Raw genomic sequence first — 57671 nt, 5'->3', positions numbered from 1 at the left:
CACGAGGAACAGCGAAATGCCACGGGTGCCCGCCGGTGCACCTTCGATGCGGGCCAGCACCATGTGCACGATGTTGTCGGTCAGCGAGTGGTCGCCGCCGGAGATGAACATCTTCTGGCCGTGGATACGGAAGGTGCCATCGTCGCTCGGACGAGCAGTGGTGCGCAGGTCGCCAAGGGCGGAACCCTGGCCTGGCTCGGTCAGGGCCATGGTGCCGCTGAAGCGGCCATCGAGCATGGGCGGCAGGAAGCGTTCGCGCAGCGCATCGGCGGTGAAGCTCTTGACCAGGTTGGCGGCGCCGATGGTCAGGAAGGAGTAAGCCACCGTGGCGATGTTGGCGGCGTTGAAGTAGGCCATGCTGGCCCGCAGGATGACCTCGGGCAGCTGCAGGCCACCGTCTTCGGCATCGTGGTGGGCGGCGAGGAAGCCGGCCTGGGCGAAGGCGTCCCAGGCGGCCTTGGTTTCCGGAACCAGGGTCACCCGTTCGCCGTCGAAAGTCGGCTCGTTGGCGTCGGCCTTCTGGTTGTGCGGGGCAAAGTATTCGGCGGCGACGCCGCGTGCGGTTTCCAGCGTGGCGTCGAATACGGCGCGATCGTGCTCGGCGTAGCGGGGACGCTGCAGCAAGGCCTCGGTATCGAGCAGCTCGTAGAGCTGGAAGCTCAGTTCGCGTTCGTTCAGGAGCGAATCGGTCATCTCGTTCTCTTGTACTGGTTGGCCGGCGGGCGGCCAGGGGAGTGGGCTTTGCCAGTAGAGCGAAATGCCGACGAGACCGCCCCCACCCTTATGGAGTGGGCGCGGACGCGGCCCCCGGATGCGCTGCCGATTCGCCTGCGCCTACCCGCTTCGAGGGGGCGGGGCGGGCGCAGGCCGACCTAATGTGGCGCGAAGGGCGTTCCGCCGATGGGCGCCCGCACAGTCAATCGCATCCAGGGGTATATCCATGATTCCGCGCACCCTCTTCGATCACGAGCATGAAGAGTTCCGCAGTACCGTCCGCCGTTTCCTGGCGGAGGCGTGCACGCCATTCCATGAGCAGTGGGAGGAAGATCACCGCGTCCCCCGCGACATCTGGAAGCGTGCAGGCGAGCTGGGCATGCTCAATGCCACCACGCCTGAGGCCTATGGCGGCCTGGGCCTGGATCGGCGCTTCTCGATGATCGCGGTGGAAGAGGTGGCCCGCGCCGGCCTGTCCGGGTTGAACGGCTTCAACGTGCACGATATCTGCGCCGGCTACCTGATCAACTTCGGCACCGAGGCCCAGAAACACGAGTGGCTGCCGAAAATGGCCAGTGGCGAAGCCATCGCCGCCGTCGCCATGACCGAGCCCGACACCGGCTCCGATCTGCAGGCGGTCAAGACCCGCGCCGTACTGGACGGTGACGAGTACGTCATCAACGGTGCCAAGACCTTCATTTCCAACGGCACCAACAGCGACATAATCGTGGTGGTCGCCAAGACAGGGAACAGCGGCAAGGGCTCGCGGGACATCTCGCTGATCCTGGTGGAAGCCGACCGCCCCGGCGTCAGCAAATCCAAACCGTTGCGCAAGGTCGGCCTGCACGCCCAGGACACCACCATGGTGTTCTTCGAGAACGTTCGCGTGCCCAAGGCCAACATCCTCGGTGGCGAGCCGGGCCAGGGCTTCTACCAACTGATGAAGGAGCTGGCCTGGGAACGCCTGAGCATCGGCATCCTGGCCATCGCGGCGAGCCAGGCGGTGCTGGAGCAGACCGTCGACTACACCCGCGAGCGCAAGGTGTTCGGCAAGCCGATCATCGACTTCCAGAATTCGCGCTTCAAACTGGCGGACCTCAAAACCGAAATCGTCCTGGGCCAGACCTATGTCGACCGCTGCATGGAGCTGTTGCTGGACCACGAACTGACCCCGGAGGCTGCTGCTGCGGCCAAGCTCTGGTGCACCGAGCTGTATTCGAAGGTCGTGGACCAGTGCGTGCAGCTGCACGGCGGCAACGGCTACATGCTGGAGTACCCGGTCGCCCGGCATTACCTGGACAGCCGCGTCAACCGCATCTACGGCGGCGCCAACGACATCATGCGCGAGCTGGTGGCGCGCACCCTCTGATCCACCCCCGGTGGTGTCGCCCTGGCACCGCCGTCCCACCCCCTCGGTTGGAGGGGGCGGCCCCCTCGCTTTCCCCGCCACCATCTGTTGCAGGAACGGTCGCCTAAATGCCCGGAAACAAGGCGGCTGCTGACCTGAGGCTAAGCTTCAGGTAAAAAACCGACTTACCGCCTGGCCGTATCCACCCTGATTCCACCCCGCGCATGCTTGTCCGCTGCGTTTTGGTAGGCCATTTGCGAATCGGAGACCCGGTCTGGACATGCACACAGACAAACTGCTCGTATCGACGAAGTTCGCGCCACCGCGCATTGGCACCCAGACCATCCTGCGCCAGCGGCTGCTGGAAGAACTGCAGCGCATGGCGCAAAGCCGCGTCGGCCTGGTGACGGGTAGCCCCGGCTTCGGCAAGACCACGCTGCTGGCCCAGTGGCGCCAGGAAATGATGCGTTCCGGGGCGGACGTGGCCTGGCTTTCCCTGAGCGCCGACGACAAGCACCTCGCGATCTTCTTCGCCTACCTGCGTGGCGCCCTGCAGCGTCTGGGGATTCCGCTGGACAGCGGCATTCCGCCGGAAGGCACGCGGCCGGAATTCATCGACGGCGTGGTGGCGGCCATAGTCGAAGGCGCGGCCAGCATCAACAAAGAGCTGTTCCTGGTGATCGACGACTATCAGCACGTGGTGGACCCGCGCTCCCACCAGCTCGTGCAGAAACTGCTGGACCACAGCCCCGACAACCTGCACTTCGTGATTTCCTCTCGCGTCGGGCCGCCGCTCAGTTTCAGCCGTCTGCGCCTCAGCGGGCAGTTGGTGGAGCTGGACTGCGCCGCGTTGCCGTTCGACCTGGCGGAAACCCGCGCCTTCCTCGAACAGAGTTTGTCGGCGCTGAAACTGAGCCCCGAGGAACTTCACCAGATCCACCAGCTCACCAGCGGCTGGCCGGCCACCCTGCAACTGGTGGTCATCCTGCTGCGCAGCGACCCCTCGACCCGCGACACCCTGCGCGAAATGGGCTGGCGCTCCGACGACCTGCAGAGCTACCTGGCCGAGAACGTCATGGCCCACCTGCCTCCGGAACTGGCGTCGTTCATGGAAGACGTCAGCATCCTGCGGCGCTTCAATGCCTCCCTGGCCGAAGCGGTGACCGGCAACACCTCGGCCCAGGCCATGCTCAAGCGACTGGATGAAGAGAACCTGCTGATCTTCCGTGTCGAAGCCGACGACCGCCAACCCTGGTATCGCTTCCACGCCCTGTTCGGCGACTTCCTCACTGCGCGGCTGCTGCGCCGTGATCGCGAGGCCCAGAACCAGCTGCACCGCCGCGCCGCGACCTGGTTCGCCGAGCGCAAGCTGCTGGCCGAAGCGGTGCGCCATGCGACCCAGGCCGGCGACCTGGGCTTCGCCGCGCAGCTGGTCGAAGGCGCCGCGCCGGCCACCTGGAGCCTCGACCAACTGAGCCCGTTGCTGCGCCTGCTGGACCAGTTGCCGCAAGACATCCTGTTCTCCCGGCCGCGCCTGTTCTTCCTCGGCTGCCTGGCCTACGCACTGACCGCCCGTCCCGCCAAGGCCGAAGCCTGGATGGACCAGTTCAAACGCAGCGGCGCCGCGCAACAGGCCGACAACGCCTACCGCCTGCCGCTGGTGCAGGCGGCCATCGAGGTCCAGCGCGACCGCAGCGAGCCGATCATCGGCCTGCTGGAAAGCTTCCAGGCGCTGCCGGACGACTACACCGTGACGCGTTATGGCGCCCCGGCGCTGCTGGCCATCGCCTACTCGGCGGCGGGACGGCACGAGGAAGCGCTGCGCTGCCTGGACGAGAACCCCATTCCCGAGGCCGAGCGGGATGCGGAAATGGCCCTGGTGGCCGAAGGGGCGCGAACCACCTGTTATCTGCAGGAGGGTCGAATTCTCGAGGCCGAGCGTGTCGGTTCGACGCAACTCGCCCGCTCCGTGGCCGTCCACGGACACAGGTCCGCCAGCGCCTACCTGGGCGCGGCGACCCTGGCCGAGGTCTATCGCGAACTGGATCGCACCGACGAGGCGCGGGAAATCCTCGCCAATCGCAGCGGCCTGCTGCAGTGGACCATGCCCGACACCATGCTGCATGCCACCCTCTGCCGTGCACGCCTGGACCTGCTACAGGATTCCGCCGCGGTGGCCATGGCCTTCCTCGAACGCCAGGAGCGTCACTTCCGCAGCATCGGTCAGGACCGCGCGCTGGCGCAGTGCCTCACCGAGCAATCGCGCATCGCCCTGCTGGAAAACGACCGTACCTACGCCGCCGAACGGGTCGCCAAATTGGAACCATTGGCGCTGCAATACCAGGATGCCCAGGGCTTTCAGGCGGAAGTCCCGGCACTGGCGGCGCTGGCGCGTGCGCGTCTGCTGCTGGCCACCAACTACCCGGACAAGGCGCTGGCAGACCTGGAAGTCCTGCACGCATACGCGACGAAATTCCGCCGTGGCCAATTGCTGGTCACCGGCCATTTGCTGAGGGCCATCGCCCACGCCGACCTGCTGCAGCCAGAGCGGTCCGAAGAACACCTGCTGGAAGCGCTGGCTCTGGGTAATCGACTGGGGCTGGTGCGCACGTTCCTGGATGAAGGGGAGGTGCTGCGCAAGTTGCTGGCGGCCCTGGCGAGCAAGTCGCTGCCCGAGGAAGAAGGTGCCTACCTGGCACAGCTGCTGGAACGCTTCGGCCCGGGGCGCGTGGGCCATGCCAGCGAGTCCGCCACCAGCAGCGCCCCGTCGATGCTGACCCCGCGCGAAGTGGCGATCCTGGAGTTGATCAGCCAGGCCATGTCGAACAAGCGCGTGGCATTAACCTTGAACATTTCGCTGGAAACGGTGAAGTGGAACCTGAAGAACATCTACGTGAAGCTGGGTGTTTCCAGCCGCTATGACGCGGTGTCCTGGGCTCGCAAGCACGGCGTGATCGAATAAGGGCGAAATCGCCAGCAGGGCGGAGGCGTGGGGCGTTGCGTGGACGCGCCGTGCGCTCCGCCCGCTGGCAATTCGCCGGCCGAGTCTATGCCCCGTACCCATTGCGCAAACCACCCCGTGCGAGGGGGCGCGGCGGCCGGGCGGCTCTCCCTGTGGGGGCGAATTCATTCGCCAAGGGCAACATCGTTGCCCCCGGAAAAACCATAAGGCGAACCTGCGGTCCGCTTGGCGATTGAAATCGCCCCCACAACGCCCCCAACAGGCCCCCGCATCCCCCCCTCCCTGAGGGGGCTGGCCCCGAAACCCTCCTCCTATGATCGATCCAGAGCCGCCCGAAGGGGTGGCGGACCGATTGAGCCGAGGAGAACCACCGATGATTCCGCGTACCCTGTTTGACCACGAGCACGAGGAGTTTCGCAGCACCGTGCGACGCTTCCTGGCGGAGGAGTGCGCTCCCCGGCTGGAGCAGTGGGAAGAGGATCATCGGGTTCCCCGCGAAATCTGGCAGCGCGCCGGCGAGCTGGGCATGCTCAATGCCACCACGCCGGAAGCCTATGGCGGCCTGGGGCTGGATCGCCGTTTCTCGATGGTCGCCACTGAAGAGATCTACCGCGCTGGCCTCGCCTCCGGCCTGATCGGCTTCGGCGTGCACGACATCGTCGCCGGCTACCTGGTGAACTTCGGCAACGAGGCGCAGAAACAAACCTGGCTGCCGAAAATGGCGGCCGGCGAGGCCATAGGCGCCGTGGCCATGACCGAACCGGACACCGGTTCCGACCTGCAGGCGGTGAAGACCCGTGCGGTGCTGGACGGTGACGAGTACGTCATCAACGGCGCCAAGACCTTCATCTCCAACGGCACCAACTGCGACATCGTCGTCGTCGTCGCCAAGACCGGCACCTCGGGCAAGGGCGCCCAGGACATCTCGCTGATCCTGGTGGAAGCCGACCGCGTGGGATTCAGCAAATCCAAGCCGCTGCGCAAGGTCGGCCTGCATGCCCAGGACACCACCATGCTGTTCTTCGAGGACGTCCGCGTGCCCCGCGAGAACCTGCTGGGCGGGGTGGAAGGGAAGGGCTTCATCCAGCTGATGAAGGAGCTGGCCTGGGAGCGCCTGTCCATCGCCATCAGCAGCGTGGCCGGCGCCCAGGCGGTGCTGGAAAGCACCCTGGAATACACCAGGGGCCGCACCGTGTTCGGCAAGCCGATCTTCGCCTTCCAGAACACCCGCTTCAAATTGGCCGACCTGAAAATGCAGCTGGCGGTATCGCAGAACTACGTCGACCGCTGCATGGAGCAGTGCCTGGCGCGGACCCTCAGCCCGGAAGCGGCGGCCGCCGCCAAGCTGTGGTGCTCCGACCTCTACACCAAGGTGGTGGACGAGTGCGTCCAGCTGCACGGCGGCAACGGCTACATGCTCGAGTACCCGGTTGCCCGCCACTACCTCGACCACCGCGTGCTGCGCATCGCCGGCGGCGCCAACGACATCATGAAGGATCTGGTCGGGCGCACGCTCTGATCCGGGTCGCAGAGGAATACGCAATGGAATATCTGATCCCCCGTACCCTGTTCAGCTCCGAGCACGATGAGTTCCGCCGCGCCTGCCGCCGCTTCGTGGAGGAGGAAGTCGCGCCTTTCCATGCCCAGTGGGAGAAGGACAAGTGCGTTCCCCGCGCGGTCTGGCGCAAGGCCGGTGAGCTGGGAATGCTGCTGCCTTCGATGCCCGAGGAGTACGGCGGCCCCGGCGCCGACCGGCTGTTCGATGTGGTGTTCTCCGAAGAGTTCATGCGCGTGGGCGCCACCGGCCTGATCGGCTTTGGGGTGCACGGCCTGGTGGCGTTCTACATCCTCAACTACGGCACCGAGGCGCAGAAGCAGGCCTGGCTACCGAGAATGATCACCGGCGAGGCGGTGGGCGCTATCGCCATGACCGAGCCCAACACCGGCTCCGACCTGCAGGCGGTCAAGACCCGCGCTGCGCGTGACGGCGGCGAGTACGTTCTCAGCGGTTCCAAGACCTTCATTTCCAACGGTGCTTCCTGCGACCTGGCGCTGGTGGTGTGCAAGACCGGCAACAGCGGCAGCGCCAAGGACATCTCCATCGTCATCGTCGAGAAGGAGCGCGCCGGCTTCAGCCGTTCGCAACCGCTGGAGAAGATCGGCCTGCACGCCCAGGACACCAGCATGCTGTTCTTCGACGACTGCCGCGTGCCGGTCGAGAACGTGCTCGGTGGGGAGGAGGGCAGGGGCTTCTACCAGCTCATGCACGACCTGGCCTGGGAACGCATCATCGGCGCGGTGGGCTTCCAGGCCCAGGCTGAAGCTGCCCTGGAGCAGACCATCGAGTACACCCGCACGCGCATGGTCTTCGGCCAGCCAGTGCTCGACTTCCAGAACTCGCGCTTCACTCTCGCGCAACTGAAGACCGAAGTGCAGATCGGCCGCTCCTGGATCGACAGCTGCCTGGAACTGCTGCTGCAGGGCGAGCTGACCTCCGAAACAGCCGCTGTGGCCAAGTACTGGACCGCCGAGCTGAGCAGCCGCGTGGTGGACGCCTGCCTGCAGCTGCATGGCGGCAACGGCTACATGACCGAATACCCCATCGCCCGTCTCTACCTGGATACGCGGGGCAACCGCATCTGGGGCGGCACCAACGAAATCATGAAGGAAATCATCGCCCGCACCCTGTGAGGCGAGCCTGAGCCAACCTGCGGCCGCAGTCCGCATCCGAGCCGGCTCGTCCAGTTGGACGGCCGGGGGCCGGTGCCCTGCGTCGCGATAACAACCATCTCTTCAGGAGAGGAGCGCAAACGTGTCTCAAGAAATTCGCTTCGACGGAAAAGTCGCCATCGTCACCGGCGCCGGGAACGGCCTCGGTCGTGCCCACGCCCTGCTGCTGGGTTCCCGTGGCGCCAAGGTCGTGGTCAATGACCTGGGCGTGACCACCGAAGGCCTGGGTAGTTCGTCCGCCGCGGCCGACGCCGTGGTCGCCGAGATCCGCGCCCTGGGCGGCGAGGCGGTGGCCGACTACAACTCGGTGACCGAGGGCGAGAAGATCGTCGCCACCGCCCTGGAGGCGTTCGGCACCGTCGACATCCTGATCAACAACGCCGGCGTTCTGCGCGACACCTCGTTCCACAAGATGACTGAAGAACAGTGGGACCTGATCCAGGACGTGCACGTGAAGGGCGCCTTCCGCCTGACCCACGCCGTCTGGCCGATCATGCGCGACAAGGGCTACGGCCGCATCGTGATGACCGCTTCCGGCGCCGGCATCTTCGGCAACTTTGGCCAGTGCAACTATGCCACTGCCAAGTCGGGCCTGATCGGCTTCACCAACGCGCTGGCCATCGAAGGCGCGAGCAAGAACATCCGCGTCAACACCATCGCCCCGATCGCGGCTTCGCGCATGGTGATCGCCAGCGGCATCTTCCCCGAAGAACTGCACGACAAGTTGAAGGTGGAAGACGTCGCCCCGCTGGTGGGCTGGCTGTGCAGCGAGGAATGCCAGGACACCGGCGGCCTGTTCGAGGTCGGTGGCGGCTTCCACGCCAAGTACCGTTGGGAGCGTTCCCAGGGCCGCGTGCTGCACACCGACACCCTGAGCCCGGAGCTGGTGCGTGACAACTGGGAGCGCATCACCCGCTTCGACGAGCACAGCGTCGCCCACCCCAATGGCGGCGAAGGCTTCAAGGAACTGTTCGCGCGCATGGACTCCCCGGCCAAGGGCGGCAACGCCTTCGTCGACATGGAAGTGGCGGGCAATGCCGTGTCCTACCTGGAGACCGAGTACGACCAGAACGACGCCGCGCTCTATGCGCTGGCCGTGGGCGCAGCCAAGGACCCGCTGGATCGCACCGAGCTGCTGTATGTGAACGAGTTCGTCGGTGAAGACTTCCGCGTGCTGCCGACCATGGCCGTGCTGCCGGCGACCGAGGTGTTCCTGCGCGCCGCCAAGTCCGGCGAGCCGCAGCTGGAAGGCCTGAACCTGCCGTTCGCCAAGGGCCTGCACGGCGAGCAGTACACCGTGATGTACCGCCCGCTGCCGCCGAAGGCGAAGCTCAAGCACACCATGCGCCTGAAGGCGGCCATCGACAAAGGCAAGAGCTCGGTCAGCGTGCTGGCCATCGAGACCACGGACGAGCAGGGCACGCCGCTGTTCTACAACGAGGTGACCGGCTTCTACCCGGGCGTTCCCGGTGCCGGCCTGCAGCGCGTGGCCAGTGAAGAGATCAACGTGCCGCCGGCACGCGAACCCGATGCCGTACTGGCGGACCAGACCGAGATCAACCAGGCGCTGCTGTACCGCCTGTGCGGTGACTGGAACCCCATGCACGTGGACCCGGACTACGCCGCCAAGGCCGGTTACGAGAAGCCGTTCCTGCACGGGCTGTGCACCTTCGGCTACCTCGGCCGCCACGTGATCAAGGCGTTCTGCGGCAACGACTCGCGCCTGTTCAAGAGCGTGCGGGCACGCTTCGCCTCCATCGTGATGCCGGGCGACACCCTGGAAACCCGCATGTGGCGTGAGTCGCCCACCCGCATCATCGTCGAGATGCGTGCGGTGGAGCGCGACGTCATCGTGCTGAAGAACGGTGCGGTCGAACTGTTCGAGCAAGTGCCGGCCTGACCCCTTGGCCACCTGCCGCTTCCGAGCCCCGGAAGCGGCAGCTTTCTATTTCAGGAGAGCACGATGCAACGTTGCGTCAATGTGATTGGCGTAGGCATGTCCCCCTTCAGCCCGGCCGCGCTCAGCGCTAACTCGACCGCCCTGGTCGGCGAGACGGCGCGGCAGGCGCTGGCGGACGCCGGATTGTCCGCGCGGGATGTGGGATGCGTTTTCGCCGCCTCGGGACTGATGGATGGCGGGACCCTGCAACGGGCTCTCGAACAGACGGGGCTGGGGCAGGTGCCGCTCCAGCCTTTGCCGAAAGGCGAGGACAGCGGCGGCGTCCTGTTGTACCAGGCCTGCCAGGCTATCGAGCTGGGACTCGCCGACTGCGTACTGGTGCTGGGTATGCAGGGCGCACCAGTGCCCTTGCCGAGCCTGGGCGCGGAACTGGAACGCCTGGGTGCGGCGGCGCGGCAGTACATGGCGCGCTATCAAACCCGCCGGGAAACCTTCGCCATGATTGCGGTCAAGGCGCGCCAGCATGCCGCGCTCAACCCCCTGGCCGTGTTCGTTGCCCCACTGACCCTGGACGAAGTGCTGGAGGCCAGTACCCTGGCCGAGCCGCTGACCCATCCGCAGTTCGCCTGGCCCACCTCGGGGGTGGCGGCGGTGCTGCTGTGCTCCGCCGGGTTCGCCAGGCGCCGTGGCAATCTCCCTGCGGTGCGGATCATCGCCCAGGCCTGCGTTTCGCCCGCGCAGGTGGCCGGCTTCGATCCGGCATCGGTCTTCCCTTGTGCGGGCTATGAGGTCCACGTCGTCGCCGCGCGGGAACTGTATGAGCAGGCGGGCAGGGGGCCGCAGGAAGTAGGGGTGTGCGAACTGCACGACAGCAGTACCCTCAGCGAACTGTCGCTCTACGAAGCGCTCGGCTTCTGCCCCGAGGGAAGTGCCGAGAAGCTGGTGGAGGACGGCGACAACACCTATGGTGGCAACCTGGTGGTCAACCCCTCCGGGGGGCTGCTCTCGCTGGGTCAGGCACCCGCAGTGAGCGGACTGGCGCAATGCATCGAGCTGGTGCATCACTTGCGCGGCAATGCCGGCCGGCGCCAGGTCGCCGATGTGCGCATCGCCCTGCAGCACCAGGTCGGGCCGGATGGCACCGTGGTGACCACCCTCTATCAACGCGAGTGAGCCGACGCGGCGCTGCTTTCGCCGCCGACAGAACAATTTCAATGGGTGGTACACCACCCTTCAGACGCTGGACATGCCATGAACAAGAACAATGAGCACCCTACGCTGTTGCACCGCTTCCTCCACTGGGAGAGCAGCACGCCTGACGCCATCTACCTGACCCAACCCCTGCCGGATGGCAGCGTGGTCGACTACAGCTGGCACGAAGTGGGCGACCAGGCCCGGCGCATGGCGGCCTACCTGGTTTCCCTTGATCTGCCGCCGCGATCCTCAATCGGTATTTTCGGCAAGAACACTGCCCACTGGATCATCGCCGACCTGGCGATCTGGATGGCCGGGCACATCAGCGTCCCGCTGTACTCGACCGCCAACGCCGATACCGTGCGCTACGTACTGGAGCATGCCGAGGTGCGCGTGCTGTTCGTTGGCCGCCTGGATGGCGATACGGCTGGCTGGAATGCGGTTCGTGCCGGGGTTCCAGCCGGCCTGCCGCTCATCGACCTGCCGATGTCAGCATGCGGCGAGGGCGAGCCCTGGGACGGCATCGTCGCCGCCTTCGCGCCGCAACAGCAGGTGGTCCTGCCGGAGCCGGGCGAGCTGGCCACCATCATCTACACCTCCGGCAGCACCGGAAATCCCAAGGGCGTCATGCACAGCTTCGGCAGCATGTTCGCCGCTCCGGCAGCGACTGGCTGCATGTACGACAAGGGCCGTGGGCCGCAATCGAGCGACCGCCTGCTGTCCTACCTGCCGCTGGCCCATACCGCCGAGCGCGCGGTGGTGGAAGCCGTGTCGCTGTTCAGCGGCTGCCGGGTGTTCTTCAACCTGGGTTTGGAAACCTTCAGCGAAGACCTGCGCCGAGCGAGACCGACCATTTTCCTGTCGATGCCGCGCTTGTGGGGCAAGTTCTACCAGGGCATCAACGAGCGGATTCCGGCCGCTGCCCAGGCTGCTGCCTTCGCCGATCCGGTTGAAGGTGAACTGATGAAGGCGCAGATTCTCTCCGCCCTGGGCCTGGACCAGGTGCATACGGGCTTGTCCGGTTCGGCGCCGCTGCCGGTCAAGGTGATGGAGTGGTACCGCCAGCTGGGCCTGGAGCTGCTGGAGGGCTACGGCATGTCGGAAAACTTCGGCACCTCGCATTTCAGCCTGCCGGGGCAGGTGCGCGTAGGCTATGTCGGCGCCGCGATCCCGGGCGTCGAGTGCCGCATCGACGACAACAGCGAAATCCTGGTGAAGAGCCCCGCGCAGATGCTGGGCTACTACAAGCAGGCCGAGCTGACCGCCGAGAGCTACACGGCCGACGGCCTGTTCCGCACCGGCGACCGTGGTGAGCTGGACGAGCAGGGGCGCCTGCGCATCACCGGGCGGGTCAAGGAGCTGTTCAAGACCGCCAAGGGCAAGTACGTCGCCCCCGTGCCCATCGAGGCCAAGCTCGGCAACCATTCGCGCGTGGAGGCATCCTGCGTCACCGGCGTCGGCCTGCCGCAGCCGCTGGCCCTGCTCAACGTCTCGCCGGATACCCGTGCTGCCCTGGCCAGCGCCGAGGGCCGCGATGCGGTGGCCACCGAGCTGGAGGTGTTCCTCGCGGAGGTGAATGCCCAGTTCGAGCCCCACGAGCAGCTGGCATTCCTGGTGGTGGTCCGCGAGCCCTGGAGCATCGCCAACGGCCTGCTCACGCCGACCCTGAAAATTCGCCGTAACCTGATCGAGGACCGCTATCAGGACAAGGTGGAGGTTTGGGGCGAGGGCGATTGCAAGGTGATCTTCGAATAACGCACGGGGCATGGACGCCAAAGGCCGATCCGGATTCCGGATCGGCCTTTTTTGTAGGTGCGGAAATTTAAGGAAAGGTAGCCCGGTGCACCGTTCCAATTCGTAGGATGTGGTTGAGCGGAGCGATACCCATCGGACATGGTTGATGGGTATCGCAGGCTCAACCCATCCTACGATTGCCGGGCAGCGCGCTTCTTCGCTACCGGCTTGTTGGCGGCTTGAGCCAGCCCTTGCATTTCCTCGTACGAGTCCTTCAGGCACTGCGCGAGGAAGTCCGGGTCGGGCACCACGTTGGGCGAACTGGTCAGCGAGACGAACATTTTTCCGCAGTAGCTGGTGGGGTTCCAGATCAGCGAGAGGCCGTCCACCAGCGGGCCGACGCCGCACCAGTAGACCAGCTTGGCGCCGAGCATATAGAGCGGCACGTTGGGGCCGGGCACGTTGGTCACCAGGCAGTTGTGCAGGATCACCGGGCCCTTGCCGCCGACGCCCATCATGGTGGCCAGGCGGCCGGCGAGGCCGAGGGTGGCGGGCGGCGCGAATTTCTGCAGGTTGGTCAGGTCCTCGGCGCCGATGCCGTTCTGGATGGCCTTTGACTCCGAGGTCGCCGCGAATATCGCTTCCAGCCGCTCGAGCGGGTTTTCGATATCGGTGCGCAGGGGGAAGGTGACCATGGAGATGGTATTGCCGCTGGCAGTGGCTTCCCCGCCCTGGCGGGTATTGACCGGTGCCAGGGTCACCAGGGACTTGTCCGGCAACTCGCCCTTCGCATCCAGGTAGCGGCGCATCGCTCCGCCGATGATGGCCAGCACGGCATCGTTGACCGTCGCCCCCGGGACCAGGGCCTTGATCTGCTTCACGGTGGCGAGGTCGAGGGTGACCGAGTTCCAGACGCGCGCGGCACTCACATTGGTGTTGAAGCGCGTGCGTGGCGCGCCACCGCCGGGCGTCAGCACCGAACGAGCCACCGAGCGCAGGCCGGCGACCGCCAGCTTGGGCAGCACCCGCGCCAGCGGCCGGGCCATACGCGCCGAGGCGGAGATGTTGTCGGTGAGCATGCGGCTGACGGTGTCCAGCGGGCCCCAGAGCGGCCGTCGCGGGCTTGCCGCCGGCTTGTCGGGCACCACCGCGACGGGCTTGCCCTGGGCGCCGGCGATGTCGTGCAGGGCCCAGGTCAGCTCCGCAGCGGCGGTGCCATCCATGGCGGCGTGGTGGGACTTGGTGAGGATGGCGAAGCTGCCCTTGGGAATGCCTTCGATGTTGTCCAGCCCTTCGATGACGTACATCTCCCAAGGCGCGCGGGCCAGGTCGACCGAGCGGGCGTGGATGCGCGACACGAGGATGCAGAACTGCCGCCAGTCGCCGGGCTTGGGCAGGGCGAAGTGGCGGACGTGGAAGTCGATGTCGAACAGGTCGTCTTCCACCCAGTACGGATAGCCCAGCCCGTAGGGGATCTGGACGATCTTGCGGCGGAATACCGGTGAAACGTCGAGGCGGTCGGATATGTGACGGACGATCTCGCGGAACCCGAGGCGCTGTCCTTCCACGGTGGACTGGTCGTAGATGTAGATCATGGTGCAGTGAGAGGCCGCATGGGGCCTGTCGACTTTCAGGAACAACGCGTCTTGCCCGCTGAGTTTGCTCATCGTTGGGGTACCCGCAAGGTGGTGGTGGAGGTTGGATCGATCGACCTGGCAAGCAAGGGCTTCACCGCGCTTCTTCCAGGTGGCCATGTTCCTCGTTCGCGGGTGCAACCCGTCCCCCTTCAATCGGGGGGAGGCCCGCGCCGGACGTGCCTTTAAGCTGTCGCCACCGAAGGACGCCCGGTGCCGGTCGGCGGGGCGATGGACTGGAATTTTCCGGGAGAATCCGCGTGTTGAACGAAGAGAGGTATGCAGGCGAGGGGGTGGCGGACCGTTCGCGCAGCCCCTGGTGGGAACGGCTGCCGGAGGATTTCTGGCTGCACGCGGACGGGACGGCACTGGATACGGTGCATCCACTGAAAGTCCATGGCACCGCGGCGGTCGAGCGCGTCATGCGCACGTCGCTGTCTGCCACGGTGGCCGCCGCCATGCTGGCATCGCTAAAAGGCAGCGGCCGCATGCAGGAAGAGTTCGACGCGCTGCGCTTCTACGAACCCCTGGCACGGGCGGGGGACGCCTCGCAGGTGTTCCTGGCGCCGCCCGCAGGTCTTGCCGTCGACGCGCAAGAACTGCAGGCCAACGACGGCATCCGGCGTTTCCAGCTGAGCTTCATCAGTCCCTTCCAGCCCTTGAATCCCTACGCGCGTCCGCGCTTTGCCGCCATGCAGCGCAATACCCGCGCCCATGCCCAGCACTGGTGCCATGGCGACCGGCCCAGGCCGACGTTGATCCTCATCCACGGCTTCGCGGCGGACCCGCATTGGCTGAATGCCCGTGCACTGTCCCTGGCCGATTTTTACCGGCGCGGTTATGACTTGCTGCTGTTCACCTACCCGCACCATGGCCGCCGCGCCGAGCGCGGTTCGTGGTTCAGCGGCCAGGGCCTGTTCGGCAATGGGCTGGTGTCCTTCAACGAGACGCCCTTGCACGCGATTCACGACCTGCGCGTGTTCATCGACTACCTGCAGGGACGCGGCGTCGAGCATATCGGTGCGGCGGGCATCTCCCTCGGTGGCTACACCGCAGCGCTGCTGGCGGCGGTTGAAGAGCGTCTGGCGTACTGCATTCCCATCGTGCCGGCGGTCAGCCCGATCGACGTGTTCCTCGAATGGCAACCCACCGGTCTCTTGCTGTCGCGGCTGATGCGCAGCCAGGGCGTTGGTGTGGCCGAGATGCGTGGCCTGCTGGCGGTGCACAATCCTCTGACCTACGCCTCGCCCCTGGATGGCCAGCGCGTGCTGATCATCGGCGGCGCCGGCGACCGGGTGACCATGCCGCGCCACCTGCGCCTGTTGCAGCGGCATTGGCCGGGCAGCGCGCTGCACTGGTTCCCCGGCAACCACATCCTGCACCTTGGCCGCCGGGAATACCTGGAGCGCATGGGTGAGCTGATGGATCGGTATTCCGGGGTTTAGTGCGGCGCGGGTGACGCAAGCCTCCTGTTCGTGAGGGTAGGGGGCTTTTTGCGTCCCGGGATTGGGGCTCTGGCGCGGGGACTGTTCGCGAGCAGAGCTCGCTCCTACATGGGGGACGGCGCGCGGGGTTCAGGATGGTTTGGGCCCCGCCGGCGCGAGTCACCCCTCGCCCTCTGGGAGAGGGGCCGGGGGAGAGGGTAGTTTCAGGTTGGCCCAGAAGCTGGGTTGTTCGCGAGCAGAGCTCGCTCCTACAGGTGCCGCGGGAAGCTCGGCGCAGAATGAACAACGCCCTGCAGGTGCGGGGCGTTGTTCTTGGTTCAACTCACGAAGTCAGCGAATACCCGCATTGCGCAGGGCGGCGGGGGTGAACTCGGACATCTTGGTGCGGCCACCATACTGCGGCGCGAGCTTCGATTCGTTGCTCAGGGCTGCGACCACGTAGCGACCGGCGATCAGGTCGTAGAAACCCTGGGCAGCGGGCGCATTGAGGCCTTTCTCATAATGGGTGTAGGTGTAGTTCTCGCCCACCCGCCAGAGCTGGCCACGGCCGTCGTAGTGGTCCACCTCGGCCATTACCCAGCTGTCCTCGTCGAAGTACATGTCGCGCTTGGCGTAGATATGCCGCTCACCCGGTTTCAAGGTGGCTTGCACGTGCCAGACACGGTGCAGCTCGTAGCGGGTCAGGTCCTGGTTGATATGGCCGGGCTTGACGATATCGGCGTACTTCAGGTCAGGCGACTGCAGCTTGTAGTTGTTATAGGGGATGTAGATCTCCTTCTTGCCGATCAGCTTCCAGTCATAGCGGTCCGGCGCGCCGTTCATCATGTCGGCGTTGTCGGAGGTGCGCATGCCGTCGGAGGCCAGGCCAGGGGCGTCGTAGGCGAGCTGCGGGGCGCGGCGCACGCGGCGCTGGCCGGCGTTGTAGGTCCAGGCCTTGCGCGGGTCCTTCACCTGGTCGATGGTCTCGTGGGCCATGGAGACGGTGCCGGCCAGGCGTGCCGGCGCGGTGACGGAGAAGATGTAGTAGTAGAGAACGTTCTTCGCCGCCTCGGCGTCCACGCCGTCCATGTACTGCGGGAAGCTGTTCTGGTCATTGGTCTCGACGATGGTGTAGGCGCCATCGACCTGGGGTGCTGCCTGCACGGCCCAGCGCTGGATGTTTTCGCCGCGATAGCGGGTCACGTGGTTCCAGTAGACCTCGACGCCATTCTTCGGAATCGGGAAGGCGTAATAGCGCGAGTCGGAGAAGTTGCCCAGGCCGTTGCCGTCGCTGACCAGTTGCACGCCGGTGGCACTCTTCTTCGCCGCGTCATAGATGTTCGACGGTGCCCAGGTGGTGCGGTGGGTCGGGTACACCGGAATCTTGTAGGTGGCGGCGTAGCGCTTGAACATCGCCAGCTGGCCGGGGGTCAGCTTGTCCTTGTATTGCTCGGCGTTGGCCGCGGTGATGACGAACAGCGGCTGCTCGTCCTTGAACGGATCGCCGAGGAAGCCCTTGGCGTCCACCGGGGCGGCGCCTGGCTTGAGGCCGCCGTCCCAGGCGGGGATGCTGCCGTCGGCGTTGCCTTCCTTCTGCGCACCCAGCGGAGTCAAGGTCGTGCCCAGCTGGGTCGCTTCCTGCTCGGAAACAGCGGCCATGACGCTGGTAGCCAGCAGCGACAGCGCCAGGGCGCCGGTTTTGATGATCATGCTTGCTTTCATGGAATTACCCTCTGCCGGTTTCGGCTCAGAAGTTCACGCCGAAGCTGAGCGAGACGAAGTCGCGGTCAGTGCTGGTGTTGAAGTTGCCACCGAAGAAGTCGGTGTAACTGAGGCTGGCGGTGTAGGTGTTCAGGTAGTCGGCATCCAGCCCGACGCTGACGGCCTTGGCGCCTTCCTCGAAGTTCGGTCCCCAGCCGTCGACGTCATGGGACCAGGCCAGGTTGGGGGAGAGGTTGATGCCGGCGATCACGTTCTGGTAATCGAGCTTGGCGCGAACGCGGTAGCCCCAGGAGTCCGTGGTGTAGAAGCCGTGGCTGTTGCATTCCTTCTGCGGGTTGGTAGCGGTGGCGCAGACGGTGGTGTTCTGTTTGCCGGGGAACTGGCCCGCGCCGTAGACCGGGCTGCGGCCAAAGCGGATATCGGTGCCGTCGGCGTCGCCCAGGCCGTTGATGCGGTTGTAGCCCACCTCGCCAACCAGGGTCAGGCGACTCGCCCCCATGACCTGGTCGAAGAACTGGGTAGCCGTTACCTGGGCCTGCATGACTGGCATGCGCTTGTAGCCGGGCAGGTCACCGCCGAGGGCCTGGGCCGTCTCGCCGCTGGTGAAGACCGGTGAGGTCTGGGTGCGGAAGTCGGTGTCCGTGGACTGGATCGCGGCCAGGTTGAGGTCGGCGGTATTGATCTGCAGGGGCATGTTCGGCCGGTAGCTGAGCTCGCCACCCACGGAGGTCGCGCCCAGGGTGGTCTGGAAGCTCACGCCATACAGGCGGATGTCCTCCGGATAATCCACGAAGTAGCGCGCGGCACGGACCCGGTCGAACTGGTTCTGCACGGCGGCGACCTGGCGTGCGGCCGGCGGCAGGGCGCCGAGCTGTGCTGCGGTAATCGGCGCCACGGTGGTTTGCTTGAAGCTCAGGTAGGGGCTGCGGCTGTGGTAGTTCATGGCATAGAAGCCGAACTCGGTGTCGTTCAGCTCGGGCACGAACCAGCGCAGGGCCACGCCGTACTGGCCACTGTCGCGCGGGTCGTTGTCTTCCAGGCGCGGCATGTAGACGTCGTCCACCACGGCGTTGGTGAGGATCTGCCTGGCGGTCGCGGTGTTGTTGGCAACGCCGGGGGCGAGGTCCGGGCCGGCGAATACCAGGCGGTCGGTGCAGCCCTGGGGCAGCGGGTCGGAACCGAAGAAGGTGCCGCAGTTGTCGACCACCGAGTTGTCCCACTCCAGCTGGTAGAAGGCTTCGGCAGTGAGGTTCTCGGTCAGGCCCTGGGAGAGGTAGAACATATTCACCGGGATCAGGCCTTCCTTCACCTCGGCCCCCGGACGGCGCAGCGCGGCGACGTCGATGGGGTTGATCGAGTTGATGCTGTTGCCGATGAAGGTGCTTTCACCCCAGCTCACTACCTGCTTGCCCAGGCGCACGTTGCCGGCCAGGTCGCCCAGGTTGTAGTTGTGGTAGACGAAAGCATCGAGGAACTCGGCACCGGAGGCCTTGGCCAGGTCGTCGCGGCCACTGTCGTCGATGTCGTAGAACAGGCGGTGCTCGTCCTTCAGTTCGAAGTCGTACCAGTACTTGCCACGCACGAACACGCCGCTGTCGCCGTACTTCAGCTCCAGGTCATGCACGCCCTTGAAGATCTTCGAGAAGGTCTCGCCTTTCTTGAAGTTCTTGCGGTTGTCGTCGGCGGTGCGGGTGGCCGATTTACCGCGCAGCCCCTGGGTGTTGGCCGAGTTGATGAACATCGGGTCCGGTCCGCGCACCGCCCAACTGGCGCCGACGGAGATGGACGAGTCGAACTGGCCTTCGATCTCACCTAGCTGGAAGCTGACCGCACCGGCGTTGGCGCAGGTGCCGAGCGCTACCGCGACCGCCAGCAATCGGGGCGTGAAGGTCGCCTGGCCGCGGGTGGAACCACTGGCCGGCGACTGCTGATTCAATGAGGTTGTGTGTCTTGCCTGTGTCACGTGTTGGTTCCTCTATGGAGTCTTTCTTGTTGTTTTTCAGGACCGCAAGCACACGCTATCCCCGGCTTCCCCCACCCATCCCCCTCCAGTAGGGGGGGATTTTTCCCTCCCGTCGTACCCCTCGCCATCCCCCCTTGGCCAAGCAGGCCCGCGCCCCCTCCATGAGGGGGGGCGTGGCTGTTCTTCGCTGCGCAACCATCGATCCAAGGAGCGCTGCAATCGCCGTCGAAGACAGGCGCGCAGCCCGGACCTTGTCACCTGACCTTGGAGAAAGTGATGTCGCAGAAAGTCTATGTCGCCGGTGTCGGCATGATTCCGTTTGCCAAGCCTGGCCAGAGCGGTACCTATATCGAGATGGGCGCCCAGGCCATCCGCCTGGCGCTGCAGGATGCCGGCCTGGACTACGGCCTGGTCCAGCAGGCCTACGCCGGTTACGTCTATGGCGACTCCACCAGTGGCCAGTCCCCGCTGTACGAAGTCGGCATGACCGGCATCCCGGTGATCAACGTCAACAACAACTGCGGTAGCGGCTCGACCGCCCTGTACCTGGCTCGCCAGGCGGTGGAAAGCGGAGCGGTGGATTGCGCCCTGGCTTTCGGCTTCGAGCAGATGCAGCCGGGTGCCCTGAAGTCCCATTGGCTCGACCGCCCGATCACCTACGGCAAGGGCCATGAAGTGGCCGATGCGATCTTCCCCCAGGGCCGCGATATGCCCGACGCCCTCAAGTTCTTCGGCGGCGCCGGCCTTGAGCACATGCAGAAGTACGGCACCAAGATGGAGACCTTCGCGGCGATCCGCGCCAAGGCCAGCCGTCACGCCGTGAACAATCCGCTGTCGGTATTCAAGAAGGTGGTGACCACCGAAGAAGTGATGGCCGACCAGGTGATCTTCCCCGGTGTGATGACCCGCCTGATGGCGTGCCCGCCGACTTGCGGCGGCGCCGCAGCCATCGTGGTTTCCGAGCGCTTTGCGAAGAAACACGGCCTGCGTACCGACGTTTCCATCCTGGCCCAGTCCCTGGTGACCGATAAGCCGGAAGCCTTCGATCCGCCGTCGCTGATCAGCATCGTCGGCGTTGGCATGACCCGTCAGGCCTCCCAGGAGGTCTACGAAAAGGCCGGCGTTGGTCCGGAAGACATCCGCGTCTGCGAGTTGCACGACTGCTTCGCCCACAACGAACTGCTGACCTACGAAGGCCTGGGCTTCTGCCCGGAAGGTGGCGCCGAGAAGTTCGTGATGGATGGCGACAACACCTACGGCGGTCAGGTGGTAATCAACCCGTCCGGCGGTCTGCTCTCCAAGGGCCACCCGCTGGGCGCCACCGGCCTGGCTCAGTGCTATGAGCTGACCAACCAACTGCGCGGCACCGCTGGCGCCCGTCAGGTGGAGGGTCTGCAGCACGCCCTGCAGCACAACCTGGGTCTGGGCGGCGCCGGCATCGTGACCCTCTTCGGTCGCGGCTGAAGCCAGTGCGCGCCCCTGGGGGCGCGCGTTTCAACTCACTCGAGGACTCCATGACATGGCAGACAAGAGTCTGATCGGCCGTTCCCTGGGGGTGACCACCACCGAAGTCGAGAAGGGTCGCCTGCGCTTCTTCGCCAAGGCCATCGGCGAAACCGATCCGGTCTACACCGACGAAACCGCCGCCAGGTCCGCCGGGCACCGCTCATTGCCGGTGCCGCCGAGCTTCCTGATGTGCCTGGAAGCCGAGGGACGCGACACCGACCACATAGTCGAGGACATCTTCGGCTTCGACGTCGGGCGCATCCTGCATGCCGAACAGGGCTTCACCTATCACGCCATGGCCTATGCCGGCGATGTGCTGACCTTCGATACGCGGGTGGTGGACGTTTACGAGAAGAAGGGTGGGGCGCTGACCTTCGTGGTCCAGGAGACCCGGGTCACCAACCAGGACGGTCGGCACATCGCCGATATCCGTTCCTCCCTCGTGCAGCGCTGAGGATTGTGCAATGAACCTTCCCCGTTTCGACGAGCTGCAGGTCGGCTTTGAACTGCCGCCGCTGACGCTGCCCGCAGTCAATCGCACGACGCTAGCCCTGTACGCCGGTGCCTCCGGTGACCACAACCAGGTGCATATCGACCTCGACTTCGCCCGCAAGGCGCGCCAGCCCGACGTGTTCGCCCACGGCATGCTCTCGGTGGCCTACCTCGGCCGCCTGCTCACCGCCTGGGTGCCACAGAAGCAAATCCGCGGCCTGTCGGTGCGTTTCACCGGCATCACCCAGCTGGGCCACATCCCTACCTGCAGCGGCAGGGTCATCGAAAAATTCGAGGCCGATGGCGAAGCGCGGGTACGCCTGGCGATTTGCTGCGGCAACCAGTACGGCGAAGACAAACTGATCGGCGAAGCCGTCGTGGCGCTCGTCTGAATTCCCCAAGAACAAGGAACAACCCATGAAAAAGCTCGAAGGCAAAGTCGCCCTGGTCACCGGTTCCGGCCGTGGCATCGGCCGCAGCGTCGCCCTGAAACTGGCTGCTGACGGCGCCCGCGTGGTGGTCAATGACCTGGATGCCGGCCCGGCCGAAGAAGTGGTCGCGGAAATCCGCGCCGCCGGCGGCGAAGCCGTCGCCTGCGTTGGCAGCGTCACGGCCGTCGATTTCGCCGACCGCTTCGTGAAGACCGCGGTGGACAGCTACGGTGGCATCGACATCATCGTCAACAACGCCGGCTACACCTGGGACAACGTGATCCAGAAGATGAGCGACGAGCAGTGGTACGCCATCATCGACTGCCACATCACCGCGCCTTTCCGCATCCTGCGCGCCGCCCAACCGATCATCAGCGCCATGGCCAAGAAAGAGGCTGCCGAGGGCCGCGTGGTCAACCGCAAGGTGGTCAACATCGCCTCGACTTCGGCGGGCGGCAACCCGGGCCAGGTCAACTACTCCACCGCCAAGGCGGGCGTGCTGGGCATGACCAAGTGCCTGGCCAAGGAGTGGGGCCGCATGAAGGTCAACGTCAACGCTGTTGCCTTCGGCCACATCGAGACCCGCCAGACGCAGCCGGTGGAAGGCGACCCGAACTACATCAACATCGAAGGCCGCGAGATCAAGGTAGGCATCAGCCCGGCTATCGTTGAGCAGTCGAAGACCATGATCCCCCTGGGCCGTCCGGGCAACACCGAGGAGGCGGCGGGCGCGGTCTACCTGTTCTGCATCCCGGAATCCGACTACGTCTCCGGCCAGGTACTGGTCTGCGGTGGCGGCATCGGCAACGTCTGATGCAACTAACGGGGCGCATGAGCGCCCCTTCTTTTTTGAGGGCTGTTGCATGGAAGAGAACACTGTCGGCCGTCGCCTGCTGCACACTCGCCAGGTGACCTGCACGGGCTACGAACGTGACGACGGCCTGTTCGAGGTCGAGGGGCGGCTGCTGGATACCAAGGGGGTCGACACCGAGTTCCCCTATGGCGTCATTCCCGCCAACGGCGTGCTGCACCAGATGCGCATCCGCATGACCCTCGACCGCAAGCTGGTGATCCAGCGGATCGAAGCCGTTTCCGAACAGGCACCAACCCCCGTGTGCAGTCACATCAACCAGGCCTATGCCGCGTTGGTGGGAATCAGCATCGGCCCCGGCTTCAAGAAGCGCGTGGCCGAACGGGTTGGTGGCATGAAGGGTTGCACGCACCTCACCGAATTGCTCGGTCCCATGGCCACCACCGCCATCCAGACCCTGGCTCCGGTGGTGCAGAAGCGCCTGCGCGAGCGCGCCGCCCGCGACCCCGATTTCGAGATGCCCACCCATTGGGCTATCGGCACCTGTCATGCCTATCGCCCCGAAGGCGATGCCGCACTCCGCGTCCGTGAGTGGCGGCCTTCCGATAGCCGATCCAAGACCTGAAAGAGCAGGGCGCTTGCGCCTTGCCAATTCGCTACAAGGAGTTCTTCGTGAACAAGAACAATCTCAGGCAGACCCTCGTGGTCGCACTCCTTACGTTTCTCACCCGCGCCTCCGTATCCAGCGCAGGCACTCTCACGCCGGATGAGGCGCGCGCGATTGCCAAGGACGCCTACATCTACGGTTTCCCGCTGGTGGACAACTACCGCGTGCAGTACACCTACTTCCAGGACCGCCAGCATCCGGAGTTCAAGGCGCCCTGGAACACCCTGCACAACACCGCGCGCATCTATACCCCGGACGACAAGGCCTATCCCACGCCCAATGCCGACACGCCGTACTCCCAGCTCGGTGCGGACCTGCGCCGCGAACCGCTGGTATTGACCATGCCGGCAGTGGAGGAGGGCCGCTATTACTCGGCGCAGTTCGTCGACGCCTACACCCATAATTTCGGTTATGTCGGCAGCCGTACCACCGGCAATGGTGGCGGCACCTTCCTGCTCGCCGGGCCGGACTGGCAGGGCACTGTCCCGAAGGGCATCGACCGTGTGTTCCGCTCGGAAACCCAATTTGCCTTTGTGTTCTATCGGACTCAGCTGCAGGGCCCGGACGACCTGGAGAACGTGAAAAGGGTGCAGGCCGGCTACAAGGTGCAGCCGCTGTCCGCGTTCCTCGGCCAGCCGGCTCCAGCCGCAGTGCCCGACATGAACTTCCGCGTTCCGCTCAGCGCCGAAACGGAGCGCAGCAGCCTGGCGTTCTTCAGCCAGTTGAACTTCGTTCTGGGTTACTGCCCGATCCACCCCACCGAACGCGCCCTGATGGAGCGCTTCGCCAGGCTGGGAATCGGCCCGGGCCTGACCTTTGACGAGCAGGCATTGCCGGCGGAAATCCGCGTAGCCATTGCGGCCGGCATAGCCGACGCCTGGCGGGACTTCGAGGCTCTTGGCCAGAAGGTCGCGCGAGGTGAAATCTCCACGACGCGTTTCCTCGGCAGCCGCGAGTTCCTCAATAACAACTACCTCTACCGGATGCGCGCAACGGTCACCGGCCTCTATGGCAACGACAAGGAGGAAACCATTTATCCGCCGTTCTACCTCGACGCCGACGGACAGAAGCTGGACGCCTCGCGCCATCGTTACACCTTGCGCTTCGGCCCTGGGCAGTTGCCGCCGGTGAATGCCTTCTGGTCGCTGACTCTGTACGACGCCTCGCGCCTGATGGTGGCGAACCCGCTGCATCGTTATCTGATCAACTCGCCGATGCTGCCGCAGCTCAAGCGCGATGCCGATGGCGGCCTGACCCTGTACATCCAGCACCAGTCGCCGGGCAAGGCCCATGAAGCGAACTGGCTGCCCGCGCCGGACGGCCCGTTCTACATCGCCGGCCGCCTGTACTGGCCGAAGCCCGAAGCTCTCGACGGTCGTTGGCAGGCACCGAAACTCCAACGCATCGACTGAACTGCACGCTTCGCCTGAACAGGCTGCGCGCGGAAATCCACAAGGGTCGCAGGCCTCTCCCTGATGGGGAGAGGCCCGTTTTTTGTAGGTGCGACGGGTGGACCAGGCTTTTGTAGGAGCGAGCTTGCTCGCGAGGGATTGTGCTCGGAATGTGCGCGAGCAGAGCTCGATCCTACGGGGGCGGTGGGTGAACTGGGTGTGGGGGCTCAGATAAAAAAGGCCGTCACAAGGACGGCCAAAGCTCCGTTCCGGCGGTCGACACTCGCCGGCCCCTTGCAGCCGCCCGCCAGGGGAGGGCGGCTGAAACTCAGAACAACCTGTCATCCATTTCCAAAACCGCATCGCCACCCTGGATCACGATCCGCGACAACCCCTCGGCACGCGGCAACAGATGCTCGGCGTAGAAGCGTGCCGTCTGCAGCTTGCTGCGATAGAAGTCCTGCTCGACGGTTCCTGCCTTGAGCTGTTCATGGGCGACAAGCGCGGAGCGGGCCATCTGCCAGCCGCCGGCCACGGTGCCGAACAGTTCCAGGAACGGCACCGCGCCTGCCAGGACCCGGGGCGTCTGCCCGTTGAAGTTCTCCACGATGAACTCCACCGCCGCGTTCAGCGCGACCACGGCGGTAGCCAGAGCGCTGGCGATGTCCTGCAACTGCGGATCATCAGCCCAGACAAGGCGTTCCATGACGTAGCGCATGCGCTTGGTCACCAGGCCGATGGCCTTGCCGCCATCGCGGGCGATCTTGCGGCCGACGAGGTCGGACGCCTGGATGCCGGTGGTGCCTTCGTAGATGGTGGTGATGCGTGCGTCCCGCAGATGCTGGGCGGCGCCGGTCTCTTCGATGAAGCCCATGCCGCCATGGATCTGCACGCCGAGGGAGGCGATGTCCACCGCATTCTCGGTGCCGCAGCCCTTGACCACGGGGATCATCAGGTCGACGAAGGCTTGCCATTCCTCGCGGCGTGCGAGGTCGGGGTGGCGTTCGGCGCAATCCATTGCGGCGGCGACTTCGCAGGCGATGGCGCGCATCGCCTCGGTGCGGGCTTTCATCGACAGCAGCATGCGGCGCACGTCCGGATGGCGAATGATCGCTACTTTGTCGCGACTCTTCGCACCTGCCTCGGTGCCCTGAACCCGCTCACGGGCGTAGGTGAGCGCACGCTGGTAGGCGCGCTCGGACAAGCCGATCCCTTCGATGCCGACGGAGAAGCGCGCGGCGTTCATCATGATGAACATGTATTCCAGACCGCGATTCTCTTCGCCCACCAGCCAGCCCCGGGCGCCTTCGTTGTCCCCGAAGGCGAGGACAGCGGTGGGGCTGCCATGGATGCCCAGCTTGTGTTCGATGGAGGCGCAGCGCACGTCGTTGCGTGCACCCAGGCTACCATCGGGGTTCACCAGGAACTTCGGCACCACGAACAGCGAAATGCCTTTCACACCTTCCGGCGCCCCCGGAATGCGGGCCAGCACCAGGTGCACGATGTTGTCAGTCAGGTCGTGCTCGCCATAGGTGATGAAAATCTTCTGGCCGAACACGCGGTAGGTGCCGTCGCCCTGGGGTTCGGCACGGCTGCGCACGGCAGCAAGGTCCGAACCGGCCTGGGGCTCGGTCAGGTTCATGGTGCCTGTCCATTCGCCGCTGATCATCTTCGGCAGGTAGGTTTCCTTCAGGTAGGACGACCCGCAAAGCTCGATGGCCTCGATAGCGCCACGGGTGAGCATCGGGCACAGGCCGAAGGAAACGTTGGCGCCGTTCCACATCTCTTCCACCAGCGCAGAAATCAGTCGCGGCAAACCTTGGCCACCGAACTCCGGGTGGCAGGAGAGGGCGTTCCAGCCGCTTTCGACGAACTGCCCATAGGCCGCGCTCCAGCCTTTTGCGGTGGTCACTTCGCCTTCGTGCCAGCGCGCGCCCTCACGGTCACCAATGACGTTCAGGGGCGAGAGCACGCCCTGGGCGAATTTACCGGCTTCACCCAGGATGGCGTCGACGAGATCGGCACCCAGGTCTTCGCAGCCGGGCAATTCACTCACTTGTTCCAGGTATCCCAGTTCGTTCAGGACGAACTGCATATCGCGCAGGGGCGCGCTGTATTCACTCATGGCTGAGACCTCGTGGTGCAATTCAGTAGCTGTGGAAACCGCGGCCGCTCTTGCGACCGAGGTGGCCGGCGGCAACCAGATCCTTGAGCAGGCGGGCAGGGCGGTACTTTGGATCGCCGAAGCCTTCGTGCAGCACCTGCATGATGGCGAGCAGCGTGTCGAGGCCGATCATGTCGGCAAGGGCGAGCGGACCTATGGGGTGGTTGCACCCCAGTTGCATCCCGGTGTCGATGTCGCGGGCACTGGCCAGGCCTTCCTGGAGCACGAAGACGGCCTCGTTGATCATTGGAATCAGGATGCGGTTGACGACGAATCCGGGGGCGTTATCGACGTTGATGGGCGTCTTGCCGACCGTCTTCGCAAAGGCTTCGACTGCGGCGTGAGCCTGGCTGGAGGTCTGCAGGCCGCGAATCAGTTCCAGCAGCTGCATGGCCGGTACGGGGTTGAAGAAATGCACGCCGATGAAGCGCTCGGGACGCTGCAGCACGGCGGCCAATTGGGTGATGGAAATGGACGAGGTATTGGTGGCGATCACCGCATCGGCTGAAACCACGTCTTCGATCTGGCGGAGGATGCGCAGCTTGAGTTCGAGGTTTTCAGTGGCGGCTTCGATAACCAGGTCGGCATCGGCCAGGCTGCTGTAGTCAGTGGTTGCATGGATCCGGGCCAGCGACGCTTCGCGCTCGGTCTCGCAGATCCTTGCTTTGCGGACCTGGCGTTGCAGGCCTTCATCCACAGTCGCCAGGCCACGCGCCAGGGCTGACTCGGTGACATCGATCAATATGACGCGCAGGCCAGAGGCAGCGCAGACCTGGGCAATGCCGCTGCCCATGGTGCCGGCACCAATCACGCCGATTCTGTTGAGGCTCATGAAGAACTCCCGGGGGTTGCGAATTCAATCGCGCCGAGTTCAACAGAATGTGGAAGTGAATCGACCACCCCTGACGGGGGGAGGCAATCGAGAAACTATCGATTGACAGGCTTTGCATGGTGGAGGATGAAATGGCGGGATTAGCTGATATCGACGGGTAAAATCCGCAGCCCAGTCATTCCCGTGTGTGAATCCTTGAGTACGCATAATCTATATTATGTTAAATCCCATGGGGACATCTCGCTGGAGATAATCCGAGGCTAGCTCCTGGCGCGTGCCACCCTAGCCAAAAAATTAAGAACCTGGCTGGCAACTGCTGCTTTGCCGTTGCCCTTCTCAAAACAAAGCTCAAGCGCTCTGCCTTTGCCGTACCTAGCCTTCAAGAGTCGGCGCTGCACGCACCGGCGATGGCGAGCTGAAGTACCGCCATCGGCTGGCGGATACCCATCGATCCCTCGGTTACCTGCCTGATCACAACGATCACGGCCGATGCAACAAGGCATTTCAATTCGGCCTATACCTACAGCAGGGCCAAACCCGCCATCCCGTATCCAATGCTGATGAGCGCAAACATGACTTCGACCCTTGCGCATATGCCGTTGCACGTGGCGACCTGCCTCATCCTGGCCCTCAGCGCCTCCGCCCACGCTACCGAGAACGGCGTGGACAACATCGCGCCTGGAACCGATGGCTTCTTCACCCTGCCCCTGGACGTGAACAACCTGCCGGACCGTCTGTTCGCCTTCGTCGTCTACTACAACCATTACAAAGCCAGAAAGCTGAACATCAGCTCTCAAGGAGGTGAGGTGCCCGGCGCCGAGGTCACCTCGGATTCGATCACCGCGCGCCTGGACTACGTGAGCGCACTGCGGGTCTTCGGCGGGCGGCTGGGGGGTTACGTCGCCGTTCCCTACGTACGGCAGCGGGTTTCCGCCTTCGGCCTGAACGACGAGCGGAAAAGCATCGGTGACACTACCCTGGCCCCGATCATCCTCTGGGACATGGGCAAGAGCCTCACTCTGGGCGCCGCGCTGGAAATCACCATTCCCACTGGCAATTACGATGCTGATCGGCTGGCCAATACCAGCAACAACTTCTACACGTACAAGCCGCTGTTCTCCTTCACCTGGCTACCCACGGAACGTACCGAGCTGTCGCTGAAGGCTACCTACAGCTTCAACGAGGAAAACCACGACACCGACTATCGCTCCGGGCAGATCTTCCATTTCGACTACTCGGCCAGCTATGGGGTGACCGACAACCTGCGCCTGGGCCTGAACGGCTACTACCTGAAGCAGACCACTGACGACAAACAGCATGGTAGGACCGTGCAGTTCTTCGGCGAGGATGTGGACGACGGCGTGCGCGGCCAGGTCTTCGCCGTCGGCCCGGCACTGCACTACACCTTCCTCGAGTACTGCAGCGCCGAAATCCGCTGGGCCAAGGAGTTCGATGTGGAGAACCGCCCGGAGGGCGACATGCTGTGGGCCAAGCTCAGCATTCCATTCGAGCTTTGACCTTCCGGTCGGGGTCGGCAGCCCGGGCAAGGGAACGGGATGCCACAGCACGTAGCGAATCTCCCGCAACGCCCAGGTAAATACCGGCCAGTGTTTTGCTTATGGCGCATCGCCCGCTCAAGCGGTAGACGGGCTTCCTTCAACTACCGCTCCGTCTTGCCCTGCCCTGGAAACAACGACTCGAATCGCGGCGTCGCCCGGGCAACGAAACCCACTCCCTTGCGCATGATGAAATAGGCAGCAACGTCATGCTGCTCGGCGAAGGCATAACCCTCATCTGGACCTAGCACCATCAACACCGTAGACAAGCCATCGGCATGCAGCCCCAACGGATCGACCACCGTCACTGCTGCCAGCGCGTGCTTCACTGGCCTGCCGACACGTGGATCGAAGGTGTGCGAATAGCGCTGGCCACCTTCCTCGAAATAATTGCGGTAATCGCCGGAGGTGGAAACGCTGTAGCCGTCCAGTGCAATGGCGCGCTCCACTTGCTGCTCTTGCCCGCCGTTCGGCACCTCCAGGGCTATGCCCCAGGGCGAGCCATCCGGTTTGCGGCCGACCCCCTTGAGTTCGCCGGTGATCTCGACCAGATAGGACTGGATACCCAGGGCCGAAAGCTTTTCGCTGACCCGATCCACCGCATAGCCGGCGACCATGCTGTCGAAATCCAGTTGCGCCGCCACATCCTTGCAAAGGTTCTCGCCATCCACGCGTAAGTGCTGGTGCCCTACCCTCGCCTGCTCCCGTGCCAGCGTGCTCGCGTCCGGCACCTTATCCCCCCGTGACTGCGGACCGAAGCCCCAGAGGTTCATCAATGGCAACACCGTCAGGTCGAAGGCCCCGTCACTCTCGCGGGACAGAAACTCACCGTATTCCAGCAAGCGACGCATATCTTCCGGCACCGCCTGACAAGCGCCGGCTGGCAGATCGTTGAAGCGGGAAACCGCGGAGTCGGCGCGCCAGTTGGAGAACTGCTGGTCGAGCGCTCCGAGTATCGTCTCGACTTCGGCCTGTACTCGCTGCGGGTCGGGTGACTGCGCGGTGGGGACGTACTGGATCGAATACGTGCTCCCCATGGTCGGGCCGGAAAAGCGCTCGATCCGCTCGCCGCAGCCGTACAGCGCCGTCAACAGCACCACCAGCAGGATTGCGCGCATCGTCTGAGACCTCGCTGATCCCGGCCGCCCTTGGCGGCGCTCGGTATCTACCCCAACTGCAGGCACCAACTCGTTAATAGAGAGTAGAGCCGCATCCCCGAATTTGGCGCCCAGCTCGCCCACAAATGAGCGCAGCCCGCACCAATCAAGGCCTGGGATCGTTCCGGCGCCCAGGCTGGGCTGGCACTTGGCCTACCGTTCATCAGCAAACATGGTCAAAAACTGAACAAAACCAATATCAGGGGCTCTTAGTCCCGTTAGTTATCGGGTCTCGCCCTCGCTACTCGCTCAATTTCCCGGAAGCAAAAAACCATCACGTGCATCAGCGCGCAGGAGAGTTTTTTGCCCAAAGAAAAGTTGGAGGACAGAACATGTCTAGCCATTCGTTGCAGAACAACGAGCGCACGCAGAACCTCGTCCGCGCCCGCCGAAAGCCGCAACAGAAGCCCCTTTGGCAGCAAATGCTGGCCTTCGCCTCCTCCCCACAGCGCAACTGGCAAGGAGGGCTCGAACTCAGGGGCTTCAAGGAGTTGTCCAATTCCACGCCCGTTGCCCTGGTCGACGTCGGAACCATGCAGCTGGCAATCCCGCTCGAACGTGGTCGCCGCTCTGTCCAGCCGTGCGTGCAGCCGGGACAGCATGTGCGCAAAGGCGAAGTGATCGGTATCGGCGACGACAACACCCCCTGGGTGCATGCCAGCACCTCCGGCATCGTGGAGCGGATCGATCACGTGTTCGTGGCCGACTCGGCCGAGCCGGTCATGGCCGTCATTCTGAACGCAGATGGCCTGGATGAATGGATCGAACGCCCGGTGCTCCAACTGCCGCAAACCCCCGAGGAGCTGGTTGAACGCGCGCTGCAGATGGGCATCGTCGGCCTTGGTGGGGCGGGTTTCCCGACAGCCCTCAAGCTGGCCGGCGCCCAGCAACCCGATCTGCTGCTGATCAACGGTGCCGAGTGCGAACCCTTCCTTACCTGCGATGACCGTCTCATGCGCGAACGCGCCGACGCGCTGATCGAGGTCGCCGATTATCTCGCCGATCTGATGGGTATCACGCTGACCCGCTTCGGTATCGAAACCAACAAACCTGAAGCGATGGCCGCATTGCGTGCCGCTTCTCGCGAGGCGCGCACCCCGGTCGAGATATGTCCGCTGCCGGCGCGCTACCCGGCCGGCGGGCAGCCGTTGATGATCAAGAGCCTGAGTGGCCGCAACCTGGCGCCGGGAACCTTGCCCGCCGATATCGGCGTCCTGGCCCTGAATGTCGCGACACTCTACGCACTGGGCCGGGCTGTCTTCCATGGCGAACCACTGGTACGACGCGTGCTGACGCTGACTGGGGACTGCGAACGTCCCGGGAATGTCCTGGTGCCGGTGGGTTACCCGGTCAGCGCATTGCGCGAGATAGCTGGCGCGACCCCGGAAGGCGAGTTGACCCAGGTCGGTGGTCCGATGATGGGACAGCCGCTCCCGGACCCGACTGCCGTTATCAGCAAGACCAGCAGTTGCCTGATTTTCGGCGCTGAGCGCTTCCTGCCGGCACCCCAGCCTGCCGGCAGTTGCATTCGCTGTACGAGCTGCGTGGATGTCTGCCCGATGTCGCTCAGACCCCTGGACCTCTACGCTGCCGCCGAACGCCAGGACAAGGCGAGCCTGCAGGAACTGCGACTGGATGCCTGTATCGAATGCGGCAGCTGCAGCAGCACCTGCCCGAGCAACCTGCCGCTGCGCGAAACCTTCCGCCAGAGCAAGACGGAGCTGCGCGCATGAGCCTGCTTCTTCGCCCCACCGCACACCGACCGCTCCGCACGGTGATGCTGCTGGTCAGTCTGTGCCTCATGCCAGGCACCGCCCTGTACGCCTGGCAATTCGGCGTCGTGGTCTGGTTGCAGAGTTTCTGGTGCGTGCTGCTCGCCCTGTGCTTCGAAGCCGGCCTGCTGCGCCTGCGCGGACATAATGTCCGCGAGGGCTTGAGCGACCTGAGCTGGCTGGTGCTAGGCCTGATACTGGCTCGCGCGTTACCCCTGATGGTGCCGCTGTGGATGATGGCCGTGGCCAGTTTTGCCGCTTTGGCGCTGTGTAAACACGGCAGTGGCGGACTGGGTCGCAACCGTCTCAATCCCGCCATGGTCGGCCTGGGAATCATCGCCATCTGCTTCTACCAGCAGTTGTACCCCGCGCCATCGAACTATGCCCCCTGGACCCTCACCCTGGATGCCAAGGCGGTTCTTCTGCAGCAGCTGCAGCTGGCGCCACGCCTTGATCTGGATGCGTTCGCCGGCGCCACTCAGCTGGCCAAGAACCAGTTCACCCTGATCACCCCCAATCTGTCCGGGTACGGCTATATCGCCGGCGGTCTGATATTGGCTGTGCTGCGGGTGATCCGCATCGAGATTCCGCTGGCGATGCTCGCGAGCACGGTATTGCTGTGCATGGCAGCCGGCCATACCCCGCTGGAAAGCCTGTACAGCCTCAGTCTCGGCGGCTATCTCTTCACGGCCTTTTTCATCGCCACCGATCCGGTCACCAGTCCCGATACACGCGCCGGTCGCATCCTCTTCGGCGTGGCCATTGGAGCGCTGACTGAGTTGATTCGCGAATTCGGGCTCTATGCCGACGGTCTCTGCTTCGCCGTGCTGGCTGCCAACCTGCTGGTGCCGCAGATCGACCGGTTGGCACTGCGCCTGCAGCGCCCCTGGTACACGGCGCACACCTGATACGGAGAGCGTGCGCGGCGCCTTAGACAGGCGCCCGCCCTCTCCTCCTGTGAGGGAGACTGCGCACTGATTCCGGGATCGGCTTCGGCACCCCGTCAAACCGTCGGTGTGCGCGGCGCACCCTACCGGATCGGCTTCATCACTCCGGTAATCCGGCCAGCCGCAGACCATCCGCCAGCAGGGCAAGATCCTCCGCCCGTTGAATCGGCAACCAATCCCTTAGCCTGGATATACGCAAAGAGGGATCCAGCTCCTGGAGCCGCTGCATCGCCAGCTTCGCTTTCTCCATTCTCCCGAGATGCGCATAACTGGCCGCCAACAGCGCAGCCGCAGCCAGCAGGCTGGGCAGGTTCCCCAAGGCCTTCTCCGCCCAGTCCGTAGCGGCATCAAAGCGCCCGGCGAAGAAGTGCACGAGGGCCATCCCCACCTGCATCCTGAACATCTCCGGGTCCAGCGGACTCAAGCGCGTGGCATGGGTCAGGTTGTCGATCGCGGAGTCTCTTTCCCCGCGAAGTGCCCGAAGAATTCCGCCCAGGAACCAGGCCGGAGCGAGGTTGGGATTGAGCAACCGTGCCCTGTCTATGAGCGCGATTCCGCCATCGAGATCGCCAGTAAGATGAGCCAGTGCGTGTCCGCCGCGGGTCAGCGCCACTGCATCGTCGCGGCCAAGCTCCACCGCCAATCGCGCCAGCCGGGCACCTTCGGCAATCTCCCGCGCTCGGTCGATCATCCAGCCATTCAACTTGCGCCAGAAGTGGCACCAGGCGGCCATGCCATAGGCCGAGGCGAACTCCGGATCGAGCTCGATGGCCTTGTAGAACAACAGTAGCGCCTCTTCGATGGCCTCCCGGGTTCCGTTGTGCAGCTTCGCCATTCCGCGAAGGTAATAGTCGTAGGCGTCCAGGCTTTCCGTGGGTTTGCGCTTGGCGCGCTCGATTTCCGCCCGTTCGAGCTGCGGCGCGATGGCACCGACGACGCTTTCGGCGATCTGATCCTGCAGGTCGAAGAGGTTGTCGAGCGTTCCTTCGAATCGCTCCGCCCAGATGTGCATCCCGGTCGTCGCATCGATGAGCTGCCCGGTGATACGCACCTTGTTCCCGGACTTGCGCACGCTACCTTCCAGCACGTAGCGCACGCCGAGCTCCTGGCCGACATCCTTGATGTCCACCGCCCTCCCCTTGTAGGTGAAGCTCGAATTGCGCGCGATGACGAACAGCCAGCGGATACGCGACAGGGCGGCGATGATGTCCTCCACCACGCCGTCGGCGAAATAGTCCTGCTCAGGATCCCCGCCCAGGTTCTGGAACGGCAGGACGGTAATGGAAGGCTTGTCCGGCAGGACGAGCACGGATGGGGGCGTTTCCTTCGGTTCGGCGGGTACGGGATCGTCGATTTCTGGCCCTTCGGGCTGTCGGGTTTCCCCCGAATCACCGACCTTGATCTCGCCGACAAAGCGGTAACCCTTGCGGGCGACCGTGCGAACAAGGCGCTGTTCCTCACCTGTATCGCCGATCGCCTTGCGAACTCCGTTGATATGGCTGGTGATAGTCGATTCCGAGACGATCCGGCCGCTCCACACCGTCTGGAGCAGGTCGTCCTTGCTGACCACGCGATCGCGGTTCCTGACGAGATGCATTAGCAGATCGAAGACCTGTGGCCCGACGGCCACGACTTGCCCGCGCAAGGTCAACTCCCGGCGCCCCTGGTCGAGCACGTAGTCTCCAAACATGAATTGCAAAGTCAGGATCCCCTGGATGAGCGCCTTCGGTTCCGTGTCCGAGGCGGTTGGCGATTGGAAGCTGATATAGATAACACGGCAGCGGGTAACTGGCTGTACCGTCCACGACAAGGGCTTCCTTGGACGAAAAACCAAGCTTTCCCGAAGGACAATTCAAAGCCGCCACAAGGACTTCCCTGAAGCACGCGCGCACTCTCCCCCTACACAGACGGCAATGGTTGCCGTCGGTAGAAGCGGAGCGAAACCATGAAGATCGTCGTCATCGGAGGCACCGGCCTCATCGGCTCGAAACTTGTGAAGAATCTCCGCGAGCGCGGCCATGACGTGCTCGCGGCCTCCCCCAACACGGGTGTGAACAGCATCACCCGCGAGGGTCTGGCCCAGGCGATGGACGGCGCGCAGATCGTCGTCGACGTGGCCAATGCCCCGGTGTGGGAGGACCAGGCTGTTCTCGACTTCTTTGAAACCTCCACCCGCAACCTGCTGGCAGCCGAAGCTGCCGCTGGCGTCCGCCATCACATCGCACTTTCGATTGTCGGCAGCGAGCGCCTTCCCGACAGCGGCTACTTCCGGGCCAAGGTTGCGCAGGAAAACCTCATCAAGGCGTCCAGCATCCCTTACACCATCCTGCGTGCGACGCAATTCTTCGAATTCGTCAGCGGCATTGCCCAGTCCTTCGCCGTTGGCACGGAGCTGCATGTATCGCCGGCGCTGATCCAACCGATCGCGTCCGATGACGTAGCGGCGGCCCTCACCGACGTCACCCTCGAAGCGCCGGTCAATGGCACGCTCGAAGTCGCCGGCCCTGAGGCCATGCCCATCGATGAACTGGTCCGGCGTTTCCTGCGCGGAACCCAAGACACGCGCAAGGTCGTACCGGACGTGCATGCCCGCTATTTCGGCGCCCTGCTCGACGATCAATCGCTGACCCCGGGCATGAACCCGCGCCTCGGTGCGATCCATTTCGAGGACTGGCTCGCCAAGTCGGTGGCCTGACGCTCGCAAGGGCACATCAGGAAGGCGTAGACCCGTACAGGTCGCGCCTTCACGACAGATGCACGCGCAGGAGAATTGTCATGTTCACAAAAGCTTTCCTGGCCGCTGCCTTTGCAGCGCTCTCGATCACCTCAGCGTCTGCCGGTGACCGGCCCCCGGGCAAGGTGACAGTGGTCTTCGACCGCCCCATCCCGAACGTTCCCGGCAAGAGCATGAGGGGCGTGCTCGTGGAGTACGCGCCCGGCGCCGGGTCACCGTCCCACACCCATCCGAAGTCGGCCTTCATCTATGCAACGGTCCTGGAGGGCGCCATTCGCAGCAGCGTCAACGGTTCCCCGGAAAAGGTCTACAAGGCCGGGGAAAACTTTGTTGAAGAGCCTGGCTCCTTTCACGGTGTAAGTGCGAACGCCAGTGACACGGAACCGGCACGCCTGCTGGCGGTGTTCGTTCTCGACAGCAACGAGAAGGAGCTCGTCACACCGGCCAGGAAGTAACCGATCAACGCGCTGATCGATTCTCGGCAGCCCGCAGGTGTTTGCTCCTGGGGCTGCCGGGGTTCATCGGCATTCGACAGGTAATGAGAGATGAAAGCGCGTGAGGACAAGGTCGCCAGCACAACCGGCGAAAGCTCCGGGACCGGTGTCGCAGCGGCGCGGCCGAACAAGAAAAAGGTGGTTGGCTTGCTGCTGCTTGCGAGCGCCATCCTGGTCGTGGCCAGCGGATCGATCATGGCGCTTTACAGTGGGGCGAGGTCGACCGACAACGCCTACGTCCGTGGCGACGTCACCTCCCTCGCCGCCAAGGTCAGTGGCTATGTCACCGAGGTCGAAATCCGGGACAACCAGGCCGTCAAGGCAGGTGATGTCCTGTTCCGCATTGACGATCGGGACTACCGGGCACGGCTCGCGCAAGCGGTGGCCAACGTCAAGGCGGCCGAGGCGCGCCTGTCCAATGTCGATGCGGAGACCCAGCTTCAGCGTGCCCTGATTCGCCAAGCCGAAGCCCAGAAGCGCTCGGCCGTGGCCGAGATGAACCTGGCGATCAAGACCCACGACCGCAGCCACAAGCTCATCCGCAGCAACGCGGTCAGCCAGGCCCTGGTCGATGAGAGCGATTCGGCACGCTTCAGGTCAGAGGCGGCGGTATCGGCCGCGTCGGCGACGGTCGAAGCCCAGCATCAACGCATCGCTGTGCTGGTCGCGCAGCGAGAAGCCGCCGTGGCTGCGGTGGCGCAGGCAGAGGCAGCGCTCGAAGTCGCCCAGATCGATCTCGACAGCACCGTCGTGCGCGCGCCCGTCGATGGCGTCGTCGGCAACCGCCAGGTCCGCGTTGGACGCTTCGTCACGCCCGGCGTTTCCCTTCTCGATATCGTCCCGGTCGACGACGTGTGGGTGGTGGCGAACTTCAAGGAGACCCAGCTTGAACACATTCAGCCCGGCCAGAGCGTGCGCATCACCATCGACGGCTACCCGGATGGGACGATCGAAGGGGTAGTCGACAGCTTTGCCCCCGGCAGCGGCTCGGCATTCACCCTGCTCCCTACCGACAACGCCACCGGCAACTTCGTCCGCGTTGTGCAGCGCGTTCCGGTGAAGATCCGCTTCGTCAACAATCCGCTGCCGGGCCGTATCGTGCCGGGCCTGTCCGCGCGGGTCGAAATCGAACGGGGGGCAGGCTCATGACCATGGTCGCTACCCTTTCGAGCCGCGTAGAAGCCCGTACCAGCATTGTTCTGCTGCTAGGCGTAGTGCTTGCCACGCTGACGGAAGCCATTGCCAGCACCGTTCTCGCCCTGGGACGCAGCGACATCATCGGCGACACCTACGCAACGCCGGATGAGTTCGCCTGGCTGGATGTCGGATACACCGCGCTGAAGCTCCTGGGGTTCATGACCGCCCCCTGGCTGCTGAGCCGTTACCCGCCACGCCAGCTGATCATCGGCGCAACCCTGGTGATGGGACTGGCATGCGGATTGGCTGCCATTACCGCCCGGTTGGACCTGCTGATCGCGCTTCGCATCATTCAGGGCTTCGCCGGCGGCACCCTGTTGGTGGCAGGGCAGACGCTCATCTTCTTCGCCTATCCCCGGCACCAGCAGCCACTCCTGCAGGCCCTGTTCGCCATGGGCGCCGTCGTCGCGTCCGCCACCTTCGCGCCGGCCTTGCAGGGGTGGTTGATCGACAGCCAGTCCTGGACCTGGATCTTCCTCAGCGCCGTTCCGCTTGCCCTTGCATCCGTCGGGCTTCTGTTGATTGCAGACGCCCCAGAACCCGCCAAGGCGCGGCAGCGGCCCTTCGATTGGCTCGGCTCGGCGCTGATCGCCATCGTGATCCTCTGTTTCACCTACGTCCTGAGCCAGGGCAGCCGATGGGACTGGTTCGAAGAGCCTCGCGTCCTCTGGCTGACCTTGACCGGCGTGGCCGCCCTGCTCGCCTTCCTCGGCCAACAAGTGCTCGCCAATGGCCGAGGCCTGCTCGACTTCACCCTGTTCGAATCGGAAGACTTCACCTTCGCCTTCATCGTCAGTTTCGTAGCCGGTGCCGCACTGTTCGGCAGCGCGTTCCTGATTCCCGCGTTCGCCCTGTCCGTTCTCGCGTTCACCCCTACCGATGCTGGCGTGTTGCTGTTGCCCAGCGGCGCGCTCTTCATCGGCGCGCTCCTTTTTGCCGCCTTTCTCATGCAGGCCCGCCGCGTGCCTCCAGTCGCCACCGTGCCCTTTGGCATCCTGATGATCATGACGGCCATGTGGATGCTTTCCGGCTCCACCAACGAAAGCGACACGGCCGACATGATGTCGGCCATCCTGTTGCGCGGCCTGGGCCTCGGCTTCCTGTTCCTGTCGATCACGCTGATTGCATTCACCAGGCTCAACAGCCGAAACCTTGCCGCCGGCATCGGCCTGTTCAATACCGGCCGCCAGTTGGGCGGTCTGATGGGCGTTGCGGTACTCCAGACGCTGATCGAGCATCACATCGTCGCCAATGACGTGGTCCTCGGCGCTAACGTCACCGCCGGGGGAACGGCGGTTATCGAACGACTGAGCACCACCACAGCGATGCTCGCGGCGAAAGGGATGGATGCGCTGGCCGCTAGCCGTGCAGCCACCAGCCTACTGGGCCGGGTGGTGACAGGTCAGTCCACCGTGATTGCCTTCGACACCGCGTTCAACGCAGTCGCCCTGCTCTTCGTTTTCGCCGCGCCGGTGCTGGTCGGCATCAAGATCGGGCTCTCGAAACACGCGAAACGCCGGGCTGAGCGAGCGCTCGCCTGAGTCAGCATTAGGGGCATGCCTTTGTCGGCATACCCCTTCATCACGCTGGCGATCAACTCAAGCGATTCGCACGACCTTGAGGTCGGCCAGTATCTCCGTGGCGCAGCGCTGGCCGGTCTCGACTGCGCCGTTCAGGTAGCCCTGGGACTCGATCGAGGTGTGCTCGCCGCAGAAGTGGCAGTTGCCCTGCCGGGTGCCTTCATAGCCGACGAACGCCGTGTAGTTCCCCGGCGCGTAATAGCCGTATGCCCCCTTGGTCCAGCGGTAGCCTGGCCAGTAATTGAGAATGGCCCGGCCGTTCCACTCGTTGGTGATGCCTGGCAGCACCCGCTCCAGTTGGCCAAGGAATTGCCCCGCCTTGATGTCCAGCGAAGCGTTGTTCATCGCCACCGCAGTCGCGCCGCCGGTGAAGTTGTTCAGGATGCCTTCGCTGCCCGCCTGACCGCGAGTGACCTCCCAGGTGTCCTGATAGCCAGTGTCCGAATAGCTCGATCCATTGCTGTTCTGCTGACGCCAGATGCGTTGGCGGAACTGCAACTGGAACTTGCTGCTGTTGCCCATTGGCATGCTGCCAATCGCCAGACATTTGCGCGCATCGAAGCCGGCCGCGGAATAGTCGACACTGCTGCGCAGGATGCTGAATGGAATGGCCATTACCACCCGCTGGGCGATCACCTGGCGCGGGCCCTTGCTGGTGTTGAAATCCAGGCTGTAGCTGGTATCCGGATTGAGGCTGATGCGCGTCAGCTCGTGACCGAGATTGATCTGGCCTTCGCTGAGGCGACTGGCCATGCCACTGACCAGTTGGTCATTGCCGCCACGGATGTGATAGCGCTCGTCGGACTCGCCGAACATCTCCAGTTTCTGCTTGCTGGAGTAGCCGAGCAGATAGATCAGGTTGAGCGCACTTTGCTCGCTGCAGGCCGCGCCGTACTCGATTTCGTAGGCCACATCGAGCAGGCGGCCAAGGCGCGAAGCGTTGCCGCCGGGCACGTAGCGGTTGATCCACTCGGTGATGCTCATCTTGTCCAGCACCTGACCGCGCGCGGTATAGCTGTTCCACAAGGTCGGGAATGGTGCGGCCTTCACCTCGCTGGCGAGCTGTGCCTGGATCGTCTGGAAGTCGGCAAAGGCCTCCTCTACGCCGTAGCGCTGGCCCGCGAAGAAGTAGATATCCTCGCCGCCCTGGGCCTTGTCGTAGGCCAACAGGTCATCTACCTGCAGGCCCAGTTCCTTGGCCAGCCTGAGGGTTTCCACGTGGTAGCCGTCGATCAGCTCGCCGCCGTTCTCGGCAATCTGCCCAGGGAACGTGCTGCGGTTGCTGAAGCAACGCCCTCCCAATCGGGTGGAAGCCTCGAAGACGGTCGCGCTGACCCCACTTTTTTTCAACTCATAAGCGCAGCTCAAGCCGGCCAAACCTGCACCGATTACCGCCACGCCGATGCTGCCCGAGCCGCCACTCGGTGCCGCTTCGGCGAATTTTGGCAGGCCGCCGCCGGCGAGTACCACGCCGGCAATACCTGCGGCCTTGAGCACGTCGCGGCGCGAACGCTGCAAGGCCAATGCCTGGTGGAAGTCCGTGGTTTCCGGGGTGCTGCCGGCAAGGCGGCTCAGCGCCTGCAAGCGGCTGAGCAAAGGTGTACGAGCCATCTATGAATCTCCGTTGTTATTGGTATCGGACTGCATAGAACAACTACGTTTGGGAGCGACCGGCCTTGTCGCCGGGCCGACGTCAGCCCGGACACACCGGGCATCAGGCACTGCTGCGATAACGCCGACTCCCCCGTGCGATATCGCGCCACGTTCAGGCGCCAGAAGGCTAGATGCGCCTAAAAAGGCCGGCAAATTCTAAATAGAGAAGGCAGCGTTCGATTAAATAGATGGCCAGGCCCGAGGGTGGGTTGCGTCCGTCCTCCGCCTCCCCCGCTACTGCCACGCTGCACGCCTTTAGCCGCGAACCCTGGCCGTGATGAGGGCGGGTTCGGCACTGGAAGCGCGCTTGACCCACTCCGCGGGCGGGCAACCCACCACACTGGTGAACACCCGGGAGAACGACGCCTGGGAGCTGTAACCGACCGCAGAAACGATCATCTTGATCGGCACGCCGTCACGCAGCAGGTCCTGGGCGACCTTCATGCGCCACTGGGTGACGTAGCCCATCGGCGAGCTGCCCATGATTTCGCTGAAGTGCGCCGAGAACCTGGACCTGGACATATTCGCCAGGCGCGCCAACTCCTCGACGCACCAGGGGGCCTCAGGCTCTTCGTGGATTCGGCTGAGCACCGTTGCCAGGCGTCCGTCCTGCAGGGCGAACAGCAAACCGCTGGAAATCCGCCCCTCCTCCACCGCACGCCTGACCAGTAGCACGAACAGGTACTCGAACAGCAGGTTCAAGGCTTTCGAGCGGCCCGGAGCCCGCCCCTGGAATTCGGTTACCAGCGAGGCCATCACCGGCGCCAGGGGCTCCAGCGTATCGAGCGGAAACACCAGGGTTTCCTGTAGCCCGAGGTGGAACGGCCCCGGGGAGTTCCGTCCGAACTGGAAGGAGGCGCAAATGAGCTCCGCAGGCTGCTCGGAACTGGACCGCAACTGGTAACGGCAACTGCTGGGACAGAACAGCACCGCTGGCTCGCTGATCGAGATCTTCGGCACCCCGGGCTGGACCATATCGATGCCACCCCGCTGGACGACATGGATGAACGCCATGTCTTCCGGCTTGTCCAGCACCAGTGTCCCTTCCACCGGACCCGCGAAGAACAGCCGGCCCTGCAGGTTGGTGCGCTCGAAGAATTCGGAGAGAAGATCCATAAAAGGGACAACCCGCAAAAGATTTGGTACGTCCTGGCAAAAGCCCGATTCGACGCGGAATTAGGATTCAACCGTCGCCGATGGTAACCACGAGCCTTCCAGCCCGCCACGGCGAAAACGACTTGCCCTACCGCCGACCGGAGTCCCGTCATGAGCCGTGAGACCAGCCCCATCTACACCGACCCCACTGATCCTGCCTTGCCCGATCCGGGCATGCAGCTCGACCTTGCCAAGGCTGCGCTGGTGGTCATCGACCCGCAGATCGACTTTCTCAGCCCCGATGGCGTGAGCTGGGGTGTGTTCGGCAAGAGCATCACCGAACACGACACCGTCAAGCACATCGGCCAGCTCTTCGCCGCGGCGAAGGAAGCCGATATCACCGTTGCCGTTTCCCCGCATTACTACTATCCGTGCGACCACGAGTGGCAGTTTGGCGGTCCGCTGGAGAAGGTCATGCACAGCATCTGCATGTTCGACCGCAAGGGACCGCTGACCCTCGAAGGATTCGAGAACTCCGGGGCCGATTTCCTGCCCGAGTACAAGCCGTACATCCTCGACGGCAAGACCATCATTGCCTCCCCGCACAAGGTCTACGGCCCGGAGACCAACGATCTGGCGCTGCAGCTGCGCAAGCACGGTGTATCGCAGATCATCCTGGCCGGCATGGCGGCGAACCTGTGCGTGGAGTCGCATCTGCGGGAGCTGCTGGAGCAGGGTTTCGAAGTGGCCGTGGTGCGTGATGCGACTGCAGGACCCACGACGCCGGAAGGCGACGGTTACCTCGCCGCGCTGATCAATTACCGCTACATCGCCAATGCGCTGTGGAGCACGGCGGAAACCCTGGAACGCCTGAAAGGCAATTGAACGCCAGAGCAGCAGGACCGCGCCGGCCGCGGCGCGGTCCTTCACCGAGAGTCCGTTCACATGCGCAAGATTTCCCACCGTTATCGCCAACACGCCGCGGCCGTCATCCAATCAGCGATCACCTGCGCGGTGGCCGCAGCCATCGCCAGTCCGATGCACCTGCCCGCCGCCCCGCTGCTGTCGTACTGGATGAACAGCTGGCTGCTGTCCTGGCTCACGATGGTCCCCATCGTCCTTCTGGTCACGCCCTGGGTCAGGCGTCTGACAGGCGTTTTTGTCCAGGACGACCTGCCATGAAGCGGCGTGGGCACTCGCTACCCGACGGTACATCGTCAGCCGTCTACCGGCGCAAAGATCCACCCTTCCCTTACGGGTATTTCTGCTGTGGGTTGGACGAGCTTCTCGGGTTGGAAGTGAAACAGCCATGCGATCAGGGCGCAGGTCAGAGCATCGACCTGATCGGCGTGGTGGAAATGCGATGGATGCCCCGCGTCAGATGACTTCCCAATGCCGTATTGCACCTGCAAGTCCGCCATCGTGTTCGAGCGCTTGCAGGCACTGGGATAGGCCTCGATAGCCCGCAGCCGGTTCTGGTCCGTCCAGACCCCGCAGGACTCGATTGTTGGGGCGAAACGCGCCAGCACATGCATCCCCTTGGTGGCCTGGCTGCCAATCATGTCTTTCAGTGCAGATAGAGGGCTTAAACCGCGCTCAAACAGGAAACGCTCGGTGCGGCGGAACAGGTACGGGTTTTCCGATGACCCCTCGATTGCGTCGGCCGCCTGGCCATTCACCACCAGGTCGATGAAGCCCTGGGAAAAGCCCAGCGGCGTGTCGATGGCCAGGACAACGGGGGCCGATTCGAAGTGATTGGCGTCCAGCTCGCAAAGGCCCAGCAGCCGGGAGATGAAGGCGTCTGTATCCCCAGACTGATTGATGGGACGACGCAGATTGCCTCGCCAAGGGCGGCCCAGGAGGTTCCGTTGGCTATCGAGCACAACGAGGGCATCGCGACTGGCCGGGTTCTTATCGCAATTCCATCCGCCCACATCCCAGCCGATGAACACTGGGGCCGAAGTATCTGAAGTCATGCTTTCCCCTTTTCCTGCGCTTAGGCCCTGGACTTCCCGGCCATCCCGAAGCTCTTCGACAGGCTCGACAAGCCCTTGGGCGTCACGCTCAGAGCCCTGGAATCCAGATGGCGGGTCACCCAGCCGCGCTTGAGCATCAGCTCCAGCAAGGCGGCACCCAAGGCGCCGCCGATATGGGGCGTGCGTTCGCTCCAGTCCATGCAGGGATAGGCCAGGCGGCGACGCTGGCGGTTCACCGCATCGATGTCGATGCCCAGGCGTTCCAGGGCATCGCTACCGGTTTCGGTGACGCGGTAATCGCGACCTTTGGCCTCGATCCAGTTGGCGTGCAACAAGGCATCGTGCACCTGCACGGCGACTTCGCCGGCGCAGTGGTCGTAGCAGGTGCGCGCAAGACGCAGCACCGAAGGCGTCGAAGGCTGGAATGCCGCTGCGGGGACTCCGGCCAGTTGCAGCAGGCTTTCCAGCGCCTGGGCCACTTGCGGGTTGGCCAGGCGGTAGTAGCGGTGGCGGCCCTGCACGTGGAGTTCCACCAGTCCCTGTTCCAGCAGGCGGGTGAAATGGCCGCTGGCGGTGGACGCGCCGATGTCGGCAACGGCGGCCAGTTCCGTGGCGGTGCGCGCGTGGCCGTCGAGGAGGCTGCAGAGCATCCGTGAGCGTGCAGAGTCGGCAATGGCGCCGGCCAGCGCGGCGAGATGGTTGTCGGCGGTATCTGCATCCATGATTCGGCCCTCCCCGAAGTGTCGGTTGTCGGCGTCATCATAATCGGGCTCGAACCCCGTGGAGAGAGCCGGATATATCTTCAACCGTCTGAAGCCCGTCGCCGGCCGGTAGTACGGGCGGCTGGCTGCTACCCTTTCTGCCTAGTCGGGCAGACAGGAAGCTGCACCATGAGCACCATCGTCATCGCTGATCCACAGCCGTTCATTCGCGACGCGTTGCATCAGCGTCTGGCCGCCATCGGCCATGTGATAGTCGGCGAGTGCGGCGACGGACGGGATGCCCTTACCCGGGTCCAGCGCACCCACCCGGACCTGGTGATCCTGGAACTGGAGCTGCCTCGCCTGAGCGGGCTGGAACTGATCCGCAGGCTGCGCGCCGACGACCGCAAGCAGAAGCTGTTGGTCTTCACCAATCTGTCGGGGCCCTATTACCAGGGCCTCTGCTTGCAGGCGGGAGCCAGCGGTTTCGTGCATAAAGGCGCCACGCTGGAGGAACTGGACGAGGCGGTGCGGATGACCCTGGGCGGTCGTCTGGTTTTCCCGGCCGAGGTCCGGCAATCCGCCAGCGAGCACGGGCCTACCCTTTCCCCGGATGCCGAGATTGGCGAAAAACTGACCCCGCGGGAGCTCACGGTGCTGCAGTACCTGGCCCACGGTTTTCGCGTAAAGGACATCGCCCACGAACTGGCCATCAGCGACAGAACGGTCAGCACCTACAAGACCCGGCTGCTGGAAAAGACCCAGACCGATTCGCTGGTGGACCTGGTGGAAGTCGCCCGGGCCCGGGGTTTGCTGGCCGGCGGTGGCGCGAAAACTCCCGTCGATTCCGCCGCGTCATTGGGCAGCGACGATACCCTGGCCGAACTGTTCGAACTGCTGCCCACCGCTGTGGCCCTGCGCGACGCCGAAGGGCGGCTGCTGGCCTGCAACAGCAGTTTTCTCCAGACCCATGGCAAGACCCGCGAAGAGGTACTCGGTACACGTATTTTCCAGAGTGGGCTGGTGGAGCCGGAAGCTGCGGAGCTGGCCTATCAGGAATATCTGGCAGGGGTAGCCACCGGCAAGACTTTCTCGTTGATAGTGCCGACCCAGCGCAATGGCCAGCGGCGCATCTTCCGCATGATCGGGGTTCCACTGAGCAACGAGGCCGGCGCGCTCGGTGGGGTCATGACGTCCTTCGTGGACATCACCGAGCACGAACAGCACGTGGAACAGTTGCAGGAAGCCAAGGCCTTTCTGGAAGGCCTGCAGATCAGCCGCAATGCGTTGCTCCTCTTGTCAGGCAAGGAACTGATCGCCGAGCTGGACGGCGTACGCACCCTGATCGCAGCGGCACGGGAGGGAAACACGGATGAAGTCCTGCTGGCTGAGGTAGACGCCGGCGTTCTGACGATCCGCGAGAAGGTCGAGATTCTCCTGGAGGCGGTTCGCCTGGAACGCGGCGCCGCCCTCATGGTGCCTCAGTCGATGGAGCTGAACCGACTCACCCGGGAAGCCATCGAACACAGCCGTGCGGGTGCCGACTTCGTCCCCTTCCGCAAGGAGTGTTGGGGCTGGATCGACCCCAATCGCTACCGCCAAATGGTCAACACCCTGATCGCCTACTTCGCCAGGATGGGCCTGCCCCGTCTGCGGATCGAGGCGTCGGCCACATCCCTGCCCCATGGCGAGCTGACCTGGCAGCTGACATTCACCGCACCCGCCGGCGAGAACGTGCAGAGTCGCCTGGAAGACCATGCAAGCCGACCCCGCGTCCATCTGGCTCGGCACCTGTGCCGCCTGCTGGGAGGCACCTTGTCCATCGGCAGCCCCGATCGTCCCGAGCTGGCCGGCTTGATCCAGATCAAGCTTGCCCGAGGTAGTTCGCGAAACGACGAATTCTAGGGATTCCACTACAGCAGTATCAGAGGCGCACGATGGGGCAGAAACGCCCCGCACCCGATGCTTTGCCCATAGATTCCGCTATGGAGAAGCATCATGTCCTTCCACTCATTGGTCCACTGGCGCTCCGGTTCCCCTACCCCTCCCACCTGCCCGGCCCGGCTGAAGACACTCTGCCTCGCCATGGCCCTGATCAGCGCCGGTGCCTCCGGCCTGGCCATCGCCAACCCCGCCCTGCCCCAGGGTGGTTCGGTGACTTCCGGCAGCGGGAGCATCAGTCAAAGCGGCCCGGACATGACCGTCCAGACCACCACCCCGCGAACCGTCATCGACTGGCACAGCTTCAACGTCGGCCCGAACAACTCCATCAGCTTCCGCCAACCTGACGGCACCTCGGTAACCCTCAACCGGGTCCTTGGCGGTGATCCGTCGAAGATATACGGAACTATCACCTCCAACGGCCAGCTCATCCTGGTCAACCCGGCCGGCGTCTGGTTCGGCCCTAAATCACGCATCTCCGCCAATGCCCTGGTCGCCAGCGCCGGCTTCGTCACCGAAGAGCAGGCCAAGGAGTTCGCGCGCACCGGCAAGCTGGACATCCAGCTCAAGGGCCTGGTGCGCAACGAAGGCCACATCACGGTCCACGACAACGGCATGGTCGCCCTGCTCGGCGCCCAGGTGGAGAACGCCGGCGTCATTCAGGCGAAGAAAGGCACCGCCAAGCTGGCTTCCGGTCCGCAGGCAACCCTGGACTTCCAGGGTGATGGCCTGATCAATCTGGCCGTTGGTGGCGAGCCCGGCGACAAGGGCAGCGTCAACGGTGACGTCACCGGCGGCGTGCACAACTCCGGGCAGATCGACGTCGGCAATGGCGTTATAGCCATGAGCGCCGACCGCGCCGCCAAGCACCTGGACTCGGTGATCAACATCGGTGGCGACCTGGTGGCTGACTCGGTGAGCAGCGAGGGCGGCACCATCGTCCTGGGCAATGCCGCGACCACCAACGTCAACGGCAACCTCAGTGCCAAAGGCACCAGCGGCGGCCAGATCAAGGTGCTGGGCGATGAAGTGAACGTGGCCGGTACCGCGAAGATCGACGCCTCGGGTACCCAGGGTGCCGGCGGCAAGGTGCTGGTGGGTGGGAGCTACCAGGGCAAGGGCCCGGAACCGGCGTCGAAGGCGACCACGGTGGCCAAGGGCGCCCAGTTGAAGGCCGATGGCAAGACCGACGGCGGCCAGATTGTGATCTGGAGCGACGGCAAGACCCATTTCTCCGGTTCCGCCTCGGCCACTGGCCAACGCAAGGGCGGCGAGGTCGAAACCTCCGGCAAGCAGTTGACCGTCACCTCCGACGCCAAGGTGAACACCCGTGGCCAGCAGGCCAACGGCACTTGGCTGCTGGACCCGGCGGAGGTCAATATCGATGCCACCGACGCCGGCGGCTCCGTTGCGGCCAGTACCATCGTCAGCGGACTGGCCAACGGCAACGTGGTAATCCGCGCCACTGACACCCTCAACGTCAACGCCCCCATCATCGCCACCAACCTGGCCACCGTGGACAACGACGGCCGGACCAGCCCGTCCACCCTGGCGCTGATCTCCGCTGGCAACGCCGGGGTGATTTCCACCTTCGACGGCACCGACAAGAGCAACGCCAGCGGCGCGGTCAACATCAAGGCGCCCATCCTGCTCAAGGACGGCAACCTCTATATCAGTGCCACCGGCGATATCCGCCTGATCGACAACGCCCAATCCGGCGAAACCGGTGACGCCGCCTTCGGCAAGCGCGCCATTATCGACGTCGGTTCCGGTGTGGCCTGGCTGAAGACCTCCGACACCGCATCGATCTTCCAGGACTCGAACACCGCCATCATCGCCAACCAGCTCGCTGTCGAAGGCGCCAGCGTGCACCTGGACAGCGCCCTGAACCATGCCGGCACCCTCGCCGGCAAGGCCAGCAATGGCGTGTTCAGCTACAACCAGACCAATGCCAGCGGCCAGGCACCGAGCCTGGACAAGGCCGTGATCGCCCCGCTTACCGGGGAAACCCTCAGTGGCGTCAAGGCTTACGCCCTGACCAATATCGGCACCCAGGAGATCATCGCCAACGGCCAGCCTTATCGCGACATCGAGCTGAAACCCAGCAGCGGCAGCACCTTCGACTACGTGGTGTTCGAGGCCGTGGACCTTCGCGACGAGCACGGCAACGAGATTCCCAAGGCTGACCTGCTGCGCTACCTGGACAGCTCCGACTACCTGGTCAATGGGCTCGCCTTCAAGGACACCGCTGGCCATAGCTGGCAGTTCCTCCCCGACAGCAGCAAACCCGGCCTGACCCGGGTGTTGCGCGATGGTGTCGAAGTGGACGCGCCGGTGGGCTTTGCCCTGAATGGCGTCGGTGGCCTGGCCATGAGCGGCGTCTTCCTCGACAAGGCCTTCTGGGGGGTGTCCGGCGAGTACATTCCCGGCGCCTCCAACCAGTTCGAGATCCAGTACAACGCCCAGACCGGCAGTTCCCAGCAACTGGTCTTCAAGCTGGGTAACTCCACCGAGTCCGTACTGGCGCAGATAGGCTGGCTGCTGGATGACAAACCCTGGATCCAGACCAGCGACGGCAAGCCTGCAACCCAGGCGCAGCTCAACGAAACCGCACGCATCCAGTTCCTGGCCTCCCAGGACAAGTCCGACAGCAACATCTCACTGAACAGCAACAAGGCCATCATCAGCGCCACTCCACAGAACGTGCAGCGTGAGTACGGCGAGGCCAACCCTGGCCTGAACCAGACCATCGCCAGCAATGCGGCAGCCGATGTGGTACGTGGCGTGGATCGCTACGTCGATGCACAACTCGGCCGCGGCGGTGTCACCCAGGGCACACCGAGCACCAGTGCCACCCAGCAGTCCAATGTCGGTGATTACGCCATCAACGGCAGCCTCGCCGGCGACACCTATGCCAAGCAGCGATATGACCTGCAGAAGAACACCGGCACCCTCGAGGTCACCCCCGCCGAGCTGACGGTGACTGCCAAGGACAAGTCCAAGGTCTATGGCGATACCGATCCAGCCCTGGACTACAGCGTTTCCGGGGGCAAGCTGGGCCAGACAGGCGACCAGCTTCTCAACGGCGGTGACCTGGCCCGCCAGCCAGGCGAGAACGTCGGCAACTACGCTATCTCGCAGGGCGAATTGGGGCTGAACAACGGTCTCGGCGGCAACTACAGGCTCACCTTCGTCGACGGCAAGTTGCAGATCACCCCCGCGACCCTGGTGGTCAGCGCCGACGACAAGCAGAAAACCTACGGCGATTCCGACCCCGCTCTCTCCTATCAGGTTTCAGGCCTCAAGCGCGGTGATACCCAGGGCGAGGTGCTGAACAGCGGCAGCCTGAATCGCGATACCGGCGAGAACGTCGGCCGCTACGGTATCCAGCAAGGTAGCGTCGACCTGAGCAGCGGCAAGGGCGCCAACTACATCCTGCAGTTCAACGACGGCGTGTTCTCCATCGTGCCCGCCGAGCTGACCGTCACCGCCGACGGCAAGGCCAAGGTCTACGGCGACGCCGACCCGGCGCTGAGCTACAAGGTCGACGGCCTCAAGCGTGGTGATAGTGCCGGACAGGTGCTGAATGACGGCGGGCTGGTGCGCCAGGCCGGCGAAGATGTCGGCCATTACGGCATCCAGCAAGGCTCGCTGGACCTGAACGCCACGGGCGGTCAGAACTACATCCTGCACTACGTCGACGGCGATTTCGTCATCACGCCGGCCACCCTCACCGTTACCGCCGATGGCAAGACCAAGGTCTACGGTGACCTCGACCCGAGCCTGAGCTACCAGGTGGCCGGGTTGAAGAACGGCGACCTGCAGACAGACGTGTTGAACCCCGGCAAGGTGAAACGCGACCAGGGTGAAAACGTTGGCGACTACGCCATCCGCCAGGGCGATGTCGCTCTGGCTGGCAGCAAGGCGCAGAACTACGTTCTCAGCTTTGTCGACGGCACCTTCAGCATCACCCCCGCCACACTGACCGTCAGCGCTGACAGCCACACCAAGGTCTATGGCGATCTCGACCCGAACCTGACCTACAAGGTCAGCGGCCTGAAGAACGGCGACAGCCAGGGCGATGTGCTGAACGCGGGCGCGCTGCAGCGCGACCAGGGTGAGAACGTCGGCAATTACGGCATCCACCAGGGGACTGTGGGCCTCAACAATGGCCAGGGCAGCAACTACGTCCTGTCCTTCGTCGACGGCAATCTGGCCATCACTCCCGCCACCCTCACCATCACGGCCCAGGACAAGAGCAAGGTCTACGGCGACGCCGATCCGGCCCTGACCCATGTGGTCTCGGGACTGAAGAATGGCGAAACGGCTGCATCAGTACTGAACGGCGGTTCCCTGCACCGCGAGGCCGGCGAAAACGTGAAGCCTGGCGGTTACGCCATCGGCCAGGGCAGCCTGGGCCTGAATGCCGGCGCGGGCAGCAATTACAACATGGTGTTCAAGGACGGCACTCTGCAGATCACCCCGGCTCCCCTGGTGGTCAGCGCGGATGACAAGTCCAAGGTTCAGGGAGCTGCCGACCCGACACTCAGCTGGCAGGTCAGCGGCCTGAAGAACGGCGACACCGCGGATATCGCCAAGGGTTCCCTGACCCGCGCTCCAGGCGAAGACCCCGGCGCGTACGGCATCAACCAGGGCAAGGCCTTCGATGCCGGCAGCAATTACACCGTGACCTTCCGCGACGGCACCCTGACCATCACCGGCCCGCTGGTCCCCGTGGACCCGCAGCCGCCGATCGATCCGGAAAACCCGGTCACTCCGCCGGCGACCACACCCCCTCTGGGCCTGCCCCTGGGCGCCCAGTCACCTGGCAACACCCGCTGCACCGCGCTGGAGTCGCCCTCGGCCGTTTCCGCGAACTACACGGTTTCGCCGGCCGTGGCCCGCACCTACGCCGTGCAACTGATCTGCAAACCGCGCTCCTACGGCGACAAGACCAGCACCACGCCGGACATCACCGACGTCCTGACCTACGCCAACGGCCTGTTCAAGGACGGGAAACTGGTCCTCCCCGACTGGAACCGCAGCGTGATTCCCCACGACCTGACTCGCGATACCAAGGGAGGGAAATAGCCATGAAACCTCTTCCGTCCAATCTGAAGCGGCTGGCGATTGCCATCTGTTCCTGCCTGATCGTCATCGCCGGCCCCGTGAATGCCGGCCCGCGTGCCCAGCTCGACCCGGGCCGCGTGGAAGTCCCCGGTCCCGACGGCGTCCGCGCTTCGCCACCGGGCGTGACCGGCCCGCTGCAACTGCCGGAAACGGTGGTCACCGATGAGCAGTCCGCCCCTCGCGAGATGCAAGCCCAACCTGGTGAAGGCACGCGCTTCCAGGTCAGGAAGGTGCTCATCAAAGGCGTCAGCAGCTACCCGCAAGGTACCTTCGACGCCCTGGCCAGGCGCCTGGAAGGCAATCGCGTGACCCTCGGTGAGGTAAATGCCGTGGCCGACCAGATCACCCAGCGCTACCGCAAGGCCGGTTTCCTCCTGGCGCGCGCCTTCGTGCCGGAACAGCGTCTGGAAGGCGGCCAACTGGTGATCCAGGTATTTGAAGGCAAGGTCAACGATGTCCGCATCGAAGGCACCAGCAACAAGGCCATGGAGCGCTATGCCGCGAATATCCGCGAAGAAGTGCCGCCGAAGAGCACCACCATCGAGCGCAATCTGCTGCTGATGAATGACCTGTCCGGTAACGAGAGCCACGGCACCCTGTCCGCTTCGCCAGTGACCGCAGGTACCGACCTCACGGTGGAAAACCGCATTCGCAAGTACGAAGGCTTCTTCGGCTTCGACAACCGCGACAGTCGCTACTTCGGGCCCTGGCAGGCCTATGGCGGCGTGGGCGTCAACGACCTGACGGGCAACGGAGATCACCTTGGCGTCCGCGCTGGCAAATCGATCGAAGGCAACAAGATGACGTTCTTCGAAGGTCAGTACGAGCTGCCGGTAGGCAGCAAGGGCGACGTGGTGAGCTTCCTCGCCCAGCACAACGACGGCTTCCCGGACACCTACTCATTCCTCGACGCCAACAGCTCCGGCGACACCCTGGCGGTGCGCATCACCCGCCCCTGGATTCGCCAGCGCGACGAAACCTTCAAGACGTCGGCAGCCTTCACCTGGTTCAACGGACGTTCCGAGTACCTTCACCAGCCGGACCTGCCGCCTTCCAGCGACGACCGCATCCGCGCGCTGCGCCTGGGCGCGAGCTATGACTTCTTCGATGCCTACGGCGGCAAGAACCTGGTGAAGGCCGAACTGAGCAAGGGCCTGAAGATTCTCGGCGCCAGCGATGAAGATCGCCTCAACCCTTCCCGCGAGGGTGGTCGTACCGACTTCACCAAGCTGCAACTGGACGCCCAGCGCATCCAGGACCTGTCCGGGGTGATGGATGGCCTGAACCTGTACCTGGCGGCGACGGCGCAGACTTCCTTCGGCCAGGCCCTGCTCTCTCCCGAGCAGTTCGGCGTTGGTGGCAGTGAGTTCGGACGCGGCTACGACCCGTCGGAAATCACCGGCGACAATGGCTTCGCCATGAAGACCGAGCTGCAGTACAACCACCTGCACACCTTCAACGACTACCAGGTTCCAACCCAGTACTACGCCTTCTGGGACATGGGCAAGGTATGGAACAACGAGCCGCGCTGGATCAGCTCCGAAAGCCTTTCCTCGGCCGGAATTGGCGCGCACTTCCAGGTGGCCAAGGACCTGTACATGTCGCCGGAAGTGGCCTTTCCGCTGACGCGCTCGGTGTCGGCAGAGGAGATTGACGGCGACAACGGCAGGGCACCGCGCTTCTACTTCAACTTCCTGAAACTGTTCTGAAGACGGGATCAGGACCACCGCCGGAGCGAGCGCTGCTCGCTCCGGCAAAATATGTCTACTCGAACCCCCTGAGCACAGCGAACTCTTCCACCGGGGCTCGCTCGGAGCGCAGGCTGTTCACCACCGCCGACCGATCCGCGTAGCCCAGGGCCATGCCGCAATAGAGCAATTCATGCTCCGGCAATTCGAAGTGCCGATGCAGGCTTTCCCGCACCATCGCCCAGGCTTCCTGCATGCAGGTCGACAACCCCTGCTCTTCCGCAGCCAGTGCCAGCGACTGCATGAACATCCCCATGTGCGCCCACTGGCCGTGGCCCATGGCGCGGTCGATGACGAAGAAGAGCCCCACCGGCGCACCGAAGAACTGGTAGTTGCGCGACAGCGCACGCATTCGCGCGGCCTTGTCTTCGCGGGGAATGCCCATCAGTCCGTAGAGGTCTTCGCCGATCTTGTAGCGACGGGAGCGATAGGGCTCGGCCAGCGCTTCGGGGTAGATCAGGTGCTCCCCCGCTTCGCCCTTGGGATTCTTCAGCAGGGCTTCCACCGCCAGGCGCTCCACAGCGAGCTTCTCCGCACCGCTCACCGCAATCACCTTCCAGGGCTGCAGGTTGCCGCCCGACGGCGACCAGCGCGCCGTTTCCAGCAGGTCCCTGACCTGTTGCGCGGTGACGGGCGCGTCGCAGAACGCGCGGACGGAGATACGTTTCTTCAGGATTTCAGCTACGGACATGCTCAGGTCTCCACGCGATTGCGTCCTGCCGCCTTGGCTCGATAGAGAGCCCGGTCGGCGCTTTCGATCAGTTCCAGTTCCCGTCCCGCTGCCTGGGCACCGTGCATGGTGGCGGTGCCGATGCTGGCGGTGACGTGGCCAAAGGGGCTGGCGCTGTGCTCGATGCCCAGCGCATTGATGCGTTCGAGCAGATGCTCGGCGACGCTCAGGGCGCCCGATGCGTCGGTGCTCGGCAGAATCACGGCCAGTTCTTCGCCGCCGTAGCGCGCTACCAGGTCCCCGGAACGCTTCACGCCCCGCTGCAACTGCTCACCGACGGCGCGCAGGCATTCATCGCCCGCGATATGGCCGTAGGTATCGTTGTACCCCTTGAAGTGGTCGATATCGATGAGCAGCAGCGAAAGCGGCATGCCATCACGCTTGGCGCGCCTGGCTTCGGCCTCCAGCCGCTCATCGAAGCAGCGCCGGTTGGCAAGGCCAGTGAGCTGGTCCTGGGCGGCCAGTACCTCCAGTTGGCGGTTGGCCACCAGCAGGTCCTCGCGGGCGGACATCAACGAGGCTTCCGCGTCGATGCGGCGCTTGATGTCGAGGATCAGCAAACGGCCGATGGCGACGATGATCGCCAACAGAGTCAGCACCACGCCAACGATCAGCCAGGCCTGGTTCTTCCAGGTCCGCAGCGCTTCGTGCTTGCCCAGCGCCACGGTGGTCACCAGCGGGTAGCGATCGTTCTTGCGGAAGGCGTAAATCCGTTCCGTGCCGTCGAGTCCGGACCTGAAGGAAGCGGTGCCCGACGTAGCGCCGGAGAAATAGCGAAGGAAATTCGGCGAGCGGGAAAAGTCGTGGCCGATGTCCTTTTCGCGGTAGGGGTAACGGACCAGCAATTGTCCGCCGGTGGTACTCAGGCTGATGGTGCCCTGCTCGCCGACATCGATCTTGCCGAACAGGCGCAGGAAGTTCTCGATGCCGAGGGTCACGGCGACGACCCCGGCGAAACGGCCTTCGTGGTCCTCGAAGCGACGGCTGACGGTGAGCACCCAGTCCCCGGTGGAGCGGCTCTTGATGGGCGGGCCAATGAATATTTCCGGGGACGGATGATCCCGGTGGTGGACGAAGAAGGCGCGGTCGGCACTGTTCGCCCCTTCAGGAATGAGCCCGGTGGACGACATCAGCCAGTTGCCCCGGGCGTCGTAGATGACCAGGCCGTTGAGTTGGTCCAGCCAGCTTTCCTGGCGCTCGGTCAATTGCTGCAGGCGTTTCAGGTGAGCCGGGCCAATACCTTCGGCCTCCAGGCGCTCGGTGATGCCGAGGAGCAGCATCGCACTCTGGGTGATGATGCCTTCAGCGTAGGTGTCCAGCGTTTGCGCCAGGTTGAGGTTGTTGGTGTCGATTTCAGCCAACGTGCGATCGCGCGCCGACCAGACCTGCCAGGCGGTGGCCAGCGACAGCGACAGGCAGACAACGAACAGCAAGAGTACGGCCAGGCGGATATCACGCTTCATCCAGGCACCACGCGGAAAGTCCAGTTTCCGGACTGCAGGTCCCGCCGTATTGAAGGCACGACGGTTCTACATCCCCCATCCCCTGAAACGGCCCGTCCTGGACCGGCGATCAGGGATGGCGCGGATTCTACTGTGCCTGGCGCAAAACGCATTGGCCGACGGGCCACCCGCTGCCCCAGTTCAGATGCCAAAAAAAAGGCCGCCTTGGGGCAAGACGGCCATGAATAAAAACCAAAGGATTGATGAAGTGGAGGCGCCGAGTGCAATTCTTGGGGGAGACCAGAAAGTGCACTCGGCAAAAATCTTCATCGAGGGCAAGTTTACCGATTTCACTCGGCCGCCCAAATCAAACACCTCGATAGCCACTATCAACGTCAATACATGGGTTTCTTTGTCTTCAGCTGTTAGGCCGCCAGAAAAATCACCAAAAAGTACTCTTGACAACTCTTTTAAATATTCCGAGAGAAAATATATGAGCCCCTCTAAGTCGCCTAAAAGCCCCATCCGTCGAATCACTTGACAATGGTTTCAAAGCTAATCATGCGTACCCTGATCGTCTTCCAGTATTTCCGCCGCGCAACTTGTGGAAACAAAAAATGGCCACCTCAAGAGAGGCAGCCAAAGTCAGAGAGTAACTCGATGAAACATCTACCATCCGGCGGAGTTGGTTGGCGATTACATGCTTCATCGCGCACATCGTAACGACAGGTAAATTTCGTAAATATTGATCTCATTGATATTTGAAATTGATACTTACAGTTTTTTAGTTGGAACTCATCGTGATAACTGTCTGCGCGCATCGCGCCGGTACAGCCGGCAACCACAACGACAATGAATGGATTTGTCTGTCGACCCGTTGAGCTTCAAGGCTCGCGGCCATCGACAGTTCCTCCCCTTCCTGCCTTTTCCAATACCAACAAAACGACCATCAGGAGCACCCGTGATGCAACTCAATCCCCTGAGCGCCCTGGCGCTGGCGGTTTCCGCCGCCATCAGCCTGCCCGCCCTTGCCAGCGAGCAGTCCGAATCCAAGGGTTTCGTCGAAGATGCCAGCGCCACCCTGCTGCTGCGCAACGCCTACTTCAACCGTGATTTCAAGGACGGCGCCGCCGACGCCAAGGTCTGGGGCCAGGGCTTCATCGGCACCTTCGAGTCAGGCTTCACTCAGGGCACCATTGGTTTCGGCGTCGACGCCTACGGCTTGCTCGGCGTGAAGCTGGACAGCGGCCGTGGGCGCAATTACACCGCCTTCTTCGACACCGACAGCGACGGTCACCCGGTCGATGACCTCTCTGAAGCTGGTGGCGTGCTCAAGCTGCGCGCGTCCAACACCGTGCTGAAATACGGCAACCAGTTCCCCAACCTGCCCGTGCTGGCCCATGACGACAGCCGCCTGCTACCTCAGGCCTTCACCGGCACGCTGCTCACCAGCAAGGAAATCACGGGTCTGGAGTTAAACGCGGGCCACTTCACCGGCGACAGCCCCATGGGCGACCCGGCGCGCGACCCCAACCACCTGAAGAGCATCGACGTGGTCGGCGGCAGTTACGCTTTCACCGACGATTTCAGCATGGCGCTGTACCACTCCGACGTGGAGGACATGTTCAGGAAGTACTACGCCAACCTGAACTACAACATCCCGTTCAGCGACGAGCAGGCGCTGAACTTCGACTTCAATGCCTACCGCACCAAATACGACGACGGCTCCGAGGCCGCGCTGGCGTTCGGCGGCGATGGCCAGGACGACAAGAACACGATCTGGAGCCTGGCGGCCAAATACAGCATCGGCGCCCACGCCTTCATCGTCGCGCACCAACGCAACACCGGTGATGCAGGCTACGCCTACGACTTCGGCGACGGCGGCAGCACCATCTACGTGGCCAACTCCTACTTCTCCGACTTCAACCTGGAAGACGAGCAGTCCTGGCAAGCCAGCTACGAGCTGGACTTCGGCGGCTACGGCGTACCGGGCCTGACCTACAAGGTCGCTTACGTGCGCGGCACCGACATCGTCGCCGGCGGCGAGAACGACGGCACCGAGCGCGAGCTGTTCAACCAATTCAAATACGTGGTGCAGGACGGCGCGGCGAAGGACCTGTCTTTCAAGCTGCGCAACTCCATCTACCGCGCCGACAACCAGGTGGGGCCGGACCTCAACGAAGTGCGTGCCTTCATCGA

At 64.0% G+C, this 57671-nt stretch carries 42 protein-coding genes (1 of these 42 running past the window's edge); 27 read left to right on the top strand and 15 right to left on the bottom strand.

Translation table 11 applies throughout. The annotated features are described in order from the left end of the window. On the bottom strand, window positions 1-693 hold the start of the coding sequence (locus E8E91_RS22290) for an acyl-CoA dehydrogenase (protein ID WP_280378896.1). 1110 nt of this gene lie to the left of the window's left edge; only the first 693 of its 1803 coding nucleotides appear in the window; it begins with the start codon at window positions 691-693; its stop codon lies off the left edge, out of view. 247 nt (window positions 694-940) lie between these two features. Here E8E91_RS22290 and E8E91_RS22285 point away from each other — a divergent pair, with 247 nt between their 5' ends. The 7 genes from E8E91_RS22285 (at window position 941) to E8E91_RS22255 (ending at window position 12603) form a co-directional block, all read left to right on the top strand. After that, entirely contained in the window at window positions 941-2083 is a 1143-nt protein-coding gene (locus E8E91_RS22285) for an acyl-CoA dehydrogenase family protein (RefSeq protein ID WP_280378895.1), read from the top strand. 259 nt (window positions 2084-2342) lie between these two features. Continuing rightward, entirely contained in the window at window positions 2343-5024 is a 2682-nt protein-coding gene (locus E8E91_RS22280) for a LuxR C-terminal-related transcriptional regulator (RefSeq protein ID WP_280378894.1), read from the top strand. Window positions 5025-5397: 373 nt separating this feature from the next. After that, on the top strand, window positions 5398-6543 hold the full coding sequence (locus tag E8E91_RS22275) for an acyl-CoA dehydrogenase family protein (RefSeq protein ID WP_280378892.1): 1146 nt from the start codon (window positions 5398-5400) through the stop codon (window positions 6541-6543). A 32-nt stretch (window positions 6544-6575) separates the two neighbouring features. Beyond that, window positions 6576-7715 (top strand): acyl-CoA dehydrogenase family protein, encoded by a 1140-nt coding sequence (locus E8E91_RS22270; RefSeq protein ID WP_280378971.1) that lies wholly within the window; start codon window positions 6576-6578, stop codon window positions 7713-7715. Window positions 7716-7836: 121 nt separating this feature from the next. Next, on the top strand, window positions 7837-9654 hold the full coding sequence (locus E8E91_RS22265; RefSeq protein ID WP_280378890.1) for an SDR family oxidoreductase: 1818 nt from the start codon (window positions 7837-7839) through the stop codon (window positions 9652-9654). A gap of 63 nt (window positions 9655-9717) precedes the next feature. Further along, entirely contained in the window at window positions 9718-10827 is a 1110-nt protein-coding gene (locus tag E8E91_RS22260; RefSeq protein WP_280378888.1) for a lipid-transfer protein, read from the top strand. Between the two features lie 78 nt (window positions 10828-10905). Next, on the top strand, window positions 10906-12603 hold the full coding sequence (locus E8E91_RS22255) for an AMP-binding protein (protein WP_280378886.1): 1698 nt from the start codon (window positions 10906-10908) through the stop codon (window positions 12601-12603). Window positions 12604-12773: 170 nt separating this feature from the next. Here the strand turns inward: E8E91_RS22255 and E8E91_RS22250 are convergent, their stop codons facing one another. Further along, window positions 12774-14249 (bottom strand): wax ester/triacylglycerol synthase family O-acyltransferase, encoded by a 1476-nt coding sequence (locus tag E8E91_RS22250; RefSeq protein ID WP_280378884.1) that lies wholly within the window; start codon window positions 14247-14249, stop codon window positions 12774-12776. Between the two features lie 227 nt (window positions 14250-14476). Between E8E91_RS22250 and E8E91_RS22245 the strand changes: the two genes are divergently transcribed. After that, entirely contained in the window at window positions 14477-15661 is a 1185-nt protein-coding gene (locus E8E91_RS22245; protein WP_280378882.1) for an alpha/beta hydrolase family protein, read from the top strand. 330 nt (window positions 15662-15991) lie between these two features. Here E8E91_RS22245 and E8E91_RS22240 read toward each other — a convergent pair whose 3' ends face one another. Next, complete coding sequence (locus E8E91_RS22240) at window positions 15992-17362, bottom strand: DUF1329 domain-containing protein (protein ID WP_280378881.1); 1371 nt, start codon at window positions 17360-17362, stop codon at window positions 15992-15994. A gap of 25 nt (window positions 17363-17387) precedes the next feature. After that, window positions 17388-19298 carry a DUF1302 domain-containing protein gene (locus tag E8E91_RS22235; RefSeq protein ID WP_280378878.1) on the bottom strand — a complete coding sequence of 637 codons (1911 nt, stop codon included), beginning with the start codon at window positions 19296-19298 and terminating at the stop codon, window positions 17388-17390. Between the two features lie 303 nt (window positions 19299-19601). Here E8E91_RS22235 and E8E91_RS22230 point away from each other — a divergent pair, with 303 nt between their 5' ends. Genes E8E91_RS22230 through E8E91_RS22205 form a run of 6 tightly spaced genes read left to right on the top strand, consistent with a single transcriptional unit; the run spans window position 19602 to window position 24644 of the window. Next, a complete protein-coding gene (locus E8E91_RS22230) occupies window positions 19602-20789 on the top strand; it encodes a lipid-transfer protein (protein ID WP_280378876.1) in 1188 nt (395 codons plus the stop codon). A gap of 55 nt (window positions 20790-20844) precedes the next feature. Next, window positions 20845-21285 (top strand): MaoC family dehydratase N-terminal domain-containing protein, encoded by a 441-nt coding sequence (locus E8E91_RS22225; RefSeq protein ID WP_280378874.1) that lies wholly within the window; start codon window positions 20845-20847, stop codon window positions 21283-21285. 10 nt (window positions 21286-21295) lie between these two features. Further along, the gene (locus E8E91_RS22220) at window positions 21296-21715 is read left to right on the top strand and encodes a MaoC family dehydratase (RefSeq protein ID WP_280378872.1); all 420 of its coding nucleotides are present in this window, start codon (window positions 21296-21298) and stop codon (window positions 21713-21715) included. 25 nt (window positions 21716-21740) lie between these two features. Further along, window positions 21741-22568 (top strand): SDR family NAD(P)-dependent oxidoreductase, encoded by an 828-nt coding sequence (locus E8E91_RS22215; RefSeq protein ID WP_179062789.1) that lies wholly within the window; start codon window positions 21741-21743, stop codon window positions 22566-22568. Window positions 22569-22617: 49 nt separating this feature from the next. After that, the gene (locus tag E8E91_RS22210) at window positions 22618-23190 is read left to right on the top strand and encodes a DUF2889 domain-containing protein (RefSeq protein WP_280378870.1); all 573 of its coding nucleotides are present in this window, start codon (window positions 22618-22620) and stop codon (window positions 23188-23190) included. Window positions 23191-23237: 47 nt separating this feature from the next. Further along, on the top strand, window positions 23238-24644 hold the full coding sequence (locus tag E8E91_RS22205; RefSeq protein ID WP_280378868.1) for a DUF1254 domain-containing protein: 1407 nt from the start codon (window positions 23238-23240) through the stop codon (window positions 24642-24644). Window positions 24645-24951: 307 nt separating this feature from the next. Here E8E91_RS22205 and E8E91_RS22200 read toward each other — a convergent pair whose 3' ends face one another. Beyond that, window positions 24952-26748: an acyl-CoA dehydrogenase C-terminal domain-containing protein gene (locus tag E8E91_RS22200; RefSeq protein WP_280378866.1), complete on the bottom strand. Its 1797-nt coding sequence runs from the start codon at window positions 26746-26748 to the stop codon at window positions 24952-24954. A 22-nt stretch (window positions 26749-26770) separates the two neighbouring features. Next, a complete protein-coding gene (locus tag E8E91_RS22195; protein ID WP_280378864.1) occupies window positions 26771-27619 on the bottom strand; it encodes a 3-hydroxybutyryl-CoA dehydrogenase in 849 nt (282 codons plus the stop codon). Window positions 27620-28191: 572 nt separating this feature from the next. Here E8E91_RS22195 and E8E91_RS22190 point away from each other — a divergent pair. Continuing rightward, window positions 28192-29136 carry a transporter gene (locus E8E91_RS22190; RefSeq protein ID WP_280378862.1) on the top strand — a complete coding sequence of 315 codons (945 nt, stop codon included), beginning with the start codon at window positions 28192-28194 and terminating at the stop codon, window positions 29134-29136. A gap of 143 nt (window positions 29137-29279) precedes the next feature. Here E8E91_RS22190 and E8E91_RS22185 read toward each other — a convergent pair whose 3' ends face one another. After that, window positions 29280-30293, bottom strand: coding sequence for an FAD:protein FMN transferase (locus tag E8E91_RS22185; protein WP_280378860.1), 1014 nt, complete (start codon window positions 30291-30293; stop codon window positions 29280-29282). A 371-nt stretch (window positions 30294-30664) separates the two neighbouring features. Between E8E91_RS22185 and rsxC the strand changes: the two genes are divergently transcribed. Continuing rightward, on the top strand, window positions 30665-32065 hold the full coding sequence (gene rsxC, locus E8E91_RS22180; RefSeq protein WP_280378859.1) for an electron transport complex subunit RsxC: 1401 nt from the start codon (window positions 30665-30667) through the stop codon (window positions 32063-32065). Then, complete coding sequence (locus E8E91_RS22175) at window positions 32062-33012, top strand: RnfABCDGE type electron transport complex subunit D (RefSeq protein ID WP_280371436.1); 951 nt, start codon at window positions 32062-32064, stop codon at window positions 33010-33012. The genes rsxC and E8E91_RS22175 overlap by 4 nt, the downstream gene beginning before the upstream one ends. 139 nt (window positions 33013-33151) lie before the next feature. Here the strand turns inward: E8E91_RS22175 and E8E91_RS22170 are convergent, their stop codons facing one another. Further along, complete coding sequence (locus tag E8E91_RS22170; protein ID WP_280378970.1) at window positions 33152-34750, bottom strand: winged helix-turn-helix domain-containing tetratricopeptide repeat protein; 1599 nt, start codon at window positions 34748-34750, stop codon at window positions 33152-33154. A gap of 246 nt (window positions 34751-34996) precedes the next feature. On the opposite strand from E8E91_RS22170, the gene E8E91_RS22165 reads away from it, so the two are divergent. The 4 genes from E8E91_RS22165 (at window position 34997) to E8E91_RS22150 (ending at window position 39017) form a co-directional block, all read left to right on the top strand. Further along, complete coding sequence (locus E8E91_RS22165; protein ID WP_280378857.1) at window positions 34997-35746, top strand: SDR family oxidoreductase; 750 nt, start codon at window positions 34997-34999, stop codon at window positions 35744-35746. Window positions 35747-35826: 80 nt separating this feature from the next. Next, the gene (locus E8E91_RS22160) at window positions 35827-36240 is read left to right on the top strand and encodes a cupin domain-containing protein (protein WP_280378855.1); all 414 of its coding nucleotides are present in this window, start codon (window positions 35827-35829) and stop codon (window positions 36238-36240) included. 90 nt (window positions 36241-36330) lie between these two features. Further along, window positions 36331-37428, top strand: coding sequence for an HlyD family secretion protein (locus E8E91_RS22155; RefSeq protein ID WP_280378854.1), 1098 nt, complete (start codon window positions 36331-36333; stop codon window positions 37426-37428). Continuing rightward, entirely contained in the window at window positions 37425-39017 is a 1593-nt protein-coding gene (locus E8E91_RS22150; RefSeq protein ID WP_280378852.1) for a DHA2 family efflux MFS transporter permease subunit, read from the top strand. The genes E8E91_RS22155 and E8E91_RS22150 overlap by 4 nt, the downstream gene beginning before the upstream one ends. Window positions 39018-39074: 57 nt before the next feature. On the opposite strand, the gene E8E91_RS22145 is transcribed toward E8E91_RS22150, so the two are convergent. Continuing rightward, window positions 39075-40667 carry an NAD(P)/FAD-dependent oxidoreductase gene (locus E8E91_RS22145; RefSeq protein ID WP_280378850.1) on the bottom strand — a complete coding sequence of 531 codons (1593 nt, stop codon included), beginning with the start codon at window positions 40665-40667 and terminating at the stop codon, window positions 39075-39077. 297 nt (window positions 40668-40964) lie between these two features. Next, entirely contained in the window at window positions 40965-41825 is an 861-nt protein-coding gene (locus tag E8E91_RS22140) for an AraC family transcriptional regulator (RefSeq protein WP_280378849.1), read from the bottom strand. A gap of 150 nt (window positions 41826-41975) precedes the next feature. On the opposite strand from E8E91_RS22140, the gene E8E91_RS22135 reads away from it, so the two are divergent. Further along, window positions 41976-42689, top strand: a complete 714-nt coding sequence (locus E8E91_RS22135) for a cysteine hydrolase (RefSeq protein ID WP_280378847.1) — start codon at window positions 41976-41978, stop codon at window positions 42687-42689. Between the two features lie 60 nt (window positions 42690-42749). Further along, window positions 42750-42986 (top strand): DUF2798 domain-containing protein, encoded by a 237-nt coding sequence (locus E8E91_RS22130; protein WP_280378845.1) that lies wholly within the window; start codon window positions 42750-42752, stop codon window positions 42984-42986. Window positions 42987-43021: 35 nt separating this feature from the next. Here E8E91_RS22130 and E8E91_RS22125 read toward each other — a convergent pair whose 3' ends face one another. Then, window positions 43022-43780, bottom strand: a complete 759-nt coding sequence (locus E8E91_RS22125; RefSeq protein ID WP_280378843.1) for a DUF429 domain-containing protein — start codon at window positions 43778-43780, stop codon at window positions 43022-43024. 20 nt (window positions 43781-43800) lie between these two features. Beyond that, entirely contained in the window at window positions 43801-44502 is a 702-nt protein-coding gene (locus E8E91_RS22120; RefSeq protein ID WP_280378841.1) for a winged helix-turn-helix domain-containing protein, read from the bottom strand. Between the two features lie 168 nt (window positions 44503-44670). On the opposite strand from E8E91_RS22120, the gene E8E91_RS22115 reads away from it, so the two are divergent. The 3 genes from E8E91_RS22115 to E8E91_RS22105 all read left to right on the top strand — a co-directional run bounded on the left by E8E91_RS22115 (window position 44671) and on the right by E8E91_RS22105 (window position 53261). Further along, on the top strand, window positions 44671-46386 hold the full coding sequence (locus E8E91_RS22115) for a response regulator (protein WP_280378839.1): 1716 nt from the start codon (window positions 44671-44673) through the stop codon (window positions 46384-46386). Between the two features lie 93 nt (window positions 46387-46479). Further along, window positions 46480-51513 (top strand): MBG domain-containing protein, encoded by a 5034-nt coding sequence (locus E8E91_RS22110; protein ID WP_280378837.1) that lies wholly within the window; start codon window positions 46480-46482, stop codon window positions 51511-51513. A gap of 2 nt (window positions 51514-51515) precedes the next feature. Beyond that, complete coding sequence (locus E8E91_RS22105; protein ID WP_280378835.1) at window positions 51516-53261, top strand: ShlB/FhaC/HecB family hemolysin secretion/activation protein; 1746 nt, start codon at window positions 51516-51518, stop codon at window positions 53259-53261. Window positions 53262-53316: 55 nt separating this feature from the next. On the opposite strand, the gene E8E91_RS22100 is transcribed toward E8E91_RS22105, so the two are convergent. The 3 genes from E8E91_RS22100 to E8E91_RS22090 form a co-directional block, all read right to left on the bottom strand. Then, complete coding sequence (locus tag E8E91_RS22100; RefSeq protein ID WP_280378834.1) at window positions 53317-53991, bottom strand: nitroreductase; 675 nt, start codon at window positions 53989-53991, stop codon at window positions 53317-53319. Between the two features lie 2 nt (window positions 53992-53993). Further along, on the bottom strand, window positions 53994-55493 hold the full coding sequence (locus tag E8E91_RS22095; RefSeq protein WP_280378832.1) for a diguanylate cyclase: 1500 nt from the start codon (window positions 55491-55493) through the stop codon (window positions 53994-53996). Between the two features lie 180 nt (window positions 55494-55673). Further along, a complete protein-coding gene (locus tag E8E91_RS22090; protein ID WP_280378830.1) occupies window positions 55674-55997 on the bottom strand; it encodes a hypothetical protein in 324 nt (107 codons plus the stop codon). Window positions 55998-56436: 439 nt separating this feature from the next. Here E8E91_RS22090 and E8E91_RS22085 point away from each other — a divergent pair. Continuing rightward, window positions 56437-57671, top strand: a 1235-nt coding sequence (locus E8E91_RS22085; RefSeq protein ID WP_280378829.1) for an OprD family porin, incomplete at its 3' end; no start/stop codon positions are given.

It is taken from the genome of Pseudomonas sp. BN515 (genome assembly GCF_029873155.1).
Lineage (GTDB): Bacteria > Pseudomonadota > Gammaproteobacteria > Pseudomonadales > Pseudomonadaceae > Metapseudomonas.
The sequence above is the reverse complement of the archived record's forward strand: the minus strand, read 5'-3'. Positions and strand labels throughout refer to the sequence as shown.

Bases quoted from the DNA above. Each gene is read 5' to 3' on its own strand.
- E8E91_RS22285 (WP_280378895.1), top strand. From the start codon at position 941: ATGATTCCGCGCACCCTCTTCGATCACGAGCATGAAGAGTTCCGCAGT.
- E8E91_RS22280 (WP_280378894.1), top strand. From the start codon at position 2,343: ATGCACACAGACAAACTGCTCGTATCGACGAAGTTCGCGCCACCGCGC.
- E8E91_RS22275 (WP_280378892.1), top strand. From the start codon at position 5,398: ATGATTCCGCGTACCCTGTTTGACCACGAGCACGAGGAGTTTCGCAGC.
- E8E91_RS22260 (WP_280378888.1), top strand. From the start codon at position 9,718: ATGCAACGTTGCGTCAATGTGATTGGCGTAGGCATGTCCCCCTTCAGC.
- E8E91_RS22255 (WP_280378886.1), top strand. From the start codon at position 10,906: ATGAACAAGAACAATGAGCACCCTACGCTGTTGCACCGCTTCCTCCAC.
- E8E91_RS22250 (WP_280378884.1), bottom strand. From the start codon at position 14,249: ATGAGCAAACTCAGCGGGCAAGACGCGTTGTTCCTGAAAGTCGACAGG.
- E8E91_RS22240 (WP_280378881.1), bottom strand. From the start codon at position 17,362: ATGAAAGCAAGCATGATCATCAAAACCGGCGCCCTGGCGCTGTCGCTG.
- E8E91_RS22230 (WP_280378876.1), top strand. From the start codon at position 19,602: ATGTCGCAGAAAGTCTATGTCGCCGGTGTCGGCATGATTCCGTTTGCC.
- E8E91_RS22225 (WP_280378874.1), top strand. From the start codon at position 20,845: ATGGCAGACAAGAGTCTGATCGGCCGTTCCCTGGGGGTGACCACCACC.
- E8E91_RS22220 (WP_280378872.1), top strand. From the start codon at position 21,296: ATGAACCTTCCCCGTTTCGACGAGCTGCAGGTCGGCTTTGAACTGCCG.
- E8E91_RS22215 (WP_179062789.1), top strand. From the start codon at position 21,741: ATGAAAAAGCTCGAAGGCAAAGTCGCCCTGGTCACCGGTTCCGGCCGT.
- E8E91_RS22210 (WP_280378870.1), top strand. From the start codon at position 22,618: ATGGAAGAGAACACTGTCGGCCGTCGCCTGCTGCACACTCGCCAGGTG.
- E8E91_RS22200 (WP_280378866.1), bottom strand. From the start codon at position 26,748: ATGAGTGAATACAGCGCGCCCCTGCGCGATATGCAGTTCGTCCTGAAC.
- E8E91_RS22195 (WP_280378864.1), bottom strand. From the start codon at position 27,619: ATGAGCCTCAACAGAATCGGCGTGATTGGTGCCGGCACCATGGGCAGC.
- E8E91_RS22190 (WP_280378862.1), top strand. From the start codon at position 28,192: ATGACTTCGACCCTTGCGCATATGCCGTTGCACGTGGCGACCTGCCTC.
- E8E91_RS22185 (WP_280378860.1), bottom strand. From the start codon at position 30,293: ATGCGCGCAATCCTGCTGGTGGTGCTGTTGACGGCGCTGTACGGCTGC.
- rsxC (WP_280378859.1), top strand. From the start codon at position 30,665: ATGTCTAGCCATTCGTTGCAGAACAACGAGCGCACGCAGAACCTCGTC.
- E8E91_RS22175 (WP_280371436.1), top strand. From the start codon at position 32,062: ATGAGCCTGCTTCTTCGCCCCACCGCACACCGACCGCTCCGCACGGTG.
- E8E91_RS22165 (WP_280378857.1), top strand. From the start codon at position 34,997: ATGAAGATCGTCGTCATCGGAGGCACCGGCCTCATCGGCTCGAAACTT.
- E8E91_RS22160 (WP_280378855.1), top strand. From the start codon at position 35,827: ATGTTCACAAAAGCTTTCCTGGCCGCTGCCTTTGCAGCGCTCTCGATC.
- E8E91_RS22155 (WP_280378854.1), top strand. From the start codon at position 36,331: ATGAAAGCGCGTGAGGACAAGGTCGCCAGCACAACCGGCGAAAGCTCC.
- E8E91_RS22150 (WP_280378852.1), top strand. From the start codon at position 37,425: ATGACCATGGTCGCTACCCTTTCGAGCCGCGTAGAAGCCCGTACCAGC.
- E8E91_RS22145 (WP_280378850.1), bottom strand. From the start codon at position 40,667: ATGGCTCGTACACCTTTGCTCAGCCGCTTGCAGGCGCTGAGCCGCCTT.
- E8E91_RS22140 (WP_280378849.1), bottom strand. From the start codon at position 41,825: ATGGATCTTCTCTCCGAATTCTTCGAGCGCACCAACCTGCAGGGCCGG.
- E8E91_RS22135 (WP_280378847.1), top strand. From the start codon at position 41,976: ATGAGCCGTGAGACCAGCCCCATCTACACCGACCCCACTGATCCTGCC.
- E8E91_RS22130 (WP_280378845.1), top strand. From the start codon at position 42,750: ATGCGCAAGATTTCCCACCGTTATCGCCAACACGCCGCGGCCGTCATC.
- E8E91_RS22125 (WP_280378843.1), bottom strand. From the start codon at position 43,780: ATGACTTCAGATACTTCGGCCCCAGTGTTCATCGGCTGGGATGTGGGC.
- E8E91_RS22120 (WP_280378841.1), bottom strand. From the start codon at position 44,502: ATGGATGCAGATACCGCCGACAACCATCTCGCCGCGCTGGCCGGCGCC.
- E8E91_RS22115 (WP_280378839.1), top strand. From the start codon at position 44,671: ATGAGCACCATCGTCATCGCTGATCCACAGCCGTTCATTCGCGACGCG.
- E8E91_RS22110 (WP_280378837.1), top strand. From the start codon at position 46,480: ATGTCCTTCCACTCATTGGTCCACTGGCGCTCCGGTTCCCCTACCCCT.
- E8E91_RS22105 (WP_280378835.1), top strand. From the start codon at position 51,516: ATGAAACCTCTTCCGTCCAATCTGAAGCGGCTGGCGATTGCCATCTGT.
- E8E91_RS22100 (WP_280378834.1), bottom strand. From the start codon at position 53,991: ATGTCCGTAGCTGAAATCCTGAAGAAACGTATCTCCGTCCGCGCGTTC.
- E8E91_RS22095 (WP_280378832.1), bottom strand. From the start codon at position 55,493: ATGAAGCGTGATATCCGCCTGGCCGTACTCTTGCTGTTCGTTGTCTGC.
- E8E91_RS22090 (WP_280378830.1), bottom strand. From the start codon at position 55,997: ATGGGGCTTTTAGGCGACTTAGAGGGGCTCATATATTTTCTCTCGGAA.